Here is a 57,671-nt window from a genome sequence, read left to right as displayed (position 1 = left end):
TTTGTTTGCCCCGTCACTTACAGCATTATCTGGTAAGACCACCTGGAACAGAATGAACCACATTGTATGTGACTGTACGATCGAATACGAAAACGGTGCAACTGTGAAGACATCGTTTATTACCAGCTTCGAACCGGAAACGGTAGCAGAGACATCGCCGGAGCTGACAAAGCTGGTGAATGATACAACGAAAAAGCTGAGGCAGGAAAAGGCACGGAAATTGTCAAAGTATGATTATCCGGATCATATCGTTACCGCTTCCATGATGCAGAAAATGGCACGTTACGGTGTACATTTCCGGGTAAGGCGTGAAGAATGCCAGCTTGTGCGAAGCCTGGACGCCCAGAGAGCCATGAAAAAAGAGATTTACGGGGCAGGGCTTCTGCTGTCAGACCAGGCGGCAGCCAGGAAGCAGAATGCAGAAAAGCAGGCAGCAGAAAATGCCAGAAAGCAGGCAGAGGATGCTATCTGTTATGAACTTTCAGAGCGTGAGAGGGAACTGGTGGAAGCATTAAATAAATCAATATTAGATTAAGAAAGCGAGGATAAGAACATGAAATTTTCGAAAGCATTTGAGTTGATGAAACATGGAGAAAAAGTGAAACTTCCATCCTGGGGCGGTTACTGGTACTGGGATGGTAGCAGAAAAACAATCATCATACATACAAAAGATGGCATTGAGATGGATATCAGAAAAACAGCGAGAGTTGAATATACGCTTAGTAATATTGTTTCAGAAGAATGGATTATTGCAGATGAAACAAATTGCCCTGAACTTGGCGGCAAAGCAACGTTTTCTTTTGGCGAAGCCATTAAATATCTGAAAAGAGGTAAGAAAGTAAAGCGTGAAGGATGGAATGGTAAGAATCAGTATATTCAGCTTGCAACAGGTATTTCTTACAAAACACAAAACGGAGAAATTGTGAACTGCGAGCATGATGCAATTGGCAACATGGCGGTGGCGTTCGTTGGGACTTCCGGTGTACAGATGGGCTGGCTCGCTTCTCAGGCTGATATGCTGGCAGATGACTGGATGTTTGTGGAATGATAGAACACTACACAGTCACAAAAGACGCAGACAGGCTTGCACCGAACTGGCTGGCGAGCCGGATCAATTACAAGACAATCAAATTATTATACCGGGACAAAGACGGACACGCAGAACTGAAAGGGGTGAAGATTGGCGATGAAGTGGCACAGATTGGCGACACGGTACAGTTCAACGGCAGACGGTTATCCGTAGAAAGGCGGTGATCCAGATATCTCCCTTTGAGGCACAGGGCTATGTGTCTTATTTTTATGCCCGAAGGCAGAAAACTACACGGAGACACCGGGTTATCAACTGTTTTGTGAGACACACGTAAAACTGTCAGATTTGTGCAGACAGCATAGTAAAAAAACTGTAAAGGAGCGAAGAAAGATGAGCAAAAAAATTTCTATGAAACTTCAAATTTTTGCCGAGCCGCCACAGCCGCCGGAACAGAACCCTGCAAATCCACCACAGGCACCAGAAGGGCAGTCAGTCCCGGCTTTTGATTATGACAAACTGGCGAATCTGATCGCCGGAAAACAGAGTGTGACGGAGGAATCCGTCCTGAAAGGGTATTTCAAACAGCAGGGACTGTCAAAAGAGCAGATGGAACAGGCAATTACAGCATTTAAACAGCAACAGGCGGACAAACAGCCAGATGTAGCAGGCATGCAGAATCAGATCACTGAGACGCAGAAGCAGCTTACCCAGGCACAGGCGGCAGTGCAGAAAGCACAGATTGAGAGTGCAGCCACCATGACGGCAGTATCGCTTGGCATCCAGGCAAAGACGATCCCGTATGTTTTGAAAATGGCAGATTTCAGCCAGGTGATCGGGCAGGATGGGAAAGTCAGTGAAGAAGCACTGACTGCAGCAATCAATAAGGTGCTGGAGGATATTCCGGCATTAAAACCGCAGGCAGATGCAAAGTCCGGTTTCATGCAGATCGGTACCGGCGGCAATCCTCAGCAGCAACCACAGCAGACAACAGCAAACCAGGCAGCAGTTCCAACAAAACGCTGGAACCGATTCAACTAAAAGAAAGAAGGTATAGATTATGGCATTAAATTACGCACAGCAGTGGAGCCCGGAGCTTCTGGAGATCCTGATCCAGGGGACGATCACATCACCATTTATCACAAGCAACGTGAAATGGGTGGGGGCAAGAACATTTCACTTTACACAGACATCTACATCCGGTTTTAAGAACCACAACCGCAACGGAGGCTGGAACAAAGGATCTTTTGCACAGAAAGATGTTCCTTACACGGTAGAACATGACAGAGATATTTCATTCCTGGTTGACAAGGCCGATGTAGACGAAACAAATGCAACGGCATCTATCCAGAACATTTCCCGTGTGTTTGAGCAGACACAGGTTGCACCGGAGACAGATGCACTGTTCTTTTCCAAGGTTGCACAGGCGGCAAAGAAAACGGAAGGATACCATTCGGAAACTGCAGCATCCGCATACACGAAGGCGAAAGTGTTCGGAATGTTGAAAGATATCCTGGCAAAAGGAAAACTCAGACGATACAAAGCCAATGGAACGCTGGTGATGTATGTCACTTCTGCAATCATGGATGCCCTGGAGCAGTCTACGGAATTCACCCGTAAGATCGAGATCACCCAGATTGCAGAGGGTGGTATCGGTATTGAAACCAGAGTAACAGACATCGATGGTGTGCCTGTGATGGAAGTCATCGATGATGAACGATTCTATGATTCCTTTAACTGGGAACCGGAAAACGGCGGATTCGAACCGGTCAAAAAAGCCTCTGGAACAACAGGGTCGAAAAAGATCAATGTCCTGGTTGCATGCGGTCAGACCTGTAAAACGGTGCCGAAGATCGCAAGTATCTATTACTTTGATCCGGGAGCACATACCGAAGGCGATGGCTACCTGTACCAGAACCGTTCCCTGTCAGATGTTTTTGTATTTCCGAACGGAAAAGACGGCAATATCGACAGCGTGTATGTAGATACTGACACCACCGAATACACAGGAGCGTAATATGGCTGCTTATGTGACAGAGAGCTACTATATCAACACTTATGGCGGCAGGACCGTACCGGAAGAAAATCTGAAATCTGCCCTGCATCAGGCATCCAGACACATTGATTCCCTGACCTACAATCGGATTGTAGGCAGGGGATTTGACAATTTAACAGATTTCCAGAAAGAGGTCATTCGGGAAGTCATATGTTTGCAGGCAGATTTTGAATGTGAAAATGCAGATGAGATCAATACAGTTTTATCCAGTTACAGTATCAATGGTGTATCAGCTTCGTTTGGCAGCAGTTGGAATGTGTTCATGGATAAAGGAGTTGCCATGAAGCGTGATATATATGCTCTGCTTTGCCAGACGGGGCTGTGTTGCCAGTTAGCGAGGTGAGGTATGAAATATCCATGTTTGATACCAAAACGGCTCTGTCGGACAGATATCGTCTGCAAGTTCGATCAGGAAGGGTTGAACAAATATGGAGAGCCATTAGAGACAATAACGTATTACGGTAAATGTAATTATCAGGATAAAGCCAAAACAGTGCTGACAGCAGAGAAGAAGATGGTACAGATTACCGGGACAGCATTGTTTCCGGGCGATATCTGTCCGGGACTAGCGGTTATCTCCGGCGGATCAGTGGAACTGTTTGGAGTGAAGCGGAGAATCGAACAGGGGACAAAAGCCAGAAATCCGGACGGAAGCGTAAATTATACGGAGGTGTTACTGGTATGATCAATGTAAATTCGATTATTAACCTGAACTTTCCAAGGATAAAGCAGCTCACACAGGCACAGTCTCAGGCACTGGAACAGACTGCAGAAGCATTGCACACAGAAGTCGTGCAGGCACAGGTGTTTCCGTTTGATACCGGAAATTTACAGAATGAGAGCACTTTCGTGGATTGTTCAGAAAGCAGCCGCGGACAGGTTACGCTTGCTTCTACAGCACCGTATGCACGAAGGGTTTACTTTCATCCTGAATATCATTTTCAGACCAAGGAAAACCCAAACGCAAGAGGATTATGGTACGAGGACTGGCTGCCGGGCGGGAGCAAAGACCAGTTCTGTCAGAAAGCGTACAAAGAGATCTACAGGAGGATTGTGGGATTATGATGCTGTCAGATGTGCGAGATTATGTAGAATCCCTCGGTATTTCTGAGAACGTGTATATGGGTAAACTTCCGGATAAACCGGAAAAATCCATTGGTGTGTACAACAGCAAGCACCAGAGAGCATACCACACGGCTATCGGTGGTCCACATCTGGAAGGGTACGGTGAAAAACCGGTAACGATCCTGGTCCACTGGAACCGTTCACCACGAGACACCGAAAAAGCTGCTACAGAGTTGTTTGAGAAGCTGAGGGCGGCGAGAAATACAGAAATAAACAATGAAACAATAAAATTTATACAGCCACTTTATGAGATTCAGGACGTTGGCACAGACGATGCCGGCATCTATGAAATGGTCATAGAAGTGGCTGTTATTTTTGAAAAAAAGGAGTGACGAAGATGAAAACAGGAGTATATCCATGTTACGAAAACCAGTTTCGTATCAACAAAGGAGTAACGGAAAAAGAGGACATGAAAGAGATCAAAGACTGTGTATCTTTCTCCGTATCATTCGACAATGGCGTGGAAGAATGGACTCCATTTGATACAGAAGGCTGGGTAAGACGACTGCTGACAGCTAAGAGTGTTAAGATCACGGTATCTGCGAAGCGAAACGTAGGAGATCCGGGAAACGACCTGGTCGCGTCTCTGGCATGGGTAAATGGACGTGACGCAGAAAAAGACATTGCCTGGACATTTCCGGATGGCACAGAGGTTAATTTCCTTGGTGCAGTCATCAATGTGACAAATGTTGGTGCTGGTGATTCAACGGCAGTGGCACCGCTGGAATTCGAGATCCAGAGCAATGGAAAACCGGAAGTTATCCCGGCATCGGAATAGGGGGTATAAGAACATGGCAAAAACAGTAGACATTACAGAAAAACTGAACATGGATGGAAATCCGGTGATTGTGATCAAGAACAAAAAACTGGAAGTCAATGCAGATGCGGCAACCGTGCTGAAACTTATGGATGTCATTGGGGATGGTGCAGGAACACCAAAACAGGTGTCAAATATGTACAATCTGCTGTTCAGTGAGAAAGCACGCAAAACAATCGAAGAATTGAAACTTTCATTTGATGATCTGAAAATCGTGGTCCAGACTGCAATCACACTGATTACCGGAAAGGAAGAAGAAGCGGGGGAATCCCAGATCCCGGCTACGACCTGATCGAAGATTATGATCTGATTGTAGCGTCCTTCCAGTCGGAATACGGGATCCGGCTTTCAAGGGAAGTCAATACAATGCCCTGGGAGGAATTCAGACAGATGCTTGCGGGACTTGGACCGAACACGGTCCTTGCCCGTATGGTATCGATACGGACAGAAGAAGACGAAGAGATGCTGAAACATTTCACACCGGAGCAGAGAAGAATCCGGTGTGAATGGCGGAACAGAACAGCCGCAAAAGTAAGCATAAAAGACAGGGATGTATTCCTGGAGCAGATGAAGCAGGCATTTATTACAATGGCAGGAGGTAGATCAAAATTGAAAAAAGAAAAATAAAGTGTCCATTTTGCGGACATGGACAAAAAGTTCAGTATGTTCAGGATGCTTCTTGCTGTGGCATTTTCATTAAATGCCAGGCACGGCACTGTAGAAAAGAATTTGAAATTAAAATAAATCAGGACAAGTAGTGCCATTGTGCCGATGTTCTCCTAAAAATGGAGGTGGCACAAATGGCAGACAGAGACAGTATAGGCGAGATCGGTCTTGATCTGGTCGTAAACCAGAATCAGTTTAAACGTCAGATGAACAGCATGATGGGCTTGGCGAAAAAGGCAGGTGCGGCATTGGCATCTGCCTTTGCTGTCGGAAAACTGGTTGAGTTTGGAAAGAAATGCCTGGAATTAGGTTCGGACCTTGCAGAGGTTCAGAACGTTGTTGATGTTACATTCCCAACATTATCCGCACAGGTAGACCAGTTTGCAAAGAGTGCAGCGGCAAGCTTCGGACTGTCAGAAACCATGGCAAAACAGTACACCGGTACATTTGGTGCCATGGCGAAAGCGTTTGGATTTACGGAGAAACAGGCTCTTGATATGGGGACAACCCTGACCGGATTGGCCGGTGATTTGGCATCTTTTTACAATCTGAGCCAGGACGAAGCATACGCAAAGCTGAAATCGGTATTTACCGGTGAAACGGAATCACTGAAAGACCTTGGTGTTGTTATGTCGCAGACATCACTGGATGCGTACGCACTGGCGAATGGATTTGGAAAGACAACCGACAAAATGTCGGAAGCTGAAAAGGTAGCATTGCGTTATTCATTCGTACAGGATCAGCTGTCAGCGGCACAGGGCGATTTCGCACGAACGTCCGACTCCTGGGCAAACCAGTGCAAAGTGTTATCTTTGCAGATGCAGTCTCTTATGGCAACGGTTGGACAAGGTCTAATCAATCTGTTTACACCGGTTCTGAGAGTGATCAATGCAGTAGTAGGTCGCCTGAGCGTGCTGGCAAGTGCGTTTAAGTCGTTAACAGAGCTAATCACCGGGCAGAAGTCGTCCGGCACAACAGATAATATGCAGCAGACAGCAGCAGGAATGGATGATGCAGCAGAATCGGCAGAGAATCTGAAAGACAATACAACGGCAGCGGGAAATGCGGCCGAAAAAGCATCCAAAAAGCTGAAAAGCCTTATGGGTTTTGATAAGATCAATCGCCTGGACAAGAAAGACGACAGTAGTAGTACTACAGGAAGTGCCGTACCGGATGTGGCTGGTAGTGTTGATTTTGGCAAGCTTGCCGAAGGAGATACTGTTGTAGATGGCTTGAATCGTAAGATGCAGGATTTACTGGAAAGAGGTAAAGAACTTGCAGGCCTATTTAAGAAAGGATTCTTGATAGGATTCGGAGACAGTGGGAAAAGAATTGATGGAATCCGTAAGAAATGCGAAAGTATTGGTGAAACATTAAAAAGCATATTTACAGATCCGCAAATACAGACATCCGCTTCGGGATTGTTTGATGCGATTGCTTTAAACGCCGGGAAAATTGCAGGATCTTTTGTAAGCATCGGAACAACGATTGCCTCCAATCTGGTAGGTGCAATAGATCGATATTTACAGGGCAGTGAAGGTTATATACATGACAGATTAGTCAGTATGCTGGATACTTCAACAGATGCGGTAAATCTGGTCGGAGATTTTTTTACATCTTTTGCAGACGTATTTTCGGTGTTTGCAGATGAAAATGGCGAAGTATGTTCGGCAGAACTGCTTGGCATGATTTCTGATGCATTTCTGGGTTCTAAAGATCTTGCATTGAAACTGACAAATGACATACTTTCATGTATTCTTCAACCTTTTATAGATAATAAAGATAAAATAAAAGATGCTATTGATAATACATTAGAACCAATAAGTACGGTTCTCGAAACACTGCATACATCGGTAAAAGAGACCTTTGAAAAAATCTTAGCTGTGTATGATAAGCATATCAGTCCGATGTTCGATGGATTTAAAGAAGGGTTCAGTGAAATATTATCTACCCTGCTGGATGGATATAATAAATATTTTGCACCGGTATTGTCAAAGTTATCAACCTTGTTTCAGAGTGTATGGACGAGCAGCATACAGCCAACCATCAACAATATTATTGGACTGGTGGGGGATGTTGCTGATCTTATAAATGTTCTGTGGCGTAATGTGTTCAAGCCTTTTATTAATTGGATAGCATCTGCAATTTTCCCGGTGATATCGCCAATTATCGAAGCAATCGGTACGATATTTTTGAATTTTGTCGGGGATGTTTCAAAAAATATCAACAATGTCATACGTATTTTAAGAGGAATCATTCAATTTGTAACAGGTGCATTTTCTGGTGATTGGGAAAAAGCATGGAAAGGTGTTCTGGAAATATGGAATGGAATGACAGATCTGTTTAAGTCACCAATCAATATTGTGATAGGTTTTGCTAATGGACTGATAGCAGGTATTGAAAGTGCGGTTAATTCAGTTGCCAATATGTTCAATAATTTGCAGATCGATGTGCCTGACTGGGTGCCTGGAATTGGTGGACATACGCTTGGATTTGATCTGCCTATCTGGGATGCACCAAGAATACCGCTGCTTGCACAAGGCGGATTTGTAAGAGCCAATACACCAAGGTTAGCAGTAATTGGTGATAACCGGCACGAAGGCGAGATTGTGGCACCAGAAAGCAAATTACAGGCAATGGTAAACGCAGCGGTATCGGCAGCAGGCGGGAGAGGTGTGACGAAAGAAGAGATGGAATCCATTGCCAATAATGCAACTATGCGTATTGTAGCGGCACTTGCAAATGTAAGTTTTAATTTAGATGGCGTAGACATTGCACGAGCGTCAACAAGAGCACAGATCGGAATTAATAAACGTTTTAACACGGTAGATGTTAGATAGGAGCAACTGATGTTTGTATTGAAATGTGGAAACGTAGAACTGCCTGCACCAGTTTCGATGAGTGTGGCAGATGAAATCATATGGAGCAGTGACACGGGACGTACTCTTACAGGTACTATGGTCGGTGATGTTGTAGCAGAAAAGAAAAATCTGTCTATCAAATGGAATTGGCTTACAGAACAGCAGGCAGCTCTTATCAAAAAGAATTTAGCAACAGGATTTTTCCCTATTACGTTCCGTGATTACGGAACAAATGTAACAATCGAGTCATACAGAGGGACAATAGCAAAAGAAGTTGGCGGTGATATCGGTGGTATTTTTTACTACAAAGAAGTTTCTGTGGATATTATACAGAGGTGATTATTGATGATAAGCACGAGCAATGCATATAAGGAAGCAATCAAGAAAAATCGAGAATTTTCAATACATGATGCTTACACATTGAGCAAAAGTTCTGTCAAGATTGAAATGGAAACGGGAGATTTTTTGGCGTATAGCATTGATGATCTTGTGACAGATGATAGTAATAATATTGCCATTGGAACTGCTGCTGCCAAGGAGTACAAAGCGACTCTGGATAATTCAGATGGTAAATTTGATGATGTGGATTTCAGGGAAGCAAAAATTAAAGCAGGGGTAGGGCTTAAATTACCAGATGGCACAGTGGAAATCATAACGAAAGGCACTTATACGATTGACACAGCGTATTTTACGGAGTTGACAGTTGAAATTACAGCTTACGATGACATGATAAAATTTGACAAAAGTTATTCCGAAAGCACGTTGGAGTTTCCAGCATATTGTACTGATATTGTCAAAGAGGCGTGTAAAATTTGCGGTGTTCCAGTAGAAACAGTCCAAGAATCAGTTTACTAGGACATACTGGATAGCGTAAGAATCAAAGAAAAGCCGGAAGATGTTAATTTGACTTTTCGAGATATGCTGAGATATTGTGCCAAAATAGCTTTTTCTTATTGGAGAATTTCAGAAGATGGAACGTTAAAATTACAATCCATTATAAATAGTTTTGAAAGTTTACCGTATGAAAATAACATTATTAACGGTGGAAAATTCAGGAATAGTCCATATGCGTATCGAGTGGAAGATGATAAAGATGGAGGAGATTTTAAAGATTATTCATCTGGTACTTCTCTAAACGGTGCCCAACATCCTGGAGTAAGAGATGCTCATATATACAATGTTTTGAGTAAAAAAATAAGTACTGACATTATATGGATTACAGGATTTCAAATAGAGTATGCTTCAAATAACAAAAAGCAGATTAGAAATTTATGGTTTGATCGTAATACCGTATTCGAAAATAGTAGTGTTATAAGAGTTGTTATTGATTGTAGCGTAGATGCAACATATGCAAATAAGATAAAGGATCTTGCTGAACTTTGTGGTATATATCATTCAACAGGGTATTTTGCAAGGGAGTTATCAATTTCATGTTCAAGCGATCCAAGTATTGTTGCAGGAGATTGTATAACTGTTACAGATGGAAGACAAAATTCGTTTTACTTTTTTGTTACACATGCGAATTTCTCTTTTGGAAAAGCACAACTTTTGGAAAGCTCTTGTAATGGCAATATCAAAAGTGTAAGAACAATCATAGAAAGTCAGGGGTGAGATAATGGCTATACAGATGCGTAGAGGTGAGTATGGGAAATTTGATCCGGAAAAATTACTTCCAGCAGAGTGGGCAGTGGTTCTTTCAGGTGATCCAAATACACAGGATGGAAGAGCGGCTTATTTATGTTTTGATGCTGGAAACGTGAAACGCATGGTGACGCAGGAGGATTTGCAAAAAGATATCGAGATGGCGGTAGGAGATATTAAAGATACAGTTGTTAAAGAATCAATTGAAAAAGTAAAAGAGGATGCATTAGATTCAAAAGTAGATAAAGTAACAGGTAAGGGTTTATCTACGAATGACTATACTACGGAAGAGAAAAATAAACTGGCTGATATCAAGGACTTCACCGGGGCAAATTCTATGAACAACGGCAGTGCGGGATTGGTTCCAGCACCGGATAAAAGTATGTGGAGAAATTTCCTGTGTGCTGATGGAACATGGGAAGAGCTGACCCTTAGCTATGATGAAAAAAATCAACTCTTAGATCTGAATGTTGGAGATGGATATAGTCGTGTGTCTATCCCTACAGTTACTGCAACTACACCGGGTCTAATGACACCAGCTATGTTCAACAAGTTTGATAATCTGATTGAAAACGGTCAGACAGACATATCTGGAAACGCCGGAACAGCAACGAAATTAAAAACGGCAGTGACTGTTGACGGTATGAATTTTGATGGATCATCAAGTATATCCCACTATGCAGTGTGCTATACATCGGGAGCGACCGCAGAAAAAACAGTGAGTCTGTCAAATTTCAAACTGGCAGTAGGATCTCGGATCACAGTCCGTTTCAATTATGCAAACACAGTTGCAAATCCAACACTGAATGTCAATGCCACCGGAGCGAATCCGATCTACTACAAAAACAGCAACATCCCGGCAGAACTGATCGAGCAGTACACAGTCCTGGAACTGGTCTACAGCGGATCATACTGGTATGTGGTCGGAAACATGAATATCCTGACCAAGGGTGACAGCATAAGCGTTGAATGTTTCACAGCAGGCTATGTGACATCCATGGGACAGGAGGTGCAGTTCTGTATCCCGGTATCGACACCGATTGTCGGATGCAGTTCTGTTACGATAGAATCAGCAACTGGACTGCAGATCAGGCAGAACGGAAATTATGTCTATGGCGGGAATGCATCCACACTGGTAGCGGCATCGTCCTACCGTGGCGTTATTAACCGAAACATGGTTTCTGTTGCAGCCACTATGCCGAACACAACTAACGCAATCAATAATGCACCGTGTGGTGTGCGTGCGGCGTTGAAACTGACATTTTCGTAACAATCAATTACAGAAAGCAGGTGAGAAATACATGATAACAGCAGTCATAGATGCAGGGCAGCATTACTGCCAGGCAGTCAGTGACCTGTGGCAGTGGGATTATGGACAGACACTGCGGATCCAGGGCGTGAAGCTCCCGGCGGCGGTCGAGGTTCAGTTTTCGACAACAGAGCGGATCGGCGAAACAGTCACCAGGATTGGTGTGACGAAAGAGGGGGTTACTGAGGTACCTATCCCAGATACACTGCTGGATGGCGGCGGAACAACGCAGGATTATACAATCTATGCGTTCGTGTACATCGAAAACGGCGATTCTGGAAAGACGGAGTATCGTGTCAGCATGAAAGTCCGGGCAAGGCCGAAACCGGAAGCCCATGCCACACCGGAAGAGGGGGAACTGTTCCGGCAGGCAATTGTGGCAGTTGCTGAATCCGCTGATCGAGCAGAGAGTGCTAGGAAATCAGCAGAGACAGAAGCAAAGAAAGCCCAGACAGCCACGGAAACAGCCAAGAGGGAAACAGAAACCGCAAAGAACGATGCAGTACAGGCAAAAGAAGCCGCTGAGAAAGCAAAGAGCGGAACGGCAGCAGATAGGGAAGTTACAGAAGCGGCATCAAAAGCGGCACAGGTGAGTGCAGTTTCAGCGGAAAAGTCGGCAGAAAGAGCCGAGACAGCGAAAGAAGAAATCCAGGAATCAGCGGATCAGATCCAGAAGAATGCAACAGAAATTGATTTGTTAAAGGAAGATAAAATTACCAAACCAGCCGAAGCCCCAACTATCGGCAAAATTATTCGGGTAAAATCAGTCAACGAAGACGGCACATTCGTCTGCGAATGGGCTGACAGTGCAAGTGACCTGGATGTGCAAATTGACGGTAAAAGCATTGTACAGAATGGGGTTGCTGAGATACCTTTATGTACAAAAACAAAAGGAGCAGGATTAATTTCTATAGATGCGTATCCTAATAACGGCGGGCTGTATAGAGCAAATAATGCAACCGGATTAATTAGGATTGTTTCTGCTACAAATAATCAAATCGATGAGAGAAGAAACCAATTTTGCCCAATAGTCCCTGAAACCATTGACTATGCCGTCAAAGCTGCCATGTGCGATGGAAAAGGTGTAGCATGGACAGCAGATGAACAGACGGCTGCTAGAGAGCGGATGGGGGCTTGGACGGGAGACTGGCAAATAATCATGGATGAGACTTTAGCAGAACTAACACAAGAAGTATCGTTTGAAGTCCCAGATGATACAAAAGAAATGATTTGCTATTTTAAAAGCGGAGCAGCACCTAAGGCTGATCAGGTATATTTACGTACAAGCAACAACGGCAGCAGTACCGCTGAAAGTTTCGCTTCATTTGGCGGATCATTATCTAATAATACGATTTCTATCGGTTGCCAAAAGATACAGTTCCTTAATTCACAATACGGCTTAATCGAATATAGCTATTTGTCGCATTCAACCCCATCGTCAGCAGATTATGTTCAACGAGCGGGAAAACCATCCTTATTAAGGATTGACAGCAAGCGTTTTGCCTTTCATTCGGTCAATATAAATGGTGGATATCCAGTAGAAACTCGATTGTTAGTGCTTGTTAGGAGGTAACGATGAAAGTAGCAGAATACAAACAAACAGGAACACGAACAGAAGAATACACAGTAACCGTTCCACCAGAATACGATGAAAAGGGTAACATTATATCTGAGGAACATGAAGAAACCCGTACCCGTGAGGTACCAGTGATGGGAATGGTATACAGAGATATGACAGCAGAAGAGATTGCTGAAATGGAGAAGATACAAACAGAAATGCCTGAGCCACAACCGACCGCAGAGGAACGACTGGATAAAGTAGAACAGCGTACTGATACACTTGAAAGTGCAACAGATGACCTTGTTTTAACGATGGCTGATTTGATTGGAGGAGAAGCATAATGAAAACATTAAGCACATTGAAATTAAAAATCATGGTAAGAGCATTCCGCATCAGAATTAAGAACGGAGAAGTATTCGAGGACATTGCAGCGGATTATCCAGCATTGACAACAGATGATCTGGAAGCGATTCGAGAAGCACTGAATATGAATTAATTAACTAAAGAGGGCTACGGTAAACTACCATGCCACTCGTAACGCAGATTGCAGCTGATTGCAAATGGAGATGACTGCACATATGAATATTAATCGAGGAAGTATCATCAGAGCAGGACCGTAGAGGTCCATTTTTATTGTAATTTTTGCAACCGTAAACGAAAAAGAAGCCTTGTGTTGAGCGATACCAATGCCCACAAGACTTCTTAGATTGTTTCTTGGTTAGATACATATTAACACATCTGACCAAGAAAGGAAAGACTAACGAGGATGAAAAAAGAAATGTTATGTACAGGTATTGGAGCAGTCGGTGGGGCGATTGCTTCTTTTTTTGGCGGCTGGGATCAGGCATTGATGACGCTGATCATTTTTATGGCGATCGATTACATATCCGGTCTGATCGTTGCCGGGGTATTCCACAACAGTAAGAAAACGTCAACAGGGACATTGGAAAGCCGGGCAGGCTGGAAAGGTCTGTGCAGGAAATGTATGACGCTGCTGTTTGTTCTGGTGGCGTACCGGCTGGATCTGGCAATCGGTGTGGATTACATCCGTGATGCGGTGATCATCGGGTTTATTGCCAACGAACTGATCAGCATCGTAGAGAATGCCGGACTGATGGGCATACCGCTGCCGGCAGTGATCGCCAATGCAATCGACATACTGACACAGAAAGCAGAGAAAAAAGGGGACGCATGAGCGTCCTCTGAGAAAGGCGGTAGAGACTATGAACAAGATTAACCGAATGATTTCAAATTACAATTATAATCCCGGCAATATTTCCAGGATCAAATATATTGTGATCCATTATGTCGGAGCATTGGGCAGAGCACAGGAAAATTGTGCATACTATGGTGGTGGTAACCGCGGGGCATCTGCACACTATTTTGTCGGTTTCGCCGGCGAAATCTGGCAGTGTGTGGAAGATCAGAATATTGCCTGGCATTGTGGGGCGAGCAGCTATAAGCATCCAGAATGCAGAAATGCCAACAGTATCGGAATCGAGATGTGCGTGCGAAAGAAGAACGCGGCGAGTCTTGGGGCAACAGATAAGGACTGGTATTTTGAAGGAGCAACAGTACAGTCTGCTATTGGGCTGACCAGATACCTGATGAAGAAATACAACATCCCTGCAGATCATGTCATTCGCCACTATGATGTAACCGGAAAAATTTGCCCGAATCCGTATGTATACAATACAGGTACGTATACATGGGATGCCTTCAAACAAGCCATTTCTGGGCAGAGTGGCGATATTCTTCCAGCAACCGACAAACCATGGTACCGTGTCCGCAAGACCTGGAAGAACGCCAGCAGCCAGATCGGAGCGTTTCAGACGATCAAGAAAGCCAAGCGGTGTGCAGATCAGCATGCCGGTTATCATGTCTACAACGATGCCGGAAAAAAGGTCTACACATCCTCCAAGTTGCCATATAAGGTACAGCCGAAAACTGCGAATGTTCCGATCAGAACGGGACCGGCTAAAACTTACAGTGCTGCCAGAACGTTTTTGAAGCCAGGTAAGTACGTGATCACAGAGGAAAAGAACGGATTCGGCAGACTGAAAAACGGCTCAGGATGGGTGTACTTGAAGAAAGTGGAGAGGGTATAAAGAGTCAGAAAAGGCTTGACAATACAAGAAAAAATATATAGAATAGTAGCAGATTAAAAAGTAGTCAAAAAAGTAGTCAGAAGCAATAAAAATAAAAGAAAACGTGATAAAATCAAGTTGTAACGATGAGTGTCATTCTCACTCGTAATGAAGGGGTCGAGGGTTCAAGTCCCTTTTCCAGCTTGACAGAAAAAGCCCGAAAATACGGCAAAAACAAAAGAAAGAGCATCCTGTAAAAGGGTGCTCTTTCTTATAATTGACTAAGATTTGACTAACATTTTTTTATACATGTATATAAGAATCGAAACGATTAAACTGGCTGTTGTCAGAATATAGAAAGCGAGCGATAACATGAAAATATTAATCACAGGTGCTCATGGTTTTGTGGGCAATCGTCTGATGCAGGATCTGGATGATACGGTTGCGGCACCGTCCATGCGAGGTATGAGCGAAGAACAGATCCGAAACATGATTGAGAAAAGCAGAGCAGACGTTATCATCCACACAGCAGCAATCTCAGATGTCGGGACGTGTGAAAAAGATCCGGGGGCATCTTATGAAGCAAATGTGCGTCTGCCGTTGTTTCTTGCAAAAGCAGCGAAAGAACAAAAATTGATCTGTTTCAGTTCGGATCAGGTATACCGCGGATGTGCAGGTGAAGGTCCATATAAGGAGGAAGATGCCAGTCCCTGTAATGTTTACGGCAGGCATAAGCTGGAGATGGAACAGAGGGTTCTGGATGTAAAGCCGGATGCAGTGATGCTGCGGGCAGAGTGGATGTATGATTATCCGACAAAGCGGTCGAACTATCTTCGTATGCTGTTAAACGAAAAGCAGGTTCTGACGTTTGGAAAACAGTACCGGGGGATCACCTATCTTCGTGAAGTTGCGGAAAATATGCCGAAGATTTTTATGCTTCCGGGAGGTGTTTACAATTTTGGAAGTGAAACGAAGCAGACGATGTATGATATCACCTGTGAAATGCTGCACTTCCTGAAAAGTGACAGGAAACCGGAAGAAGTGCCGCCGGCACATAATCTGTGGATGGACTGTACAAAAGCAAAGGAGAGAGGAATCCTTTTCAGTGATGCGAAGGAAGGGCTGAAACGATGCCTGAAAGATTATCATTTAGCAAAAGACAGGGAATAATAGAACCGGGGATTTCTCATTGTGTGAGAAATCCCCGGTCTTTTATACAGAATCAATCAGAAATAAGCATACTTCCTGAGATGACCTGCAGATAGTTCATGTTTTGTGCAAATCTTTTACAATGCGATGGAATGTCCGCTTTCATAAACCTGCCCATCGACAGAAAGGTAAATATCCCAGGTCTTGCCTTCCAGACCAACCGGGGAAACCCATCCGGAAACGGTAACTTTTGTTGCATCGTCACCGGCAGTGCCATACTGGGTCAGTGCGTAAGCTTTTGTCTCATCTCCGCTTACTAAGATCACGTAAGCATCTTCCAGTGCATCGGAAGCTTTGTCTGTAGTGTACGCACCTTTCAAAGAGAATTTCGCATCATCCAGGGTAAATTCCCAGCCATCCGGAAGTGCTGCAGCATCATCAAGCGGTGCAGTGTAATCTGCGGTGGCAGTTTCGCCAAGTGTTCCAAGCAGCTCGCCTTTTGCATTTACATCAAGTGTGGCTCCTTCGGTATAGAGCGGCAGGCGGAGAGAACGGTAAGTCAGGGACGCATAAGTATCGCCGGAGATCAGAATCTCGTAAGCAAGTGTGCCGTTTGATACCTGGTCGATATGGGTGCGTTTGATCAGTCCCTGCTTCATCATGTCGGTCGGATAGTGATCATAGCGGTTGTTTTCTTCATCATAGAGGTTGGCACCGGCTGTGATCCAGAGCTGGTCTTTTGTGCCATCCAGGGAAATTACACCGGAGATCCAGTCAGAATACCACTCTGGTCCGCGTTCTTTTCCATACTCAAAGACCTGTTCGATTGTCATATCATCGGTGTTGATATGGTAAACGACAGCTCTGGAGTAGATATCATCGCCGGAAACACGGTTGTCATTATCGCTTAATTTTACTTTTGCAGTATCATTGTCAAACATCATAATATCACCGTTATCAAGCATAGTGATCTGATGCTGTGCATACTGCCATTCAAAATCATCACCGGTCGGGGTGAAGAAATATTTTTTATCTACGCCATTCCAGTTGGCAGGATCACCGAGGATCCAGGCAAGGGATTTGTCCGATTTGTGGATGGCGATGATCGCATCTTTATGGCGTGCAGAAAGCAGAACCAGATCATTTTTCTCATCGTACCACAGAGAATTATTATGGAACCAGTCGATTTCATCGGAACCGTCGGTTGCGATCGAAGCGGACTGTCCGTCTTCTTTGCCAATCAAATCAGCTGCGTTTAATTCCCAGACAACCTCGCCGCTTTCACGGTCGATCTCCACAACATAATCTTCTACGGTGGAAAGATCCGGACTGTCTCCGGCAACCAGCAGATTGCCGTCCGGCAGTTCCTGGAAATCGTGGTGCATACCGCCCGGGATCATGTACTGGTGATAAATCTTGCCGCTCAGATCGATTTCCTGAAGACCTGCTTTGTAGTACATACTCTTCAGAAGAAAAGAAGTCGGCATCATCAGATGACCATTCTTCAGCTGATGAACGCCAAGTACTCCGCCATCTGTGAAGTACCAGCGGATGTCACCGGCACTGTCCAGTGCGTAGAGCATACCGGCAGAAGAGCAGACAAAGGTCAGATTGGAATAATCATAGGCAGAATCATCACTCATGGTTGTCTCGATCGTGCCGACGTTGATATCAGTTTTTTCGGTGGTAACTTCTACGGTTGTGGAAGTGCCATCCTCCAGTGTCAGGACTACTTCTGTTGTAGCGCCATTATACAGCCCGTAGATCGGGACAAGATGATCCGTCGCAGCTTCGAAAGTTCCGGTAATGTCATTTTTTTCATCTTTTCCTTTGACGGTGACCGTGCCGCCAAGCTCTTTATCTGTGTGGAAGGCAGCGACAGCAGTCAGCGGAGAATTGCCGTAAGGATTGACGATCACATTTGGTTCTTCAAAAGAATATCCGGCGGATGCCTCCTGCTGCAGGGCTTCATCAATGCTGTTCTGCTGCTCAAACAGATCCGTTTTTTCAAGAGAAGCAAAGGAAGCGGAAGCAGTCGTTGCAGATTCACTTTCAGAAGATGTTTCGGAAGCTGTTTCCGAAGAAATGCTTTCTGTTTCACTGTTGTTTGCTGTTTCGGAAGTCGAACCGGCGGAAGAACAGCCGGCAAGCAGAGAAACAGTCAGAGTACAGATGCAAAGACGGGATAAAAGCACTTTGTTTTTCATAAAAACACTCCTTGTATCGTGATATTTGCGGCAAAAATGCCATAGAGATCATAGTTTCAGGTTCTTGTTTGAACTTCCGAAAAACAGTTACTGAAGATCCGGTAATTCACAGGAATAAGTTTCGGATTCAAACGGGTAAGATAAGGTAAGACCAGAAGCATCTTCCTTGATCTCGAAAGCGATCCAGCCTTCGTTGGAACCAAAGTTCAGCTTGGTACCTGCCATACGTGTCATGCCGAGGTTGGTCAGAAATTCATCGTCGATACGGGTGTATTCATTTCCATCGCTGTCGGTCAGTTTCAGGGAAGCCCAGTCGATAGCTTCCGTGCTGCCATCTTTGTTGATCTGCATTTTGATCAGATAATAAACGTTTCCGTCAGAAGCTTCCTTCACATAATCATTTGTCTCAACGCCGGTGTATCCAAGGTCAACGCTGACGTTTTCCAGAGATTTGTTCTTTTCCAGTTTTTCGACAACGAACTGCCATCCGGCAACCGTGGTATCGGAGATATCAGCGGCAGCTTCGGTTGCTGTCACATTTTCAGAAGATGCCTCGGTATCAGCAGCCTCAGATTCAGCAGCTGTCTCGGAATGGTCAGCAGTATCCGCAGCAGTTTCAGATTCTGCGGCACTTTCAGTTGCAACGACTGAATCGGCAGCAGAACGGGAAGAAGCGGTTGTACCGGCGTTGTCAAGATTTGAGCATCCGGTCAGTGCAGACGCACAGAACAGTGTGGCACACAGTAGCATAGCAATTTTTTTCTTCATAATAAAAGACCTCATTTCTTATTAATTAATAAATTTCGGAAACTATTTACAGGGCATCTGTTGCCCCCGACATCATGGAAAATCTGCTCATGATGCTGCGGGCAGAAGATGCCGTAAAGGATTAGGAATCCGCAGATATTTTAACACAAAGCATAAGAAAATACCACGTTATCATAAGATAAAAAAGTGAGAAAAAAATGGAGAAATCTCAGTTGTTTACCAGTAAAGAGTGACAAACACAGCAAAAAGCGACAAACAAAAGATAAAGAAAATGAAAAAAATATAAAGTCGTTGACAGATACCGGGCATGGTGCTATATTCTCGTTGAACAAATGTTGAACGAAAAGTTACAGGAGGTGTGAAAATGAGCAGTCAGGGGACAAAAAATCAGAGACAGGAGCAGGCGGCGGCAACCAGACAGAAACTGCTCACATCGGCACAACATCTGTTTGCACAAAATGGTTATAAAGGAACGACGGTCCGTATGATCAACCGCAGTGTGGATCTGGCGGACGGACTTCTGTATCATTATTTTCCAGGTGGGAAAAAAGAAATTTTCAAAGAAGTCATCACCGGCAATATGCAGGAAATGTTTCAGGAGCTTCAGGAGCCGGAAAAGCAGGATGTATACGAAAAACTGCCGCTGGATGCGGCATTGGATGCAGCCTATATCAATTTTATGACGGTGATCGATGAGCATCTAGAATTTATCCGCATGATGGTGCGTGAGAACGGTGTCAGGGAATTTCTGTCAGAAGAAGAGGTCAGAAGCATCTGGAAGAACCGGATTCCGTGGCTGCCGACACTTCTGAAAAGAAAGATGGAAGCCGGGGAAGTCAAAGAGATGGATTTTGAGATGGCAGCCCTTTCCGTAAATTCTATTCTGATGCATTATGTGATGAAACGCGTTACCGATACCGGACACAGTACACTGGATGACAAGGCCTGGAGAAAGCGGCTGGTCGATTATCAGGTAAGTGTCTGGTCTGTGGAAAAACAGCCGGAAAATGAAAAAGAGCAAGAATAAAAAAATACCGGAAAAAATCTGGAAGATAAAGAAGAAAGAAAGGTGAATCATATGTGGCATTTGTTGAAAGATATGCGAAAGAAGGACAAAGGACTTGCGTTTCTTGCCGTTCTTCTGATCGCAGGTCAGGTGTTTCTGGATCTGAAACTGCCGGACTATACAAAAGAAATCACCGTTCTGATCAGTTCTGAGAGCAATACGATCTCAGATTATCTGTTATCAGGCGGGAAGATGCTGGCATGTGCACTCGGAAGTGCCCTGCTGGCGGTAATTGTCGGTTATCTGGCTGCAAAGATTGCAGCAGATTTCAGTCACAATGTCAGAGGAAAAGTATTCCATAAGGTATTTGATTTTGGGGCGGGCGAGATCAGCAAATTTTCTACCTCAAGTCTGATCACACGTACGACAAACGATATCACGCAGATTCAGATGCTCGTAGCCATGGGACTGCAGGTGATGATCAAAGCACCGATCATGGCAGCCTGGGCGATCGTGAAGATTGTCGGCAAGAGCTGGCAGTTATCCGTTCTGACGGCATCAGCAGTCGTGCTGATCATGGTCGTGATCGGAACCCTGATGGCAGTGTTGCTTCCGAAATTCAAGACTGTACAGAAACAGGTCGATGACGTCAACCGTGTGACCCGCGAGAATCTGACCGGACTGAAAGTGGTCCGTGCATTCAATGCCGAAAAATATCAGGAAGACAAATTCGAAAACGTCAACGAAAATCTGATGAAAACGCAGATGTTCACCATGCGTGGCATGGCATTTCTGTTCCCGGTGATGATTTTTGTACAGAGTGCATTATCTCTTGGTATTTACTGGCTGGGAGCAAAACTGGTTGATGACATTTCAATTCCGTTAAACGGAACAATGACGGAAATATTCACGGCCATCGGTTCAAGGGCGGATATGCTTGGTGATGTAGTGGCATTTAATTCCTATGCCCTGTATGTAGTTATGGCATTTGTGCTGCTGCTTATGATTTTTGTCATGCTTCCAAGAGCACAGGTATCTGCAGGCCGTATTAATGAAGTGCTGAACTCCGATATCGCAGTCAGAGAAGGAAAAGATGACGGCAGACAGACGGAAGAAAAAGGCAGCATCACATTCAACGATGTGTCCTTCCGCTATCCGGGAGCCGCAGAAAACTGTCTGGAACACATCAGTTTCCAGGTAAACCAGGGCGAGACACTTGCCATCATCGGAGCGACCGGTTCCGGAAAATCAACGCTTGCAGGTCTGGCATCAAGACTTTACGATGCCAGCGAGGGCGAAGTGCTGATTGATGGCAAAAATGTAAAAGATTACAGTTTCCGCGGACTGTATGACAAGATGGGATATGTTACACAGAAAGCAGTCCTGTTCTCCGATACGATCGAAGGAAACGTTGCGTTTGGTGAGGCGGCACAAGCGATCACCGAAGAGGATGTAAAGAAAGCCATCGATATCTCGCAGGCACAGGAATTTATTGATAAAATGGAAGAAGGTCTTTACAGCCATATCGCACAGAGCGGCGGCAATGTTTCCGGAGGTCAGAAACAGCGACTTTCGATCGCCCGTGCAATCGCCAGAAATCCGGAAATCCTGATTTTTGATGATTCGTTTTCAGCCCTGGATTATAAAACAGATAAAGAACTGCGAAGAAGACTTTCCACCGACCTGAAAGGTACCACCTGCGTGATCGTGGCACAGCGTATCGGAACGATCCGCCACGCCGACAAGATCATCGTACTCGATGACGGAAAGATGGCAGGTATCGGAACCCATGAAGAACTGATGAAAAACTGTGAAGTTTATCAGGAAATTGCTTTATCTCAGCTTTCAAAAGCGGAACTTGCGTAAAGGAGATGCGGAATCATGCATAAAAAAAGACAAAAACCAAAGAATCTGAAAGCCGCATTGAGCAATCTGTTCTCTTACTGCAAAAAAGAAGCAGGTATCATTTTATTTGCACTGATCATGGCGGCATTAGGTGCAGTTCTGACGATCGCAGGACCGAATCAGATCAGTAAGATCACAGATTATATATATAACGGACTGACCGGCGGGATTTCCACCGAAGCAGTCCAGGAAGATATCCAGAAACAGATCCAGTCAGGACAGATCAATATCATGGACTATCTGCCGGAGGGAACCGATCCGTCAAGTATTGATTTTCAGAATCTCGACCTGACGGACAAAAACTCCGAGCTTGCACAGAACATCGTGAACAACATCCGTTTAAGCGATGAGTTCCGGGCAGCCCATCAGGATGACGGCATCGATATGAACGGCATTTTCAAAGTGGCAGTTTTTCTTCTCGGACTGTATCTGATCAGTGCCCTGTGCAGTTTCTCACAGCACTTTATCATGGCAACGGTGACACAGAAACTTTCCAAGCGTATGCGAAAAGATATTGACGGAAAGATCAACCGCCTGCCACTGAAGTATTTCTCAGAACATTCATATGGGGATGTGCTCTCACGTGTGACGAACGATGTGGACACGATCGGTCAGGCATTTTCTAACAGCCTTGCAGCGATCGTATCAGCAGTGGCACAGTTTATCGGCTGTCTGATCATGATGTACTACACCAACTGGATTCTCGGAACGACCACTGTTGTGACCACACTGCTCGGTCTGGTGCTGATGGTGCTAATCATGAAACACTCCCAGCGCTACTTCACCGACCGACAGAGAAGCCTGGGTGAGCTGAACGGCTACATCGAAGAAATGTATGCCGGTCATGATGTGATCCGTATTTCCGGAGCAGAGGGACAAGTCAGAGAACGTTTCGAAAAATTAAACGGAGATGTCAGAACGGCAAACTACAAATCACAGTTCTTATCCGGACTGATGCAGCCGCTGATGACGTTTATCGGAAACTTCGGCTATGTGGCAGTCTGCATCATCGGTGCCCTGCTCGTTATGAAAGGTCAGATCACCTTTGGCGTGATCACGGCATTTCTGATCTATGTGCGTCTGTTTGAACAGCCGCTGCGTCAGATCTCCCAGGGTATGACAAACATCCAGTCCGCGGCAGCCGCTTCCGAGCGAGTTTTTGAGTTCCTTTCCGAGGAAGAGCTGGAAGATGAATCCGCAAAGATGGCAAATGTAGAAGAAGTAGAGGGCGATGTGGTATTCTCCCATGTGAAATTTTCCTACCCGAGCGTGCCGGACAAAGAGATCATCCACGATTTCTCCGTTCACGTAAAACCGGGACAGAAAGCAGCCATCGTCGGTCCGACCGGTGCCGGAAAAACGACACTTGTCAACCTGCTGATGCGATTCTTTGAGCCAACCGGCGGTACCATTACGATTGACGGTGTGGACACAAAAGATATGACAAGAGAAAATGTCCACAGAAAATTCGGCATGGTGCTCCAGGACACCTGGCTGTTCGAGGGCAGTGTGCGTGAGAATCTTCTATATAATAATGAAAATGTATCCGAAGAAACGATGATAAATGCCTGCAAGGCGTGTGGCATCCACAGCTTCATCAAAGCACTGCCGCAGGGCTATGATACCATTCTGACAGACAATACTTCGATTTCAGCCGGACAGAAACAGCTGCTCACGATCGCAAGGGCAATGATCCAGAACAGCCCGATGCTGATCCTTGATGAGGCAACCTCAAGCGTCGATACGAGAACGGAGCTTCTGACCCAGAGGGCGATGGATCAGCTGACTCAGAAACGAACCAGTTTTGTGATCGCACACCGCCTGTCCACGATCAAGAATGCGGATATCATCCTGGTCATGCGTGACGGTGACATTGTAGAGCAGGGAAATCATGAAGAACTTCTGGCAAAAGGCGGATTCTATGCAGATCTGTATACCAGCCAGTTTGAACAAAGTGAGGTACAGGCATAATGAGAGGAAAAACGATCGTAATTGACAGAGAATACGGAAGCGGCGGCCGGGAGGTCGCAAAGCTTCTCTCAGAGAAACTTGGAATCCCGTTTTATGACGGTGAACTGCTGGTACTTGCCAGCGAAAAATACGGCATTGACCTTGGCATGATGAAAGATTACGACGAGAAACGTATGGGAAGCATCCTGTACAGTATTGCCATGGCGACCAGCTATGCCAGCGATTTTGACAAGATCACAAAACCATATGAGATCTACGAGGCTCAGGCAAAAGTCATGCGTCAGCTGGTGTCCGAAGGACCGTGCATTTTTCTTGGAAGATGTGCGGCTGAAATTTTGAAAGACAAAACAGAACTTTTAAATGTCTTTATCTACAGTAGCGACCAGCATGCAAAAACAGAACGCATCATAAGAGTGGATGGTGTTGCACAGAGCAATGCGGTCACGGAATTACATAAAAGAGATGTTCAGCGGGGCAATTATTATCATTATTTTTCAAAAAAAACCTGGGGTGACCGTAATCATTATGACCTTTGCCTGAATACCGCAGAATTAGGTTATGAGAAAGCGGCAGAGATCCTGGCAGCTGCCGCAAAATAAGACCTCATTTATCAGTGACGGGATATGGTCTTGCATCTGATATGGCTTTCAACGGATGAAAGAGGTTCCAGATGAGAAATTGTTTCCTTTACATTACTCTGCTTTTTGTATATAATATGTCTGTAAGTTCATACTAACAAGAAAAGAAAAGGAGGCAATAAAATTATGAAAATTTTGTTTTTTGGTGCGAAAAGTTATGACATAAAATCTTTTGATGCGTATCTGGACAAAGAAGAATACAAAGATCTGGATGTTGTATACATTGAGCCGAATCTTACTCCTCAGACAGCAATGCTGGCTGCCGGTTATGAAGCCGTGTGTGCATTCGTAAATATGGACTTGAGTGCGGAGACAATCGATATTTTAAATACATGCAAGGTAAAACTGATCCTGATGCGTTGTGCAGGCTTCAACAACGTAGATCTCGAGAGAGCAAAAGGCTACGGCATGACCGTAACACGCGTACCGAGCTACTCACCGGAAGCCGTTGCAGAGCATGCGATGGCACTGGCTCTGACGGCAAACCGCCACACGCACAAAGCGTACATCAAAGTACGTGAGAACAACTACAGTCTGAACGGACTGATGGGTGTCAACCTCTACAAAAAGACAGCAGGTATCGTCGGAACCGGAAAAATCGGTGCTGCGATGGCACGTATCTGCCACGGATTTGGTATGAAAGTGATCGGCTACGATATGTACCCGAACAAAGATCTGGATTTCGTAGAATATGTTGATCTGGATACGTTGCTTTCACAGTCTGACCTGATCTCCCTTCACTGCCCGTTGATGGAAGAGACACATCACATGATCAATATCGACACGATCCAGAAAATGAAAGACGGTGTGATCCTGGTCAACACCTCAAGAGGCGGACTGATCAAGACAGATGACCTGATCCAGGGAATCCGCGAGAACAAATTCTTTGCCGTTGGTCTGGATGTGTACGAAGAAGAGAACGGTTCCGTTTACGAAGACATGTCCGAGACGATCCTGGAGCACTCGACCGTTGCAAGACTGTTATCCTTCCCGAATGTTATGGTGACATCTCATCAGGCATTCTTTACCGAAGAAGCACTGGCGGCGATCAGTGAAGTGACACTGGATAATGCCATGAGTTATCTGAAAGGCACACCGAACGGAAACGAACTGTAAGGTGCGTTTGCTGAAAGCGGATGACAGAAACAATATGAAATAGAATGATATAAAATAAGAAGAAAGAGGAATTTTTGAAGAAGAGTTCCACTTTCTTCTTATTTTTGTTCAGGCAGAATACACGTGAAAGCCAGTATTTTGTATACAGAGTACGGAATCCGGTAAAAAGAGATGTGATCCGAAAAATCTGATGAAAAAGGGAGCATCTGGAAAAATATTTCACTGGATTATAGCAGGAAAGCATGATATACTTACAGACAGTGCAGTTATTTCGCACAGTGAAAAGCAGTATCTGTGAAAGGCTGCAGCATAAAATCAAAAACAAGGAGGATCCAAATGGGAGATTTTAAAGAATGGTTATCGGATAACCTGCGTTATTTCCTGGTCGGTGTTGTCGTGATACTGATCATCGGCGGTTCAATCCTGGGACTGAAGATTTATTCTTCAAAGGTCAATGGAAACAGTGATCCGGCTGTGATCCGTAAAAATACAGAGGCACAGACAGAGACCGGAAAAGAAACTGAGACAAAGAAACAGACTGAAAAAGAAACGAAAAAGCAGACAGAGAAAGAAACCAAAAAACAGACCGAAAAAGAAACCAAAAAACAGACGGAAAAAGCGACAGAAAAGCAGACCGAAAGTTCAACATCTTCCAATGCAGGTACAGACAGTAAAGGAAGTACAGCAGATAACAGCCAAAATGGCAGCAATTCCGCAAACAATGCTTCACAGAACAGTGGCGGCACATACAGTAATGGCTCACAGAGCAGCGACGGTACATATGATAATGCAGGCAATGATGCAACGACCGATGGCAGTGACTACAGCAATAACACGCAGGATGTGACAACGCCGCAGACGGATGCTGCCCAGCCGATTTACATGACGATCAATTCCGCATGCTACATGCGTTCTTACCCGGACTACGGTGACAACATCATCGGTCAGTTTGAGGCAGGTACGACCGTAGAGTTCTTAGGAGATGAGGGCGGATGGTACAAGGTTTCCGTAAATGGCCAGGTGGGCTATATGGGAGCCAGATTTTTTAACTGACAGACGTTGACAAAGCAGCATGGCTGAGGTATGATAACAAGAAGACAGAGAGGTCGGATTCTGGACTTCTCTGTCCTTTTTTATCAAATTTAAAATTTAAAATGTAAAGGAAAACTGTCACGGCAGGTTTCCTGGATTGAAAGGGAGAGCGGAACAATGAAGAAAAAAGCATTAGCAGCAGTACTTGTAGCAGCAGTAACGATGTCTATGGCAGGATGCGGAAGCAAGCAGGCAGCATCCACAGATGGCGGAAGCAAAACAGAAAGTGAAGCAGGAAGCGATGCGGCAGCAGCGGATTCCGGGGAAAAGAAAACCCTGCGTGTCGGCATGGAATGTGCCTATGCACCGTACAACTGGACACAGAGCGATGATTCCAACGGAGCCGTTCCGATTTCAGGTTCTTCTGATTATGCATACGGCTATGACGTTATGATGGCAAAACACATCTGTGAAGAGCTTGGCTGGGATCTGGAGATCGTAAAGATGGACTGGGACAGCCTTCCGACATCGGTAAGTTCCGGAGCCATTGACTGTGCGATCGCAGGACAGTCTATTACCGCAAAACGTCTGGAATCCGTAGATTTCACAGACCCGTATTATTATGCATCCATCGTGACATTGGTAAAAAAGGACGGACCGTATAAAGATGCAAAAGGTCTGGCAGACTTAAAGGGTGCAACGGCTACTTCTCAGATCAACACCGTATGGTATGATACCTGCCTTGATCAGATCGAAGATGTAAACAAACTGCCGGCTTATGAAACCACAGGAACGATGCTGGTATCTCTGGAATCCGGAGCATGTGACCTGATCTGTACCGACCAGCCGACTGCAATGGCAGCCTGTGTGGCTTATCCGGATATGGAAATGCTGGATTTCTCCTCTTCGGATGACAATTATCAGGTATCTGACGAAGAGATCAACATCGGTATCTCTGTAAAGAAAGGCAATCAGGAACTGGTGGATGAGATCAACAGCGTTCTGGAGAAAATGACAAAAGAAGACTATGAGCAGATGATGAACGAAGCGATCTCCGTACAGCCATTGTCTGAATAAACACGTTTGGGAGGAAATGTATTATGAGCAGTACTTTGCCAACAGACTATTGGGCCAGAGTCGTTTATCTGGTCACACACTACAGTGCATCCTTCCTTCGCGGGGCAGGAAGCACCCTGCTGATCGCCCTGGTGGGTACCTTTGTCGGATGTCTGATCGGTTTTGCGGTCGGCATCGTGCAGACCATTCCGGTGTCCAAACAGGATTCCATCATCAAAAGAGCCCTGTTGTTTATCGTAAAACTGATCCTGAACATCTACGTGGAAGTATTCCGCGGAACACCTATGATCGTTCAGGCGATGTTTATCTATTTTGGTGCCATGCAGTATCTCGGCATCACTATGGGAATGTGGTTCGCTGCATTCTTTATCGTGTCGATCAACACCGGAGCCTACATGGCAGAGACCGTGCGAGGCGGTATCTTATCGATCGATCCGGGACAGACCGAAGGTGCAAAAGCAATCGGTATGACGCACTTTCAGACGATGCTGTACGTCATTTTCCCGCAGACGCTGCGAAACATCATTCCGCAGATCGGCAACAACCTGATCATCAACATCAAAGACTCCTCGGTACTGTCCGTAATCGGTGTTATCGAGCTGTATTATGCGGCAAAACAGACAGCCGGAGCTTATTACTGGTGGTTTGAGGCAATGACTGTAGCGATGGTCCTCTATCTGATCATGACCTTTGTCTTTTCAAGACTTCTGCGCTTCTGGGAGTCCAAACTGGATGGACCGGCAAGTTTTGATCTGGCAACGACCGATCAGCTGGCACATACGAGCGGAAATTACAGTTATCCGGGAGAAGGAAGCTTTGACAAAGAGAGAAATATCGAAACTGATGTGAACGGAGGAAGAGACAAATGAATAGAGATGCGATTCTGGAAGTAAAACACCTGTCCAAATCTTTTGGTGCCAACGCCGTTCTCAAAGACATTGATTTTGTTGTACATCCGGGCGATGTGACATCGATCATCGGTTCTTCCGGTTCCGGCAAATCCACACTGCTTCGCTGCATCAACCTTCTGGAGACACCGACCTCCGGGGATGTGGTATTTCATGGAGACAGCGTGGTGGATAAAAAGGTCAATGCGGCAGCATACCGTGCAAAAGTAGGCATGGTATTTCAGTCTTTTAATCTGTTCAACAATATGTCGGTTCTTGAGAACTGCATCATCGGACAGACAAAAGTTCTGAAAAGAAACAAAGAAGAAGCAAAAGAAAAGGCCATGCAGTATCTGACAAAAGTCGGCATGAACCCGTACATCAATGCGAAGCCGCGTCAGCTTTCCGGCGGACAGAAACAGCGTGTGGCGATCGCCCGTGCTCTGGCGATGGAGCCGGAGATCCTGCTCTTTGACGAGCCGACATCCGCACTGGACCCGGAAATGGTAGGTGAAGTACTGGAAGTTATGCGTGGACTGGCAAACGAAGGCATGACCATGCTGGTCGTTACACACGAGATGGCATTCGCAAGAGACGTTTCCAACCATGTCGTTTACATGGCGGACGGTGTCATCTGCGAAGAAGGCAGTCCTTCGGATATTTTTGAAAATCCGCAGAATGCAAGGACAAAAGATTTCCTGGCCAGATTCCGTGCAAAATAAAAACAGAGACAAAAAAAAGAAATATAAAAAGAAAAACCAGAAAAAGCTCTCAGGCAATGTCATAGGGACAAAGCCGGGGAGCTTTTTGCGTGTGTGCAGGCGGCAAAGAGATCAGAACATGAGCCGGATCAGCATTTTTCGTAGGCAAGACGCGGATCACCGTTTGCAAGATGGATGATGCCGCATTTGCGGAATCCGTTTTTTTCAAGCACATGCTGCATGATCTTGTTGTCGTGGTGTGTGTCGATGCGAAGATGGGAAGTCTGCGGCTCGCAGAAATCCAGCACGTTTCGCAGAAATCCGTGCACCTGCCCGTCACTTGCGACCATGTGGATCACGCCGTAAGGGGCATCGGATAACCAGCTGCCTTCTGAGATCTGTGCATAAGTCGGATCGTTTTCGATGGCAAAATAAAAACAGCCGCGGATCTGCGAAAAATCATCGGGATCCGTGAAGACAAACAGCTTCTGTGCGAGGATACATTCCCGGAGCAGATCAGCGGAAGGATGTCCGTCTGCCCACTGGGTCGGGTTCCCGGTTTTTGCCATAAAAGCCCGGGCAGTTGCATAAATATTCAGGATGACAGGAAAGTCATCCATAACAGCTTTTCGTACCATAAAAAACCTCCAAAGTATAAAAAATCCACAAAAAAAATTGCAGACGGATGCATTCGATTTTGTAAACATTCAAAATCCGCATCTTTCCTGCGGAAATAATTATAAATGATAGCATGGAAACAGAAGAATGTAAAGAGAGCACAGGCACTCTGCTGCCGATTTTGAGAAATATGCAACAAGCCTTGTATCGCAGGAAAAAATAAAGTATAATGCTTAGATGCGGAAAATGACGCACCACGGATACCGGTGGAAGTCTCTCCGACTAAAATGATAAAAAGGATGATAACATGGACAGCAGAGAGTATCTGAACTATGTTTTAGATAAATTGCAGGAGCGTATCCGCAAACTGGATGATGCGATCCTGCACGGACAGAAAGAAATCGAAAATATGCATGAGTACTACTGGGAAAACTACACGGAGATGGACCAGTATGGCTACGAAGATTTTGATAATCAGCAGGCACTGCTTGGTCAGGTTAATGCCAACAAGGAGAAGCTGGATCTTCGCCGGAGATTCAAAAAGATGCTGGATTCCCCGTTTTTCGGGCGGGTGGATTTCATCTACGACGGCGAAGAAGAGGCAGAAACGTTTTATATCGGCATCGGCAATTTTTCAAAAGAATCTGGAAGACTCCCGCTGGTCTATGACTGGCGTGCCCCGGTTTCCAGCCTGTTTTATGACTACGACAAAGGAGAAGCTTACTATGATGCCCCGGCAGGACGCATGGAGGGCGAAGTACTTTCCAAATGGCAGTACAAGATCCGTGGCGGGAAGATGATTTATGCATTTGAGAGTGATGTCAAGATCGATGATGAGGTTTTAAAGCAGGAGCTTGGCAGCCACGGGGATGTCAAACTGAAAAACATCATCAAGACGATCCAGAAAGAGCAGAATGCGATCATCCGCAACACACAGGACCGGATTCTGGCGATTCAGGGCGTGGCCGGAAGCGGCAAAACTTCTGTGGCACTGCACCGCATTGCTTATCTGCTCTATCACGACCGGGAAAATCTCAAGTCCTCGAATGTACTGGTACTTTCGCCAAACGGCGTATTTTCAGACTATATTTCCCACATTCTGCCGGAGCTTGGCGAGGAGAATATCCGGGAGATGAGTTTTGATATGTTTGCCTACAGGGAGCTCCGGGATACGGTCAGCGACTGCGAAGACCGCTGTGACCAGATCGAAAAAGAGCTTCTCGATGAAAAGCATGCAGAAAGCTGCCGCAAAAAACAGTCGATCGATTTTGTATTGCAGCTCAATGAGTTTGTTCTGGGACTGGAAGACCGCCTGATGCGCTTTTCAGACCTGAAATACAAGGGCATGACAAAGAGCGAACGTCAGCTGACGGAGATGTTTTATTACCGTTTCCCGGATATTCCGCTGCTGGAGCGTATGCAGGCTGTCATGGATTACGTGGTTGATGAGTACGAAACGCTGATCGGCAGAGATCTTTGCGATGACGAGATCGAGATCGTACGCGGCAAATTCATGAAAATGTACCGCAGTACGGATCTGTACGTGTTGTATAACTGGTTCCTGAAAGAATACGGCTATGAGACACTGCCGCAGGTTTCTTATGAGAAACGCTTTCTGAAATATGAAGATGTTTATCCGATGTTGTATCTGAAATATCTTCTGAAAAGTCGCAGGATGGACCGAAACATCCGTCATCTGGTGATCGATGAGATGCAGGATTATTCCTACATGCAGTATCTGATCCTGGATAAGATGTTCTCCTGCAAGATGACGATCCTCGGAGATAAAGCCCAGACCATGGAGGAGGAAACGAGGGATGTTTTAAGTTTCCTGCCGCGTGTTTTTGGTCGTGGCATTCGAAAGATCAATATGAACAAGAGTTACCGCAACACCATGGAGATCGCATCTTATGCCAATTCCATTTCAGATGTATCCGATATGGAGCTGTTTGAGCGTCATGGAAAACCAGTGGAAGAGCAGACATTTTCAGACAGAAAGGCGGCACTGGAAGCCGTTCTTGAGAAAATGCGTCTGGAAGAGTTTGAGACGGCCGCTGTGATCGAGATGACACAGGAGCGTGCAAAGAAAAGTGCCGCTTATCTGAAAGAGCGGATGGAAGAGCTTGGCATGGATACAGAGAATCGTTTTTCTGTGGTAGACCGTGACAGCACCCACTTCAAAAAGGGACTGACCGTCACGACCTTCTATCTTGCAAAAGGTCTGGAATTTGACCAGGTATTTGCACTTTATACGACGCAGGACAATACGCCGCTGCACCGGCAGGCCAGATACATCTGTGCGACAAGGGCACTGCATGAATTGTATATGTATGAAGTAAAAGCAAGTCAGGATTAAAGAAAGGCAAAATCAAATAAGTTCAGATGCAATCTGGCGTTCTCGTTCTTTTTTTGAGAACACGCAGCCGCAGTAGTCCTGCCGGTACAGACCATAAAGAGCTGAAAGCTCGACGGAACGTTTATAACCATTTTTCTTTTTGAAATCGGAAGGAAGCCATGGGATACCGTAAGTATCTGCAAGTTCCTCTCCGATTTCATTTAATTTCTGGGCGTTTTTTAAAGGACTGATCGAGAGTGTCGTGCAGAAATAGTCAAATCCATGTTCCTTTGCAAGCTGTGCCGTTTTTTCCAGACGGAGCCGATAGCACTGAAAACAACGTTCGCCGCCTTCAGGGATCTTTTCCAGTCCCTTTGCCATATCATAGAATCGTTCCTTGTCAAAGTCTCCCTCGAGAAACGAGACCGGATACTTCTGCGGAATCTGGCAGATCAGATGCTGCTGTTCTTTTACACGGTGCAGATACTCTTCGTCCGGGTAAATATTCGGATTGTAATAAAAAACCGTGATCTGAAAATAATCCGATAAATATTCGATCACGTAACTGCTGCACGGGGCACAGCAGCTGTGCAGAAAAAGAGAAGGGACGCGTGCCTCACGCTGATTCTGTTCCAGAAGTTTATCCAGTTCTTTTTGGAAATTTATCTTATTAGCCATAAAAGCCATCCTTTCTGTAATACTTATAATAAAAAATAATATTGTCATTAAAGAATACCATACGAATGGTTCCGTACTTCGTACTCGTAGTTGCAGACTTTTGTCCCTGCTATTCTTAGTTTATCACAATCCCGGAAAGCAGACAATTCATAATCAAAACTTCCCCATGCATCATAAAATAAATTAGAAAAAAAGAGAAGGAGACCGTGATGTCAGAGCTTTTGGAAGTGAATCATGTCAGCTATGCCTATCACAGCATAGATGGCGAGACGGAAACATTGGCGGATATTTCTTTTCATATAAAAGAAGGGGAATTTGCAGCAATTGTGGGTCCGAGCGGCTGTGGAAAATCCACGCTGCTTTCACTGATCTGCGGACTTTTAAAGCCGGAAAAAGGCGAGATCCTGCTCGATGGCAAAAGCATCGCAGGCGAAAAAGAGCGGATCGGCTATATGCTGCAGAAAGATTATCTGTTTGAGTGGAGGAGCATTTACAGCAATGTGATGCTGGGGCTGGAGATCCAGAAGAAAAAGAGTGAAAAATATACGAAACGCGTGGATCAGATGTTAAAAGACTATGGATTGTGGGACTTCCGGGATGTAAGGCCGTCGCAGCTCTCCGGCGGGATGCGGCAGAGGGCGGCACTGATCCGCACACTGGCACTTCAGCCGGAATTGTTGCTTCTGGATGAGCCATTTTCGGCACTTGATTATCAGACCAGACTTTCGGTCTGTGAAGATATTTACCGGATCATCAAAAAAGAACAGAAGACGGCGGTGCTGGTGACGCATGATCTGTCTGAGGCGATCAGCATGGCAGACCGGATTTTTGTGCTGAGCAAACGCCCGGCAGAGATCAAAAAAGAAATCAAACTTGATTTTAATATGAAAGAACGCACGCCGATGCAGGTTCGAAATGCACCGCAGTTTCGGGATTATTTCAATCTTATCTGGAAGGAGCTGAATGAACATGACTAAGCCTTCCGAATCGCAGAAAAACTATATCCGGACGGTAAGAAGGAGAAGACGCACCGTGCAGTTCATGCGTCTTTTTCTTTTCCTGTTTTTTGTGGTTTTATGGGAAGTGGCCGCAGAATTTTCGTGGATCGACAGCTTTATTTTCAGCAGTCCGCTGCGGATCGCAAAAACCGCCTGGCAGATGCTTCAGGATGGAAGCCTGACTATGCACATCGGTGTGACGCTCTCTGAGACATTGATCAGCTTTGCCCTGGTGGTTATCAGCGGAATCCTGCTTGCCATTCTGCTGTGGATGCTGCCGATGGTATCGGAGATCCTGGAGCCGGCACTTGTGGTACTGAACAGCCTGCCGAAATCTGCACTGGCTCCGCTTCTGATCGTGTGGCTCGGTGCCAACATCAAAACGATCATTCTGGCGGGCATGTCGGTGGCTGTTTTCGGGACGATTTTAAATCTTTATACCTGCTTTTCGCAGAGTTCACCGGAGAAAGAGAAACTAATCTATACGCTTGGAGGAACAAAAAAAGATACGCTTCTGAAAGTCGTGCTGCCTGGAACGGTGCCGAACATCTTAAGCATTATGAAAGTCAACATCGGACTGTGTCTGGTCGGTGTCGTGATCGGGGAATTTATCGGGGCGAGAAGAGGACTTGGCTATTTAATCATCTACGGCTCCCAGGTGTTTAAACTGGACTGGGTGCTGATGTCGATCGTGATCCTCTGCGTGATCGCCATGCTTTTATATGCACTGCTTGGCAGGCTGGAAGCAGCCTGCCTGAAAAGATTATAAAAGGTATGATATACAGAAAAATCAGAGTGCTTTGCGATGCTTTTTGCGGTACTCCGCCGGAGAAAGCCCGGTTTCACTTTTGAACATCCGGGAAAATCCGGAAAAATTGGAGTACGAAAGCGAGGAGGCAATGTCGCTGATGCTTCTTGTAGTGTCGGTCAGAAGACATTTTGCCTCCTGTAGTCGCACTTCCGATAAATAATCACTGATTCGCTTGCCGGTCTCTTTTTTGAAAACCTTTGCCATGTAATCCGGGCTTAAAAATACCTGGCTGGCAAGCTCTTCACGCGTGATCGCCTTGTTTTCTTTCACCAGTTCAAAAATCTTTTTGACGATCATGGCAGATTTTTCCGTATCATCGCCATCACTAAGGCTTTCTGTGGCAGAAGAGGCCTGCACAAGAAGCAGATCCGCCTGCTTTTGCAGCGTCAGGTAATCGCCCTCCTCACCGGTCAGGATCTGCAGGGATGCACCGAATTTCTGACGGAAAAACTGGATCAGATCACTGCAGTGTTTGTCAAAGGCTTCCCGGTCAAGAAAGAGATCCGGAGATACAAAAGACAGGAAAAAGCAAGGCTTTGGCTCGATTGCCGGAGGCCAGCCCGGATCTTCGGCAAAAAATTCGTTCAGGGCATTTTTCACACAGTAAGAGAGCACGCCAAGATCCGTATTTTCAAACGGAAGCGAGCTGATGTAAAACAGACAGGGAACATAGTGGGCATCCTTATCAAAAAAGACGCTGTTTCTGGAGGCATCCAAGAGAATATAGTCGGCATCGCTGTTCTGATAGGAACCGCTGACCAGCTGCAGCCAGAAGTGCTCCGAAGCGAGCAGACGTTCCGGTGGCTGGGAGGCAAAGAGCGAGCGGTTCAGTTTCTGACGGTTTCTGGACTGCTGGACGGCTTCTTCTACTGCCTGGCTAATCTCTTCGATATCAAACGGTTTTAAGAGATAGGCAAACGCATGGTAGGAGATGGCCTCTTTTGCAAAAGAAAAGTCAGAATGACAGGTCAGGAACAGGATCAGAAGGTCAGGATAGTTCTCTGACAGCCATTTTGCGAGGTCAAGCCCGGTTCCGTTTGGCATCTCAATATCACAGATCATGATCTGGATATCCGATTCCTGACAGATTTGTCTGGCAGCTTTGATATTACCACAGGTAAAGACCTGATCAATTCCAAGAGATTTCCAGTTGATTGCATGTTCCAGTGCCTCAAGGGCAAAGGCTTCATCGTCTACAAGAAGTAAATTCATAAGATTACACTCCAATCTGATTTCTCATAGTTGGAGAAGACTCCAACTTTTATAAATGGTGAGTAACAAATATTTCCGTTTGCCTTTTGGTTTCAGGCTGAACCTACATGAAATTTGCTATTCTGCGGCAAAAGCAGGTTGATCTTTGCTCCGCCCTGTGAGCGGTTTTCAAAACGTAAAACATAATTGCTTCCATAGATATAGGAAAGTCTCTGTCTTACATTGCGGATGCCGATGTGCTTTTCACCGGTCTTCTGAGAAGGAACTTCCGGTCTGGAGAGAGTTTCCAGAGCTTCTTTAGAGAATCCGGTTCCATTGTCTTCAATGGCAAGAGAAAGATAAGTCGTTCCATCTTTTATGAGAGGGGCGGCACTGATCACAATCTGCATCTTTGCAGAGTCGGAACAGCCGTGCTTAAAAATGTTTTCTACAAAAGTGTGCAGAGTTAGCACAGGGATATGCATTTTTTCAGCCTGTGGATCAATATTAAACGCTGCATCCAGGTCATTCTGGAAGCGGATCTGCTGGATGTGCAGATAATTCTGCACATGTTTCAGCTCTTCAGAGAGGACGACCATGCTGTCGGAACTTTTGAAAAGGTAGCGGAAATACTTCATCAAGGTAGAGGAAAAATCCACGACCAGCTCAGAGCGGCCACTCAGCCCAAGACTGTAGATCAGGTTCAGGCAGTTCAAAAAGAAATGCGGCTTGATCTGTAAGGTCAGGTACTGAAGTTCGGCGTAAGCCTGGTTCAGCTTCTCTTCGTAGATCTGCAGTTTCAGATCATGAATCTGCCCGATCATATAGTTAAAGGTTTCCGTCAGCTCTGCAAATTCATCATGAGTATCCGGGATCGGCAGATGGCAGTTGAAATCTCCCTGGTCGACAGCCTCCATTGCTTCGATGATTCGAAGCACCGGAGAAACCATCTGTCGCCAGGTGATGATCAGCATTGACGTAACAAACGAAAAACTGACAAGTGCGATGATCAGGATCGCATACTGGAACCAGGAGAAAGCTCCCAGTACATAAGCAGTCGGGATATAGAGGATGATCCGGTAATGGTTTCTGGCAGAATCAACCGGGATCTTCACGCAGCGGCTGCGGTCCAGCTCCTTTGCACCGTAAAGGAAATCTTCCCCGGCATCCTGGTTAGAGAGAATCAGGGCACCATGCGTGCTGGCAGTCAGATCCCTGAAATCTTCAAACACGTATTCGCTGGATGCAAAAGCACCGACGTAGACATTTTTGTATTCCATCAGATCTATAAGATAACTTTTCTGCGTCATACGCAGGAAGGTCCAGCCGCTGATCTGCGGTTTTGTGACCGGAAACGTACGAGAAAGACAGGCCTGGCGGATGTATTGCCGCATCTCCATGCGTTCCGGATAAGAATCATAGTTTGCACTCTGAAAGATCAGGATATCCTGATCCGGAATATAGAAAAACAGGCTGGCAGTGCTGGTGTACGTGTCCAGGTAATCCGTAAAATCGGCAAGGATCGCACGCTGCTCATCCGGAGCATCCTCCCCGCTTTGCAGTCCGTGGTAGTTGTTCTCATCCAGAAGAAACGAAGCCAGATAGTTCGAAATATGGTCAAGCGAAGTATCCACAGTTGCCAGCTGCAGAGAAAGCGTGTTATGATTGTACTGTATACTTTGCTGCCGCAGAAGACGTTTGCCGTACTCGCTTCCGAGCAGAATACAGACAAGCAGAGGGATGCTGGTGACCAGATAAACCCAGAGCAGCCGTTTCTTTGTGGCAGATTTGAAAAATAAGCTTTTATGTTTTTTCATAAAGACCTCCAATGGTCTTATTTTACCGTATTTACCCTTAGAAAGGAAGAAAAAATTATGAAAATTCACGAAAGAATGTCCGAAAAAAGATGTTTTTATATGATAGTGTTTCTTGCTGTAATACTTTTTGTGCTGTCCGGATGTGAAAAACAGCAGCCGGAAAGCGAAAGTGCAGATTCCATCCCGACCATCAACATCGGTATTTCGGCGAGAACCGGACTGAGCAAAAACCTTTCGGAAGTCAATCAGACGCTTGGAGATCTGACGGAAGAAAAGATCGGCGTGCGTGCCCGGCTTGTCTGGACCGGACTGAACAGCAGCCAGGGAAACAGTTATTATAAAAACAGGCAGCTCGGTGTGGATATCCTCAACATTTATTTCAATCAGTTTGAGAACTACCGTCAGAAAAACCTGCTGCTGGATATGGAGCCGTATATGGCAGAGGCACTCGCCCTGCAGGAAGTGCTGGATGAGAAAACAGATCTGCCGGAGGATGAAAGAGAAGGCGTTTATGGGATCCCAAAGCCGTTAAGTGATATCCATACGAACGGCGTGATCCTGAACCGCACCTATGTGGAGAAGTATCATATGGACATTTCCAATATCCATAAACCGGAAGATCTGGAGCCGCTGCTTGACATCATAAAGAAAGAACGCCCGGATGTTGTGCCGTGGGCATTGGAAAAAAGGGGAAATGCCGTGGTCGAGCGTTCCCCGATCGCCGATACACTGGACGGGTGTCTGGCAGGTATATTATATGAAGGAACGGATGATACCGTCTGCAATATTTACGAGAGCGATGCCTACACAAAACGGGTGGAGTTGGCAAAACGCTGGCAGGAGAAGGGCTATCTGGCAGAAGATGTGATCACAAACATTGAATCAGGACAGTCACAGGTGATCGCCGGGGATGCATTTGCCGCAGAATTTGTCATCAAACCGGATGAGATGCAGTACGAAGAGAGCCTCTACGGAGACAAAGTCATTATTATCCCATTTGACAATCGGCCGGTTCTGGATACCGAGGATGACTGGGTGACTGTCTGGAGCATTTTTTCGGAGACAAAGTATCCGGAAGAGGCCGTCAAAGTGCTAGGTCTTCTGTATTCGGATGAAGATGTGCTGAACACGATCCTGTACGGTGTGGAGGGGATGCACTACGAAGTGCAGGAAGATGGAAGTTTTGCATTCCCGTCCGGCATCAACAGTAGCAACGTCGGATATTTCTGTTCCACGAAATGGCAGTTCAATACGCCAAAAGCCGGTATCTGGAGCGGCATGTCCGATGATCTGGAGGGAGATTTTAAAACCTTTATCGCTTCCGCAAATATTTCACCGGCGTATGGATTCTGGCTGGATGAGAGCAAGATCACGGTGGATATCCAGAAACTGAAAGAGATCGTATCTCGTTACAAAAAGAACCTGAATATCGGGCTAGGAGACGACGGCAAAGATGTCGATACTTACCTGGAAGAATTTCGAAAAGAGCTCCGGGAAGCCGGAAGTGAAGAGCTGGTAAAAGAAGTGCGGGATCAGTATCAGGCATGGAAGACGAAAAAAGAGTATGATGTGGGTGTCAAAAGTCCCCAACTATGATGCCTACGGATTGTTCCGTGCGTTGCACTCCCACAATCCTCCCAAGTATTCGCATATCGTGGGATTATCATCCCACTTTTATGCTCATATCGGGGCGGGTCCCAAGGTCTTTCATCCACCTATGAGCAAGCTCATGTGGATTTAGACCTTTTGACCCTGGCATCATAGTATATAAATGAATGAAAGATGAACATTTTATGCCTGAAAATGAACAAATAGGACGGAAAATGAACAATTTATGACGGAAAATGAGTGGTTTGGGAAAGAAAAAAGCGATATCATATAGGCACATTGAAACAGAGTTCTGGAACGTGAAAATCCCTGAGCCTGTTTGAACGAATTATATGGTATATGTTAAGGAGGTAACTTATGAATCACTCAAAAAAATGGTCAAAGAAAGCGATTTCCATGGCATTGGTAGCAGCTATGGTCGGAACGAGCGTAATGCCGACATTTGCAGCTTCTACCGATCCAAATGCAAGTGCAAAGCGTGAAGCAACAAACGCAGCAATATCCCAGAAGGCAGCTACACAGGGTATGGTTCTTCTGGAGAACAACAATAACTCCCTGCCGATCGCTCAGACAAAAGGAACGAAAGTAGCACTGTTTGGTGTAGGTTCCTATAAGACGATCAAAGGCGGTACCGGATCTGGTGATGTTTATCTGAAAGACGGTGCAAACATTACGGTAGAACAGGGCTTTGAAGATGCCGGATACGATGTGGTAAACCAGGATTTCCTGACAGCTCAGAACACAGCATATGAAAAAGCAGAATCAGAAGCAGGAAGTGGCGGTATGTTCAGCAGTTTCGTATATAAAGAAGAAGCTTATGCAGAAGCAGATGTAACTGCTGCAGCCGGAAAAACAGACACCGCAATCTATGTGCTGGCACGTAACTCAGGCGAAGGTGCTGATCGTAAAGCAGAAAAAGGCGATTATTATCTGACAGACAACGAAGCAGCCAACCTGAAATTACTGGGTCAGAAATTTAAAAATGTAGTTGTTGTCCTCAATACAGGCGGTATTGTTGATACCAACTTCTTCAACGGCAAAGGCGGATACGCAGCAAATGATTCCCTGAACCGCAGCAAGATCGAAGGACTGGATTCTCTGGTACTGATGTCACAGGCAGGTATGAACGGAGGACGTGCCCTGGTTCAGATCCTGAACGGTGAAGTAAATCCATCCGGTAAACTGACCGATACCTGGGCAGTTGATTATAATGATTATCCATCATCTGCAACATTCTCCTGGAATGACGCCGTACATAAAGACGGAGAAACAAAAGAAGAAAGCAATGCAGCAAATACTGCAGCAACCGCAGAAGAAGTTTACAACGATGATATTTATGTAGGCTATCGTTTCTTCGATACCTTTGGAAAGAAAGTAGCTTATGAATTTGGTTACGGCGAATCCTATACGGATTTTGATATTAAAGTAAAAACAGTAAAAGCAGATGCAGAAAATGTCAGCGTAGTAGCAGAAGTTAAAAATACAGGAAAAGTTACCGGTAAAGAAGTTGTAGAAGTTTATTTCTCCGCACCGGAAGGAAATCTGGACAAGCCGTATCAGGAACTGGCAGCATACCAGAAAGTCGAAGTAAAAGCAGGCGAAACCAAAGAAGTAACGCTTTCCTTTGATACCGATGAGATGGCAAGCTACGATGAAAACAATGAACAGTATGTACTGGAAGACGGAACCTACAAGATCCGTGTGGGCAACAGCTCCAGAAATACCGTAGAGGCAGCTGATATCAAACTGGACAAAGATGTTGTTACCGAAAAAGCAGAAAATGCTCTGGGAATGACAAAAGATAAAATGCAGACAGGTACTTACACCGCTGATCATGTGGTAGCAGAAGGCGGAGCTTACAAGATGAATATCCTGGATGAGAAATCCACAGGATACGGCACAGGCATTACACCAACCGCAGAAGGTTTGAGTGCAGCAAAAGCATCCTTGAGTCTTGCGGCTTCCAGCTTTGGAAAAACAGAAACGCATGCGTACACAGACGGAAAAGTAACTTCCTACATAAGTGAGGATAAAGATTCTGATTCTAATGTATACAGCAAGAATGCAGATTTGGACAAAGAGACAAAGAAAACCGTAAAAGCAGCAAAAGATGCAACTCTGGTAGATGTTGTGAACGGCAAACTTACCATGGAAGAACTGGTAGCAAACATGAGTAGCACAGAGTTGGCTGACCTGGTAGAAGGCGGTACTTATGACGGACTGTCAGCAGGATCTTCAAGCTCAGCAGTCATCGGTTCTCAGGCAGATTCCGTATATGGAGCAGCCGGTGAGACAACAAGCAATCTGTACAACTCCAGATACATCCCGAACATCGTACTTTCCGATGGACCTGCAGGTATCCGTATCACAAAAGAGTACATCCAGTACGAACTGGTCGGTGCAGATGCGACATTTGATGCAAACCAGACTTACTATACAGGAACATACAGCTGGAGCGGCATGAATTATACAGAAAAAGCAATTGCAAATGAGACAGAGTTCAAAAAACTTCTTGCAGATGGCGAAAAACTGTATACAACCGATAACACCAAATACTATCAGTACTGTACAGCAATGCCGATCGGTACTCTGCTTGCACAGGCATGGGATCCGGCTGTCATTGAAGAAGTAGGCCGTGCAGTCGGTACAGAAATGCTGGAATATGGCGTTACATCCTGGCTTGCACCGGGCATGAACATCCACAGAAACCCGCTTTGCGGACGTAACTTTGAGTACTACTCAGAAGATCCGCTGATCTCCGGTGAAGCAGCTGCCTCTGAGACAAAAGGTGTTCAGACAAAAGCAGACGGAACATACTCCGGAATCGGTGTTACTCTGAAACATTTCGCATTCAACAATCAGGAACAGCAGCGTATGGGAAGCAACTCTGTTGTATCTGAAAGAGCAGCAAGAGAGATTTACCTGAAAGGCTTTGAAATCGGTGTAGAAGAAGCTCAGCCGGATTACATCATGAGCTCCTACAACATGGTAAATGGTTATCCGACCTTTGAAAACTATGGTCTGCTGACAACGATGTTAAGAGATGAATGGGGATTTGAAGGATTTGTAATGACAGACTGGTATTCCATAAGCCGTGTCAATGGTGCAAACAAAGGCAAAAACGTACAGGGACTGCTGATGTGGGCAGGAAATGACTGTGAGATGCCTGGCGGAAACGTAAAGAATATGCTGACAGCACTGAATACAGACAAGACATTAAGACTTGGTGACCTGCAGAAATCCGCAGTTAATATGCTGAATGTTATCGCAAAGAGTGCAGTATTTGAAAACATGCTGGACAAACTGGCAACAAGTGATGATGCAGTGACAGCAGCAGAAGCAAAACAGGCAAAAGCAATCCTGACAAAGAACAAAGCACAGAAAGTTCTGGATGACTTAGGCTATGAATCAAAAGAAGATGCAGCTGTAAAAGCACAGATCGCAGCAGCAGAAAAAGCAAAAGCAGAAGCAGAAGCCGCAGCAAAAGCAGCAAAAGCAGAGGCAGATGCAGCAAAAGCAGAAGCAGCATCCGCAAATGCAAAACTTGAAAAGAATGCATTTAAAGCGAAAAAAGCAGCCGTTAAGAAAGTAACCGGAAAGAGAAAAGCTGCAGTTGTCAAAGTGAAAAAAGTAAAAGGTGCAGACGGCTATCAGGTACAGTACTCCAAGAAAGCAAACTTCAAGAGTGCTAAGAAAGCAAATACAAAGAAACTGAATGTTACTCTGAAGAGACTGAGCAAAGGCAGCAAATACTATGTACGTGTAAGAGCTTATAAGACCATCAACGGTCAGAAAGTTTACACCAAGTACTCTGCAAAGAAAACGGTAAAAGTAAAATAAAATTATCCCAAACCTTGAAACACACTCGGGAGGATGCCGGAAGGCGTCCTCCCACTTTTTTATCTCAGTCGGAGATTGTCCTCCCACTGAGAAAGACTTGTTATTACTCACCACTTGCAGAAGTGGGAGTCTTCTCGACTGAGATAAACGCTCCGCGAGGATGTGCAGTGATTCTGAGAAGAATATGTCAGCTTTCGCTGACCAGAATCACGCACCAAGTCTCACGTGCGTTCGACTTGAACGTGTTCGAGATCACAAAACATAAACAGTAGCAGCTATTGAAGCAGATGAATGGCTGAAAAAGATGAACATAATATGAACACACAGGACGGAAAATGAACAATTTATGTCGGAAAATGAGTGGTTTCGTGAACGGTAATTAGATATAATAGCATCACAATCAATCAAAGAAGGCAGTAAAGATTAAAAAGTAAGTAAGAAACCTCTTACTATATAGCAACAGGGAAAGACGGCGGAGTTTGAGTGATCCGCCGTTTTTTCTTGCCAGGAAAAGTCGCCTGTGATACACTGAACTACAGGATTCGGCATAAAATCAGGAATTTTGCCGGAAATAATCTGGGGCAGATGGGTTCTACCCTTTCTATCCACTATATTTTATAAGAAATGAGGAATTACTATGGCACAGTTATGGGGTGGACGTTTCACCAAAGAGACCGATCAGCTGGTTTATAATTTTAATGCATCCATATCGTTTGATCAGAAATTTTACAAACAGGATATCACAGGAAGCAAGGCACATGTGAAAATGCTGGCAGCACAGGGCATTCTGACTGAGGCAGAGCGTGATCAGATCCTGGAAGGCCTGGATGGCATTCTGCGTGATGTTGAGAACGGAACACTTAAGATCACAGACAAATACGAAGATATCCACAGCTTTGTGGAGGCAAATCTGATCGACCGCATCGGCGATGCCGGCAAAAAGCTGCACACCGGACGCAGCCGCAATGACCAGGTTGCACTGGATATGAAGCTTTATACAAGAGATGAGATCGGGGAGATCGACAAACTGCTGAAAAAACTTCTTGAGACACTGCTTGGCATTATGGAAGAAAATATTGAGACTTATATGCCGGGATTTACCCACCTGCAGAAAGCACAGCCGATCACGCTTGCACATCATTTCGGGGCTTATTTTGAAATGTTCAAACGTGACAGACAGAGACTGGCTGATATTTATAAGAGAATGAATCTCTGCCCGCTTGGAAGCGGTGCACTGGCAGGCACAACGTATCCTCTGGATCGTGAGATGACGGCACAGCTGCTTGGATTTGACGGACCAACCTTAAACAGCATGGATTCCGTATCCGACCGTGACTACCTGATCGAGCTGCTCTCTGCCATGTCAACGATTATGATGCATCTGAGCCGTTTCTGCGAGGAGATCATCCTCTGGAATTCCAATGAATACCGCTTTGTGGAGATCGATGACGCTTACAGCACCGGCAGCAGCATCATGCCGCAGAAGAAAAACCCGGATATCGCAGAGCTGGTAAGAGGAAAGACCGGCCGTGTTTACGGAGCACTGACCTCCATGCTGACCACGATGAAAGGCATCCCGCTGGCATACAACAAAGACATGCAGGAAGACAAAGAGCTGACCTTTGATGCGATCGACACCGTAAAAGGCTGTATTGCCCTGTTTACCGGCATGGTTTCTACGATGAGCTTCCGCAAAGATGTCATGGAAAAGAGTGCAAAAAACGGTTTCACCAATGCGACCGATGCCGCAGATTATCTGGTAAACCATGGCGTACCGTTCCGTGACGCACACGGTATTGTAGGCCGTCTGGTACTTCTGTGCATTGACAGAGGCATTGCCCTGGATGACCTGACACTGGAAGAGTACAAAGAGATCAGCCCGGTCTTTGAAGAAGATATTTACGAGGCAATCTCCCTGAAAACCTGCGTGGAAAAACGTCTGACGATCGGTGCTCCTGGGGCAGAAGCCATGAAAAAAGTCATCATGCTCGAAAAAAAATACCTGGAAGAAGCAGAAAATTTATAAAAACTGCTTGATTTTTTTTCTGAAATAGGATAGGATAGTTCGAGTAAAGACAAATGTCCGCACACAAAATACACGAACGATAAATTGTCCGTTGTAAATAAATTACGAAATGAGGATTTGAAAAATGGAACAGAAATTAAAAGTCGGTATCCTTGGAGCAACCGGAATGGTAGGTCAGCGTTTTATCTCTCTTCTTGAGAATCATCCATGGTTTGAAGTAACCACACTGGCAGCAAGCCCGAGAAGTGCAGGAAAGACATATGAAGAAGCAGTAGGCGGAAGATGGAAAATGGACACTCCGATGCCGGAAGCTGTAAAGAAGATCGTTGTCATGAATGTAAACGAAGTAGAAAAAGTTGCATCAAACGTAGACTTTGTATTTTCAGCCGTTGATATGTCAAAAGATGAGATCAAAGCGATCGAAGAAGAATATGCAAAGACCGAGACACCGGTTGTTTCCAACAACAGTGCACATCGCTGGACCCCGGATGTACCGATGGTTGTTCCGGAAATCAATCCACAGCATTTCGATGTGATCGAATCTCAGAAAAAACGTCTGGGAACCAAGAAAGGTTTTGTAGCAGTAAAACCGAACTGCTCTATCCAGAGCTATGCACCGGTACTGACTGCATGGAAAGAGTTTGAGCCATACGAAGTCGTAGCTACCACTTACCAGGCAATCTCCGGAGCAGGCAAGACTTTTAAAGACTGGCCTGAGATGGTAGAGAACATCATCCCGTACATCGGTGGCGAAGAAGAAAAGAGCGAGATGGAGCCGCTTCGTCTGTGGGGCGAAGTGAAAGACGGCGTGATCGTTCCGGCACAGAGCCCGGTCATCACCTGCCAGTGCATCCGTGTTCCGGTTCTGAACGGACATACCGCAGCAGTTTTCGTTAAGTTCAAAAAGAAACCGACCAAAGAACAGCTGATCGAAAAACTGGTGAACTTCAAAGGACTTCCTCAGGAACTGGATCTGCCAAGTGCACCGAAGCAGTTCATCCAGTACATGGAAGAAGACAACCGTCCGCAGGTAAAACTGGATGTCAACTACGAAAACGGCATGGGCGTATCGGTTGGCCGTTTAAGAGAAGATAAAGTTTATGACTGGAAATTCGTGGGACTGTCCCATAACACCGTCAGAGGAGCAGCAGGCGGAGCCGTCCTGTGTGCAGAGACCCTGACAGCAAAAGGATATATCACAAAGAAATAAAGAAAAACGGTTTAAAAAACAGGCTCAAAGAGATGTCAGCGAAAAGAAACGCCGGCATCTCTTTTTGCTCTTGCATTTTTGTTTGCCATTTTGTACAATATTCAGGAACGCAGCAAGAATGTCAGAGACATTCTTAATAATAGATATGATGTTGGGGTCCCAAGGTCTTTCATCCACCTATGAGCAAGCTCATGTGGATTTAGACCTTTTGCCCCTGGCATCATAAATATGACATTTCGAATTTTTACAGGTGGGTTTGAGTAAATGATAAGGATAAAAAACGTAACAAAGGATTATGGCAGCAATAAAGGTGTTTTTGATCTTTCTTTTGAAGTACAGGATCAGGAGACGTTTGGACTGCTGGGGATGGAAGGTGCCGGCAAGACGACACTTCTGCAGATTTTGATGGGATTTTCAAACCTTTCCGGGGGACGCTGCACGATCAACGCCAAACATTGTTGGAAACAAAGTACCGGTATTAAGAATTTTACCGGATATCTGCCGCAGAAGATCACACTGCCGGAGTCGATGACCAGTCTTCAGTTTTTTCGCTTTCTGGCAGATTTAAGAAACAGAAAAAGCCTGGAAAAAGCGATCCGCACAGCAGATGCATTTGAGCTGGACACTTCAAAAAAGATCCGTGATCTGAATCAGGAAGAGAAAAAAAAGCTGGCGATCGCCGGTGTATTTCTTCATGATCCGGAGGTGCTTCTGCTCGATGAACCGGAGAGTGATCTTGGCGAAAAGGCAAAAGTGCAGTTCATGAACCTGATCCTGGAAGAAAAAAGCAGGGGAAAGACGATCCTGATCGCTACCGGAAGTTTTGCGACGGCGGAGCGGCTCTGTGACCGCATCGGGATCCTGCGGCGTGGCATGCTGGTCAACCTGGATGATGTTTCCGTGATCCGTGAGGCCTCCAGAAAGGTATTCTGCATCGGATTTCGAAGTGAGCTGGAAGCAGTCCGTTTTGTCAGAGAGTCAGGATTTGATGTTTTAAATAAAAATGCGACTCAGCTTACCGTCTCGGTTTCCGGAGAACTGCAGAATTTTATCAAAGTGCTGTCAGGGTATAAAGTGCTGACCATGGAGAGCATTCCGCAGACGTTGGAAGAGACCTTTACCTATCTGTATGGAGGTGACCTGAGTGATTAATATTCCAATACTGAAGAAAAATTTCAGAGAACATATCTGGTTGTGGGGCATCGTCACCGCTGTACTGGTACTTTATCTGTTTCTGCTGTTGGGGACATACGCACCAGATGGAAAAGCCGGTGTGATCCTTTTATTTTCCGGGCTGCCGTCCGCAGTTCAGACAGCACTTGGGGCAGGCAATTACGGACTGTCTTTAAGTGGCATTTTGGGAGGCTATTTCTGGGAGAATATCTTTACACTGGTACCATTTGTAGTCAGTATCCCGGTGGCGGCATCTTTCGTTGCAGGCAAACTGGAAAGCGGTGCTTTTGCCTGGATTCTGTCGGCACCTGTGGAGCGTGAAAAGCTTTTATTTACTCAGATTTATTCTTTTACATTTGCCCTGTTTGCATTGTTTTTTGTAAATTGTCTGGTCGGAATAGTGTGCGGCCTGGCCTTTTGCGGATCGTATTTTGTGATTTCCGAGTTCTTACTGATGTGCCTTGGCGGATTCTGTCTGCATTTCTGCCTTGGAGGCCTGCTGTTTGTGATATCTGCAATGTGTGATGAGAAAGCACTGGCAGTGATGATCACGACAGGGATCGTACTGTTATTTTATATTCTGAAAATGCTCGCTTCGCTTGGGGGGATTTTCGGATATCTGAAATATGTGACGATCTTCTCCATGTATCTGGCGGACGATGTGATCGACGGGGGCATGTTTTTTATATGGAAATATCCGGTACTGATCTTGGCGGGCGTCCTGCTTTACTGGCTTTCCATGCGAATATTTGAGAAGCGGGATCTGCCGCTTTAAAAGAGGAGTAAATAATTGAAAAAATTATACATAGCAGAAAAACCGAGTGTTGCACAGGAATTTGCGAAAGCGTTGAAGATCCGGGCGGCAAGGAAAGATGGCTATCTGGAGGGGGAAGAGGCCGTTGTGACCTGGTGTGTCGGACATCTGGTGACGATGAGCTACCCGGAAATTTACGATGCTTCTTATAAAAAATGGAGCCTTGCGACGCTTCCGTTTCTGCCGGAGAACTTTCTTTACGAAGTGATCCCGGCGACGAAAAAGCAGTTCAAAGTGGTCAGCACTCTTTTAAATCGAAAAGATATTGATGTGATCTATGTCTGTACCGACTCCGGACGGGAAGGAGAATATATTTACCGCCTGGTGGAGCAGGAAGCACATGTTCAGGGCAAGAAAAGGCTGCGTGTGTGGATCGATTCTCAGACAGAAGAAGAAATCCTACACGGGATTGCGACAGCAAAAGATCTTTCCGCATACGATAATCTTGCAAGTGCCGCTTATCTGCGTGCAAAAGAGGATTATCTGATGGGCATCAATTTTTCCAGACTTTTAAGTCTGAAATACGGGCAGTCCATTTCAAGCTGCATGGGAACAAGATACACGGTGATATCAGTCGGACGTGTGATGACCTGTGTGCTTGGCATGATCGTCAGAAGGGAACGTGAAATCCGTCAGTTTGTGAAAATGCCGTTCTACCGTGTACTGTCTTCCATGGTATGCGGTGAAAGCACGATCGAAGGCGAGTTCCGTGCCGTCAAAGGTTCCGCGTATTTCCAGTCTCCGAAGCTCTACAAAGAGAATGGATTTTCGCATAAAGAAGATGCAAAAGAGCTGATAGAGAAGCTGAGCGATCCCAAACCGGTGCAGGCTGTGATCGAAAAGCTGGAACGCAAAAAAGAAAACAAAAATCCGCCGCTGCTTTATAACCTGGCGGAACTTCAGAATGACTGCTCGAAGCGTTACAAAATCAGCCCGGACGAGACCTTAAAGATTGTCCAGGAACTCTACGAGAAAAAGCTGGTCACTTATCCGAGAACGGACGCCCGAGTGCTGTCAACGGCAGTAGCAAAAGAGATCCACAAAAATATCCGCGGACTTTCCGGGTTTGCAAACGTGCAGTCTTATGCGGCGGAAGTTTTAGAAAGCACGGCCTGGAAAAAGATCGCATCGACACGTTACGTCAATGACAAACAGATCACCGACCATTATGCGATTATCCCGACCGGGCAGGGACTTTCGGCACTGCGGAGCGTAAGTGCCCTTTCGGTAAAGGTTTATGAGCTGATTGTAAGAAGGTTCCTCAGTATTTTTTATCCGCCGGCCATTTACCAGAAAACGACACTGGTTTCAAAAGTACAGCAGGAGTCCTTTTTCTCAAGTTTCCGTCTGCTTCTGTCCGAAGGATACCTTAAAGTGGCAGGCATGCCGGAAGAAAATAAGAAAAAAGACGATACAGAAGATGTGAAATGTGACGAAAATCTGCTTCAGGCACTACAGAAATGCAAAAAAGGTGATATACTTCCGGTGAAGGGCTTTTCCATCAAAGAAGGCGAAACTTCACCGCCGAAACGCTATACATCCGGTTCGATGATTCTGGCAATGGAGAATGCCGGTCAGCTGATCGAGGATGAAGAACTGCGTGCCCAGATCAAAGGAAGCGGCATCGGAACGAGTGCAACCAGGGCAGAGATTCTGAAGAAGCTTCAGGCAAACAAATACATTGCCCTGAATAAAAAAACGCAGGTTCTGACACCGACACATCTGGGGGAGATGATCTTTGATGTGGTGAACAATTCAATCCGTTCGCTGTTAAACCCGGAGCTTACGGCAAGCTGGGAAAAAGGGCTCACCTATGTGGCGGAGGGTACGATCACTTCCGGAGAATATATGGAAAAGTTAGAGGGCTTTATAAAAAGAAGAACCGATGCCGTACTTGGCAGCAATAGTTCCTATGCTTTGCGGAAACTGTTTGACGAATCGGCAGTTTTCTATAAAAAACAGCAAAAGCCGCAGAGGCGACTAACAGGAGGTAAGAAAGATGGAAACATGTAAAATCAAAAATCTCTATAATCTCGAGGAAACGATTGCAAAAGATCTGTTTGAAGGAGCCGTTTATCCGTGGGAAGTGCTTCCGAAGATCAGCGATTTTATCAAAAAACTGGGAGCGACCTTAAGCGAAGAAGAATACGAAAAACGCGGGGAAGACATCTGGATCGCAAAATCCGCAACCGTAGCACCGACCGCTTACATTCACGGACCGGCAATCATCGGAAAAGAAGCAGAAGTACGCCACTGTGCATTCATCCGCGGCAATGCGATCGTAGGTGAAGGAGCCGTTGTCGGCAACTCCACCGAGCTGAAAAATGTGCTCCTGTTCAACAAAGTACAGGTTCCGCATTACAATTACGTCGGTGATTCCATTCTTGGATACAAGGCACATATGGGAGCCGGTTCGATCACATCAAATGTCAAATCCGATAAAAAACTGGTAGTGGTAAAAGATGACAAAGGCAATCGCATCGAGACCGGACTGAAAAAATTCGGTGCCATGATCGGCGATAACGTAGAGGTAGGATGCGGCTCCATCTTAAATCCGGGAACCGTAGTCGGACCGGACAGCAATATCTATCCGCTTTCCTCTGTGCGTGAAGTGATTCCGGCACACAGCATCTACAAAAAACGCGGCGAAGTCGCAGAAAAAGTTGCTGACTGAGAAGGAGTCTGTTCCAGAAAGTCCCCAACTATGATGCCTACGGATTGTTCCGTGCGTTGCATTCCCACAATCCTTTCTACGCTCCGCTTCGATCGGAGCAAAACGAACATCAGAAAAGAGAAAACAGAACGAGAAATAAATTGACAATAAGTAAAGAGTAAACTATAATAAAGGAAGGATAATTTTGTCCTTCCTTTTGACATTTCATTTCACTCAGAGAAGAATGACATCAGATGTGAGGTGAATTCCGACTCTGGCATTCTTGAATTCGATAAACAGCAGGCAGCACTTCTGCTGCAAATTTCCAAACATGGACACGCTTTTAGGTTGACTTTTTTAAAAATATATATTAATATGGGGAGAGAACGAACATAAGTTCGCAAGCAAGCCCTTTTGCGTATTGCAAAGGTGCACAGAAGAAATGAGAAAACCATTGGCATTACAGAAACCAGGTATCAGATTGGTATAATCTGTATCGAAAGTATACGCTTGTGGTCAGTACAGTTGAGTATTTTCAAGTCGAACACATGTGAGACTTGGCAGGCGATTCGGGTCCGTTTTGCAGATATTTACCTGATACGGGAAGACAAGTGGAACAATATAGAGCAAATAGAAGATTAAGGAGGATATTAAAATGGGACAGGATGATAAGATCAAGGCACTGGAAGCGGCTATTACAAAAATTGAGAAAGATTTTGGAAAAGGTGCCATTATGAAACTGGGTGATTCTGGAAACCATATGAACGTGGAGACCGTTCCGACCGGCTCTCTGAGCCTGGATGTGGCACTGGGACTTGGCGGTGTTCCAAAAGGAAGGATCGTGGAGATCTACGGACCGGAGTCCAGTGGTAAGACGACCGTAGCACTGCATATGGTAGCAGAAGTCCAGAAACGCGGCGGTATCGCAGGATTTATCGATGCAGAGCATGCACTGGACCCGGTCTATGCAAAGAATATCGGCGTAGACATTGATAATCTTTACATTTCACAGCCGGATAACGGTGAGCAGGGACTGGAGATCGCAGAGACCATGGTGCGTTCCGGAGCAGTGGACATTATCATCGTGGACTCTGTGGCAGCACTGGTGCCAAAAACAGAGATCGAGGGCGATATGGGAGATTCTCACGTAGGTCTGCATGCAAGACTGATGTCTCAGGCACTTCGTAAACTGACCGGTATCATCGGCAAATCCAGCTGTACCGTGATCTTTATCAACCAGCTGCGTGAAAAAGTCGGTGTCATGTTCGGCAATCCGGAGGTTACAACCGGTGGCCGTGCACTGAAGTTTTACTCTTCCATCCGTATGGATGTACGCCGTATCGAGACACTCAAACAGGGCGGCGAGATCGTCGGCAACCGTGTGCGTGTCAAGATCGTCAAGAACAAGATCGCACCGCCATTTAAAGAGGCAGAGTTTGATATCATGTTCGGTCAGGGCATCTCAAGAGAAGGTGACATCCTTGATCTGGCAGTGAAAAATGAGATTGTAAACAAGAGCGGGGCATGGTTTGCCTATAACGGCATCAAGATCGGACAGGGCCGTGAGAATGCCAAGATTTACCTGAAGAACAATCCGGAGACGATGGCAGAGATCGAAAAACTGGTGCGTGAAAAGTATGGATTTGACGGTGCGGCAGCCGCAGATGATGAAAAAGAAGACAAAAAAGCAACAAAGAGCAGTACTGCGAAAAAGGATGCCGTAAAAGAAGAAACTCCGGCAGCAGATCCGGACGGCAGCGGGGATGAAGCATGATCGTCACTGCATTAGAGCCGGTCGGCAAAACGAGAGTGCAGGTCTTTTTAGACGGAGAAAAAGCTTTTGTCCTGTACCGGAATGAGGCTTACCGGATGGGGATCCGTGAAGGGGAATCCCTTTCAGAGCAGGCATATGCAGAGATCATGCAGGAGATCCTGCCCAAACGGGCCAGGCTGCGTTGCATGAATATCTTAAAAAGTGCAGATAAGACCGAATGGCAGCTGAGAGCAAAGCTCCGTCAGGGAGGATACCCGAAAGAGATCGAAGATATCGCTATCGAGTATGTGCGAAGCTTCCACTATATCGATGATGTACGTTATGCCGGATACTATATCGAGAGCCGCAGCCAGACAAAGAGCAAACGCCAGATCGTGCAGGACTTAAAAGCAAAAGGCGTTTCTTCAGAAGATATTGAAGCGGCATACGAACAGGCAGAAGGAAACAGCGAAGAAGAAACGATCCTCGCACTTGCGAAAAAGAAACGCATGAACCTGGAGAATCCAACAGCGGAAGAACAGCAGAAATACTATGTGTTCTTTATGAGAAAAGGATTTTCCTATGCTGCGGTACACAAGGTTCTGCGGGGGCTCGAATAATTAGGAGAATATTTTTGGCAACAATCAAAGAAATAGCAGAAAAGGCAGGTGTCAGTACCACAACCGTTTCCAACGTCATTCACGGGAAAACAAAAAAAGTATCACCTGCAACGATCCAGAAGATCGAAGCACTGATCAAAGAAGTTGGTTACGTGCAGAAAAGAGGACTGCGAATGCTGAATAACGAGAAGTCTCAGCTGATCGCAGTTGTCATCAACTATCATAAAGAATTCAAAGATTCCATTCTCGGAGATCCATTTTACGGGAAGATCATCGGATTTATCGAAGAATATGTGCAGAAACAGGGCTATTACCTGATGCTGTATTCCACAAAAGACATCGAAGAGATTTTTCAGATGGTGGCAGGCTGGGATGTGGACGGCGTGATCGCCATCTCCTTCAGCCGACACAACTGTGAAAAGATTTATCAGCTGATCAAAAAACCGATCGTGTCGATCGATTCCTACGGAAACGCAGCCAAAGACAGCCATCTGGTCAATATCGGTCTGGATGACGAAAGTGGCGGCTATCAGATGGTGAAATATCTGCTGGAATGCGGATATGAGCACATCAAAGTCTGTGCCGGAAGAGACAACGGTGTCGATCATCTGCGTTATGTCGGTGCACAGAGAGCCATGCAGGAGTGTGCGGCAGAAGGTCAGAAACTGCAGTTTGTGGCACTTGGCATGAACTATGAAAAACGAAAAGCAAGTTATGACTGGCTGGTACAGAGAAGATTGCCGGGAACGGCACTGTTCTTCCTCTCAGATATGTATGCACTGGAAGCGATCCGCTTCTGCACCGACAAAAAAGTAGGCGTGCCGCAGCAGATCGGCGTGGCAGGCTATGACGATATCAGCTATGCACAGTACTCCACACCGAGACTTACCACCATAAAGCAGGACGTGCAGAAAAAAGCACAGAAAGCAGTGGAGATCCTTCTGAAATGGATCGAAGAAGGCGAAGAATATCCGAAGCGGGAAGTAGAACTGCCCGTGACACTGATGAAAAGGAAGTCGGTGGAGAGAGACTGAAAAGCAAGATTCAGCAATATTGTTTGATTTTGCGTGATCGCAGCCGGTATCGCAGTTGGGCTTGGTATGACCGGAAATATTCTGGCACCGATCGTATTCTTACTGCTGTTTAACATTCCGTCCCTTCTTGTGAAATATTATGGAACCTTTCTGGGATACAAACTGGGTTCCGAATACATCCAGAAAATTTATGCAAGCGATCTGATGAATATTCTTACAAAAGCTGCAAGTACCGTAGGTCTGATCATGGTTGGCGGTATGACAATAAGCATTTCACAACAAAATAGGATGAAGCACTTCACAATTACTTGACAATATGCACAAAGCAATGTAAAATTAATATGTTGTACTTGTACAATGCGAGTAACAAAAAGGCATTTAAAGAAACATTGCAGCTGTGAAGATAAAGCAGTTACAGATGCTTTAAATCCGTCCGTTACTTGAAAATTCTATAAGGAGGTGCTCCTGTGGGCCCAGTAGTAATTGCTATTGCTGTTCTGGTGACTCTCATCATCGCCGTCCCTGTTACAGCTGTCGTAGCGATCTCTTACCGCAAGAAAGTGGTAGAGACAAAGATCGGCAATGCCGACGAGAAGGCAAGACAGATTGTAGATGACGCCTTAAAGGTTGCAGAGACAAAGAAACGGGAAGCACTGCTCGAAGTGAAAGAGGAATCCTTGAAAACCAAGAATGAACTGGAAAGGGAAACAAAGGAACGTAGAGCAGAGCTGCAGCGTTACGAAAAACGTGTACTGTCCAAAGAAGAAGCAGTGGACAAAAAAGCGGACGCAATCGAAAGAAGAGAGACAGGCTTAGCGGCAAAGGAAGAGGAAATCAAAAAGAGAAGCAATGAAGTGGAAAAGCTGACAGAACAGAGAGTACAGGAACTTGAAAGAATTTCAGGATTGACCTCCGAGCAGGCGAAAGAATATCTTTTAAAAACGGTTGAAGATGAAGTAAAACATGACACTGCCAAGCTTTATAAAGAGCTTGAGAGCAGAGCAAAAGAGGAAGCCGGCAAGAAAGCCAAAGAATATGTGGTCAATGCCATTCAGAAATGTGCGGCAGATCATGTTGCAGAGACTACGATCTCTGTAGTACAGCTTCCGAATGACGAAATGAAAGGAAGGATCATCGGACGAGAAGGCAGAAACATCCGTACACTGGAAACCATGACGGGTGTGGATCTGATCATCGATGATACTCCGGAAGCAGTGATCTTATCCGGCTTTGATCCGATCCGCCGTGAGGTGGCTCGTATCGCCCTCGAAAAACTGATCGTAGATGGCAGGATTCATCCGGCAAGGATCGAGGAGATGGTTGAGAAAGCACAGAAAGAAGTAGAGAACATGATCCGTGAGGAAGGTGAAGCAGCAACACTTGAAGTTGGTGTGCACGGCATCCATCCGGAGCTGGTGCGTCTCCTTGGACGTATGAAGTTCCGTACCAGTTATGGACAGAATGCACTGAAACATTCCATCGAGGTGGCACAGCTTTCCGGACTTCTGGCAGGTGAGATCGGTGTGGATGTCCGCATGGCAAAACGTGCCGGACTTCTGCATGATATCGGAAAATCCATCGACCATGAGGTTGAAGGTTCCCATATCCAGATTGGTGCAGATCTTTGTAAGAAATACAAAGAATCTCCGCTTGTCATCAATGCGGTGGAAGCACATCACGGAGATGTAGAACCTGAGAGTCTGATCGCATGCATCGTTCAGGCAGCTGATACGATTTCAGCAGCAAGACCGGGTGCGAGAAGAGAGACACTTGAGACTTACACAAATCGTTTGAAACAGTTAGAAGATATTACCAACTCCTTCAAGGGAGTAGACAAATCGTTTGCTATCCAGGCAGGACGAGAGATTCGTATCATGGTAGTTCCGGAACAGGTCAGCGATGCTGATATGGTTCTTCTGGCAAGAGATGTTGCAAAACAGATCGAGGCAGAGCTGGAATATCCTGGACAGATTAAAGTCAGCGTGATCCGTGAAAGCCGAGCGGTTGATTACGCAAAATAGCATTTAAACATACCCCGCATACCATAGCGATATGGTTTGCGGGATTTTTTTGTGCTGATTGCATCAGATTCTGCATGTGTTTGACTTGAAATAAGGCTACCGCAATCCCACTGGCTTTAGACGGTGGGTTAAGGTAGCCAAAAATCAGAAATTATAGTATACTCATGGCATGGGAACCTGGAAATCTAAAAACAGACACAAATACCTATTACAATATCACATTATTTTTGTCTGTAAATATAGGAAGAAATTACTGGTTTCGAGGCAGATATCAGATGATATAAAACAGTTTTCGTATGAGATATGTCAGAGACACAGTGTGATAATAAGATATATGAAAACAGATAAAGGCCACATTCACTATATGATAGAGACAGAACCAACAATGTCTATTAGTAAGATTGTAAACCTGATGAAGAGCTATACAATATACCATATATGAAAAAGTTATCCCCAATATTTACGAAAACAATTTTGGAAAGAACATACCTTTTGGACAGATGGATATTTTGCCTGTAGTGTAGGAAATGTATCGGAAGAAATGCTGAAGAGATATATAGAAAATCAAGGTTGAGAAAGAGGGTGACAGTGGATGTTAAAGGCATATAAATACAGAATATATCCTAATAATGAGCAGAAAATACAGATCGCAAAAACATTTGGCTGTTGCCGTTTTGTATATAATCAGACACTGGCATACCGGAAAGAAGTATATGAGAAAGAGAAAAAATCAGTCAGTAAAACCGACTGTAACAATTACTGCAACAGACAATTAAAGAAAGAATATGAATGGCTGAAAGAAGTGGATAAATTTGCTCTGACAAATGCGATTTACAACATGGATGCTGCATACCAGAAGTTTTT

55 protein-coding genes and 1 pseudogene (1 of these 56 running past the window's edge) are annotated in these 57,671 nt (G+C 45.4%); 50 read left to right on the top strand and 6 right to left on the bottom strand.

The window, feature by feature from the left end; translation table 11 throughout:
- The 23 genes from GPK60_RS09205 to GPK60_RS09095 form a co-directional block, all read left to right on the top strand.
- Window positions 1–535, top strand: the 3' portion of a protein-coding gene (locus tag GPK60_RS09205) for a hypothetical protein (protein ID WP_215659499.1). 284 nt of this gene lie to the left of the window's left edge; the window shows 535 of its 819 coding nt (coding positions 285–819); the start codon falls outside the window, past its left edge; the stop codon is at window positions 533–535.
- Window positions 536–553: 18 nt separating this feature from the next.
- The gene (locus GPK60_RS09200; protein WP_215659496.1) at window positions 554–1,048 is read left to right on the top strand and encodes a DUF2829 domain-containing protein; all 495 of its coding nucleotides are present in this window, start codon (window positions 554–556) and stop codon (window positions 1,046–1,048) included.
- A complete protein-coding gene (locus tag GPK60_RS09195; protein ID WP_215659494.1) occupies window positions 1,045–1,254 on the top strand; it encodes a hypothetical protein in 210 nt (69 codons plus the stop codon). The genes GPK60_RS09200 and GPK60_RS09195 overlap by 4 nt, the downstream gene beginning before the upstream one ends.
- Window positions 1,255–1,420: 166 nt before the next feature.
- Window positions 1,421–2,068, top strand: a complete 648-nt coding sequence (locus tag GPK60_RS09190) for a hypothetical protein (RefSeq protein ID WP_215659492.1) — start codon at window positions 1,421–1,423, stop codon at window positions 2,066–2,068.
- Between the two features lie 19 nt (window positions 2,069–2,087).
- Window positions 2,088–3,044 (top strand): phage capsid protein, encoded by a 957-nt coding sequence (locus tag GPK60_RS09185; RefSeq protein ID WP_215659490.1) that lies wholly within the window; start codon window positions 2,088–2,090, stop codon window positions 3,042–3,044.
- Window position 3,045: 1 nt separating this feature from the next.
- Window positions 3,046–3,426 (top strand): hypothetical protein, encoded by a 381-nt coding sequence (locus GPK60_RS09180; RefSeq protein ID WP_215659488.1) that lies wholly within the window; start codon window positions 3,046–3,048, stop codon window positions 3,424–3,426.
- A 3-nt stretch (window positions 3,427–3,429) separates the two neighbouring features.
- On the top strand, window positions 3,430–3,768 hold the full coding sequence (locus GPK60_RS09175) for a hypothetical protein (protein WP_215659485.1): 339 nt from the start codon (window positions 3,430–3,432) through the stop codon (window positions 3,766–3,768).
- A complete protein-coding gene (locus tag GPK60_RS09170) occupies window positions 3,765–4,148 on the top strand; it encodes a hypothetical protein (protein WP_252191344.1) in 384 nt (127 codons plus the stop codon). Before GPK60_RS09175 ends, GPK60_RS09170 begins: the two co-directional genes overlap by 4 nt.
- Window positions 4,145–4,540, top strand: a complete 396-nt coding sequence (locus GPK60_RS09165; protein ID WP_215659483.1) for a minor capsid protein — start codon at window positions 4,145–4,147, stop codon at window positions 4,538–4,540. Before GPK60_RS09170 ends, GPK60_RS09165 begins: the two co-directional genes overlap by 4 nt.
- A gap of 5 nt (window positions 4,541–4,545) precedes the next feature.
- Window positions 4,546–4,986 (top strand): hypothetical protein, encoded by a 441-nt coding sequence (locus GPK60_RS09160; RefSeq protein WP_215659481.1) that lies wholly within the window; start codon window positions 4,546–4,548, stop codon window positions 4,984–4,986.
- A 13-nt stretch (window positions 4,987–4,999) separates the two neighbouring features.
- Window positions 5,000–5,317, top strand: a complete 318-nt coding sequence (locus tag GPK60_RS09155) for a hypothetical protein (RefSeq protein WP_215659479.1) — start codon at window positions 5,000–5,002, stop codon at window positions 5,315–5,317.
- Window positions 5,293–5,652: a Gp15 family bacteriophage protein gene (locus GPK60_RS09150; RefSeq protein WP_346727755.1), complete on the top strand. Its 360-nt coding sequence runs from the start codon at window positions 5,293–5,295 to the stop codon at window positions 5,650–5,652. The genes GPK60_RS09155 and GPK60_RS09150 overlap by 25 nt, the downstream gene beginning before the upstream one ends.
- Before the next feature lie 173 nt (window positions 5,653–5,825).
- Entirely contained in the window at window positions 5,826–8,531 is a 2,706-nt protein-coding gene (locus tag GPK60_RS09145; RefSeq protein WP_215659477.1) for a hypothetical protein, read from the top strand.
- 9 nt (window positions 8,532–8,540) lie between these two features.
- Window positions 8,541–8,891, top strand: coding sequence for a hypothetical protein (locus tag GPK60_RS09140; protein WP_252191343.1), 351 nt, complete (start codon window positions 8,541–8,543; stop codon window positions 8,889–8,891).
- 6 nt (window positions 8,892–8,897) lie between these two features.
- Window positions 8,898–9,407 carry a hypothetical protein gene (locus GPK60_RS09135; RefSeq protein WP_215659475.1) on the top strand — a complete coding sequence of 170 codons (510 nt, stop codon included), beginning with the start codon at window positions 8,898–8,900 and terminating at the stop codon, window positions 9,405–9,407.
- A 63-nt stretch (window positions 9,408–9,470) separates the two neighbouring features.
- A complete protein-coding gene (locus GPK60_RS09130; RefSeq protein WP_215659473.1) occupies window positions 9,471–10,163 on the top strand; it encodes a hypothetical protein in 693 nt (230 codons plus the stop codon).
- Between the two features lie 4 nt (window positions 10,164–10,167).
- Entirely contained in the window at window positions 10,168–11,463 is a 1,296-nt protein-coding gene (locus tag GPK60_RS09125) for a hypothetical protein (protein ID WP_215659469.1), read from the top strand.
- Between the two features lie 31 nt (window positions 11,464–11,494).
- Complete coding sequence (locus GPK60_RS09120; protein ID WP_215659467.1) at window positions 11,495–13,075, top strand: hypothetical protein; 1,581 nt, start codon at window positions 11,495–11,497, stop codon at window positions 13,073–13,075.
- 2 nt (window positions 13,076–13,077) lie between these two features.
- Window positions 13,078–13,404, top strand: coding sequence for a hypothetical protein (locus GPK60_RS09115; RefSeq protein WP_215659464.1), 327 nt, complete (start codon window positions 13,078–13,080; stop codon window positions 13,402–13,404).
- On the top strand, window positions 13,404–13,559 hold the full coding sequence (locus GPK60_RS09110) for an antitoxin (protein WP_215659462.1): 156 nt from the start codon (window positions 13,404–13,406) through the stop codon (window positions 13,557–13,559). The genes GPK60_RS09115 and GPK60_RS09110 overlap by 1 nt, the downstream gene beginning before the upstream one ends.
- Window positions 13,560–13,829: 270 nt before the next feature.
- A complete protein-coding gene (locus tag GPK60_RS09105; RefSeq protein ID WP_215659459.1) occupies window positions 13,830–14,258 on the top strand; it encodes a phage holin family protein in 429 nt (142 codons plus the stop codon).
- A 28-nt stretch (window positions 14,259–14,286) separates the two neighbouring features.
- Window positions 14,287–15,171: a peptidoglycan recognition family protein gene (locus tag GPK60_RS09100; RefSeq protein WP_215659456.1), complete on the top strand. Its 885-nt coding sequence runs from the start codon at window positions 14,287–14,289 to the stop codon at window positions 15,169–15,171.
- 351 nt (window positions 15,172–15,522) lie between these two features.
- Entirely contained in the window at window positions 15,523–16,320 is a 798-nt protein-coding gene (locus GPK60_RS09095; protein ID WP_215659453.1) for a sugar nucleotide-binding protein, read from the top strand.
- A 116-nt stretch (window positions 16,321–16,436) separates the two neighbouring features.
- On the opposite strand, the gene GPK60_RS09090 is transcribed toward GPK60_RS09095, so the two are convergent.
- Window positions 16,437–18,506, bottom strand: coding sequence for an aryl-sulfate sulfotransferase (locus GPK60_RS09090; protein WP_215659448.1), 2,070 nt, complete (start codon window positions 18,504–18,506; stop codon window positions 16,437–16,439).
- 87 nt (window positions 18,507–18,593) lie between these two features.
- Window positions 18,594–19,274, bottom strand: coding sequence for a DUF4352 domain-containing protein (locus GPK60_RS09085; RefSeq protein WP_022118781.1), 681 nt, complete (start codon window positions 19,272–19,274; stop codon window positions 18,594–18,596).
- 364 nt (window positions 19,275–19,638) lie between these two features.
- Between GPK60_RS09085 and GPK60_RS09080 the strand changes: the two genes are divergently transcribed.
- The 9 genes from GPK60_RS09080 (at window position 19,639) to GPK60_RS09040 (ending at window position 29,628) form a co-directional block, all read left to right on the top strand.
- Window positions 19,639–20,301, top strand: coding sequence for a TetR/AcrR family transcriptional regulator (locus GPK60_RS09080; RefSeq protein WP_022118780.1), 663 nt, complete (start codon window positions 19,639–19,641; stop codon window positions 20,299–20,301).
- 51 nt (window positions 20,302–20,352) lie between these two features.
- On the top strand, window positions 20,353–22,146 hold the full coding sequence (locus tag GPK60_RS09075; RefSeq protein ID WP_215659445.1) for an ABC transporter ATP-binding protein: 1,794 nt from the start codon (window positions 20,353–20,355) through the stop codon (window positions 22,144–22,146).
- 15 nt (window positions 22,147–22,161) lie between these two features.
- Window positions 22,162–24,156, top strand: coding sequence for an ABC transporter ATP-binding protein (locus GPK60_RS09070; protein WP_173865524.1), 1,995 nt, complete (start codon window positions 22,162–22,164; stop codon window positions 24,154–24,156).
- Window positions 24,156–24,755 carry a cytidylate kinase-like family protein gene (locus GPK60_RS09065; protein WP_022118777.1) on the top strand — a complete coding sequence of 200 codons (600 nt, stop codon included), beginning with the start codon at window positions 24,156–24,158 and terminating at the stop codon, window positions 24,753–24,755. The genes GPK60_RS09070 and GPK60_RS09065 overlap by 1 nt, the downstream gene beginning before the upstream one ends.
- Before the next feature lie 165 nt (window positions 24,756–24,920).
- Entirely contained in the window at window positions 24,921–25,910 is a 990-nt protein-coding gene (locus GPK60_RS09060; protein ID WP_022118776.1) for a 2-hydroxyacid dehydrogenase, read from the top strand.
- A 336-nt stretch (window positions 25,911–26,246) separates the two neighbouring features.
- Window positions 26,247–26,963 carry an SH3 domain-containing protein gene (locus tag GPK60_RS09055; RefSeq protein ID WP_215659441.1) on the top strand — a complete coding sequence of 239 codons (717 nt, stop codon included), beginning with the start codon at window positions 26,247–26,249 and terminating at the stop codon, window positions 26,961–26,963.
- A gap of 156 nt (window positions 26,964–27,119) precedes the next feature.
- The gene (locus GPK60_RS09050; RefSeq protein WP_022118774.1) at window positions 27,120–28,019 is read left to right on the top strand and encodes a transporter substrate-binding domain-containing protein; all 900 of its coding nucleotides are present in this window, start codon (window positions 27,120–27,122) and stop codon (window positions 28,017–28,019) included.
- Between the two features lie 23 nt (window positions 28,020–28,042).
- On the top strand, window positions 28,043–28,888 hold the full coding sequence (locus GPK60_RS09045; RefSeq protein WP_022118773.1) for an amino acid ABC transporter permease: 846 nt from the start codon (window positions 28,043–28,045) through the stop codon (window positions 28,886–28,888).
- The gene (locus tag GPK60_RS09040) at window positions 28,885–29,628 is read left to right on the top strand and encodes an amino acid ABC transporter ATP-binding protein (RefSeq protein WP_022118772.1); all 744 of its coding nucleotides are present in this window, start codon (window positions 28,885–28,887) and stop codon (window positions 29,626–29,628) included. Before GPK60_RS09045 ends, GPK60_RS09040 begins: the two co-directional genes overlap by 4 nt.
- Before the next feature lie 128 nt (window positions 29,629–29,756).
- On the opposite strand, the gene GPK60_RS09035 is transcribed toward GPK60_RS09040, so the two are convergent.
- The gene (locus GPK60_RS09035; protein ID WP_173865526.1) at window positions 29,757–30,245 is read right to left on the bottom strand and encodes a GNAT family protein; all 489 of its coding nucleotides are present in this window, start codon (window positions 30,243–30,245) and stop codon (window positions 29,757–29,759) included.
- Between the two features lie 287 nt (window positions 30,246–30,532).
- Between GPK60_RS09035 and GPK60_RS09030 the strand changes: the two genes are divergently transcribed.
- Window positions 30,533–32,581 (top strand): UvrD-helicase domain-containing protein, encoded by a 2,049-nt coding sequence (locus tag GPK60_RS09030; RefSeq protein WP_215659438.1) that lies wholly within the window; start codon window positions 30,533–30,535, stop codon window positions 32,579–32,581.
- 12 nt (window positions 32,582–32,593) lie between these two features.
- Here GPK60_RS09030 and GPK60_RS09025 read toward each other — a convergent pair whose 3' ends face one another.
- A complete protein-coding gene (locus tag GPK60_RS09025) occupies window positions 32,594–33,238 on the bottom strand; it encodes an epoxyqueuosine reductase QueH (protein ID WP_022118769.1) in 645 nt (214 codons plus the stop codon).
- 209 nt (window positions 33,239–33,447) lie between these two features.
- Between GPK60_RS09025 and GPK60_RS09020 the strand changes: the two genes are divergently transcribed.
- Both GPK60_RS09020 and GPK60_RS09015 read left to right on the top strand, forming a co-directional pair.
- On the top strand, window positions 33,448–34,215 hold the full coding sequence (locus GPK60_RS09020) for an ABC transporter ATP-binding protein (RefSeq protein ID WP_147631089.1): 768 nt from the start codon (window positions 33,448–33,450) through the stop codon (window positions 34,213–34,215).
- Window positions 34,208–35,005 carry an ABC transporter permease gene (locus GPK60_RS09015; protein ID WP_215659435.1) on the top strand — a complete coding sequence of 266 codons (798 nt, stop codon included), beginning with the start codon at window positions 34,208–34,210 and terminating at the stop codon, window positions 35,003–35,005. The genes GPK60_RS09020 and GPK60_RS09015 overlap by 8 nt, the downstream gene beginning before the upstream one ends.
- 21 nt (window positions 35,006–35,026) lie before the next feature.
- Here the strand turns inward: GPK60_RS09015 and GPK60_RS09010 are convergent, their stop codons facing one another.
- Together GPK60_RS09010 and GPK60_RS09005 are read right to left on the bottom strand one after the other, a co-directional pair.
- Window positions 35,027–36,259, bottom strand: a complete 1,233-nt coding sequence (locus GPK60_RS09010; RefSeq protein ID WP_215659432.1) for a response regulator — start codon at window positions 36,257–36,259, stop codon at window positions 35,027–35,029.
- Window positions 36,260–36,351: 92 nt separating this feature from the next.
- A complete protein-coding gene (locus GPK60_RS09005; RefSeq protein WP_215659430.1) occupies window positions 36,352–38,055 on the bottom strand; it encodes a histidine kinase in 1,704 nt (567 codons plus the stop codon).
- Window positions 38,056–38,112: 57 nt separating this feature from the next.
- Between GPK60_RS09005 and GPK60_RS09000 the strand changes: the two genes are divergently transcribed.
- The 15 genes and pseudogenes from GPK60_RS09000 to GPK60_RS08930 form a co-directional block, all read left to right on the top strand.
- Complete coding sequence (locus GPK60_RS09000; protein WP_215659426.1) at window positions 38,113–39,651, top strand: ABC transporter substrate-binding protein; 1,539 nt, start codon at window positions 38,113–38,115, stop codon at window positions 39,649–39,651.
- Window positions 39,652–40,020: 369 nt separating this feature from the next.
- Window positions 40,021–43,503, top strand: a complete 3,483-nt coding sequence (locus GPK60_RS08995) for a glycoside hydrolase family 3 N-terminal domain-containing protein (RefSeq protein WP_215659424.1) — start codon at window positions 40,021–40,023, stop codon at window positions 43,501–43,503.
- 637 nt (window positions 43,504–44,140) lie between these two features.
- Window positions 44,141–45,529 carry an argininosuccinate lyase gene (gene argH, locus GPK60_RS08990; protein ID WP_022118913.1) on the top strand — a complete coding sequence of 463 codons (1,389 nt, stop codon included), beginning with the start codon at window positions 44,141–44,143 and terminating at the stop codon, window positions 45,527–45,529.
- Between the two features lie 124 nt (window positions 45,530–45,653).
- Window positions 45,654–46,739: an aspartate-semialdehyde dehydrogenase gene (gene asd / locus GPK60_RS08985; protein WP_022118912.1), complete on the top strand. Its 1,086-nt coding sequence runs from the start codon at window positions 45,654–45,656 to the stop codon at window positions 46,737–46,739.
- Window positions 46,740–47,003: 264 nt separating this feature from the next.
- The gene (locus GPK60_RS08980) at window positions 47,004–47,891 is read left to right on the top strand and encodes an ABC transporter ATP-binding protein (protein ID WP_215659421.1); all 888 of its coding nucleotides are present in this window, start codon (window positions 47,004–47,006) and stop codon (window positions 47,889–47,891) included.
- Complete coding sequence (locus tag GPK60_RS08975) at window positions 47,884–48,687, top strand: ABC transporter permease subunit (RefSeq protein WP_022118910.1); 804 nt, start codon at window positions 47,884–47,886, stop codon at window positions 48,685–48,687. The genes GPK60_RS08980 and GPK60_RS08975 overlap by 8 nt, the downstream gene beginning before the upstream one ends.
- A 15-nt stretch (window positions 48,688–48,702) precedes the next feature.
- Entirely contained in the window at window positions 48,703–50,739 is a 2,037-nt protein-coding gene (locus tag GPK60_RS08970; protein WP_215659419.1) for a DNA topoisomerase, read from the top strand.
- On the top strand, window positions 50,726–51,400 hold the full coding sequence (locus GPK60_RS08965; protein ID WP_215659415.1) for a UDP-N-acetylglucosamine pyrophosphorylase: 675 nt from the start codon (window positions 50,726–50,728) through the stop codon (window positions 51,398–51,400). Before GPK60_RS08970 ends, GPK60_RS08965 begins: the two co-directional genes overlap by 14 nt.
- Window positions 51,401–52,034: 634 nt before the next feature.
- Window positions 52,035–53,153 carry a recombinase RecA gene (gene recA, locus GPK60_RS08960; RefSeq protein ID WP_147631098.1) on the top strand — a complete coding sequence of 373 codons (1,119 nt, stop codon included), beginning with the start codon at window positions 52,035–52,037 and terminating at the stop codon, window positions 53,151–53,153.
- On the top strand, window positions 53,150–53,752 hold the full coding sequence (locus tag GPK60_RS08955; RefSeq protein ID WP_215659412.1) for a regulatory protein RecX: 603 nt from the start codon (window positions 53,150–53,152) through the stop codon (window positions 53,750–53,752). The genes recA and GPK60_RS08955 overlap by 4 nt, the downstream gene beginning before the upstream one ends.
- Before the next feature lie 14 nt (window positions 53,753–53,766).
- Window positions 53,767–54,786 (top strand): LacI family DNA-binding transcriptional regulator, encoded by a 1,020-nt coding sequence (locus GPK60_RS08950; protein ID WP_252191342.1) that lies wholly within the window; start codon window positions 53,767–53,769, stop codon window positions 54,784–54,786.
- Window positions 54,787–54,819: 33 nt separating this feature from the next.
- Entirely contained in the window at window positions 54,820–55,098 is a 279-nt protein-coding gene (locus tag GPK60_RS08945; RefSeq protein WP_346727751.1) for a PTS system mannose/fructose/sorbose family transporter subunit IID, read from the top strand.
- A 170-nt stretch (window positions 55,099–55,268) separates the two neighbouring features.
- Window positions 55,269–56,807, top strand: coding sequence for a ribonuclease Y (gene rny, locus GPK60_RS08940; RefSeq protein WP_346727754.1), 1,539 nt, complete (start codon window positions 55,269–55,271; stop codon window positions 56,805–56,807).
- Window positions 56,808–56,976: 169 nt separating this feature from the next.
- Window positions 56,977–57,381 (top strand): annotated as a pseudogene (gene tnpA, locus GPK60_RS08935) (IS200/IS605 family transposase).
- Window positions 57,382–57,399: 18 nt separating this feature from the next.
- Window positions 57,400–57,671 (top strand): helix-turn-helix domain-containing protein (locus GPK60_RS08930; RefSeq protein WP_215659409.1); only part of this gene is annotated, 272 nt, incomplete at its 3' end.

The organism is Ruminococcus sp. MCC718 (genome assembly GCF_018783905.1).
Taxonomy (GTDB): domain Bacteria; phylum Bacillota; class Clostridia; order Lachnospirales; family Lachnospiraceae; genus Hominisplanchenecus; species Hominisplanchenecus faecis.
This window is presented reverse-complemented; position numbering and strand designations above follow the sequence as displayed.

Coding starts and splice junctions, on each gene's coding strand:
- GPK60_RS09085 (WP_022118781.1), bottom strand. CDS start 19,274: ATGAAGAAAAAAATTGCTATGCTACTGTGTGCCACACTGTTCTGTGCG.
- GPK60_RS09005 (WP_215659430.1), bottom strand. CDS start 38,055: ATGAAAAAACATAAAAGCTTATTTTTCAAATCTGCCACAAAGAAACGG.
- GPK60_RS09185 (WP_215659490.1), top strand. CDS start 2,088: ATGGCATTAAATTACGCACAGCAGTGGAGCCCGGAGCTTCTGGAGATC.
- GPK60_RS09180 (WP_215659488.1), top strand. CDS start 3,046: ATGGCTGCTTATGTGACAGAGAGCTACTATATCAACACTTATGGCGGC.
- GPK60_RS09155 (WP_215659479.1), top strand. CDS start 5,000: ATGGCAAAAACAGTAGACATTACAGAAAAACTGAACATGGATGGAAAT.
- GPK60_RS09030 (WP_215659438.1), top strand. CDS start 30,533: ATGGACAGCAGAGAGTATCTGAACTATGTTTTAGATAAATTGCAGGAG.
- GPK60_RS09120 (WP_215659467.1), top strand. CDS start 11,495: ATGATAACAGCAGTCATAGATGCAGGGCAGCATTACTGCCAGGCAGTC.
- GPK60_RS09130 (WP_215659473.1), top strand. CDS start 9,471: ATGCTGAGATATTGTGCCAAAATAGCTTTTTCTTATTGGAGAATTTCA.
- GPK60_RS09125 (WP_215659469.1), top strand. CDS start 10,168: ATGGCTATACAGATGCGTAGAGGTGAGTATGGGAAATTTGATCCGGAA.
- GPK60_RS09080 (WP_022118780.1), top strand. CDS start 19,639: ATGAGCAGTCAGGGGACAAAAAATCAGAGACAGGAGCAGGCGGCGGCA.
- GPK60_RS09040 (WP_022118772.1), top strand. CDS start 28,885: ATGAATAGAGATGCGATTCTGGAAGTAAAACACCTGTCCAAATCTTTT.
- argH (WP_022118913.1), top strand. CDS start 44,141: ATGGCACAGTTATGGGGTGGACGTTTCACCAAAGAGACCGATCAGCTG.
- GPK60_RS09140 (WP_252191343.1), top strand. CDS start 8,541: ATGTTTGTATTGAAATGTGGAAACGTAGAACTGCCTGCACCAGTTTCG.
- GPK60_RS09020 (WP_147631089.1), top strand. CDS start 33,448: ATGTCAGAGCTTTTGGAAGTGAATCATGTCAGCTATGCCTATCACAGC.
- GPK60_RS09015 (WP_215659435.1), top strand. CDS start 34,208: ATGACTAAGCCTTCCGAATCGCAGAAAAACTATATCCGGACGGTAAGA.
- GPK60_RS09190 (WP_215659492.1), top strand. CDS start 1,421: ATGAGCAAAAAAATTTCTATGAAACTTCAAATTTTTGCCGAGCCGCCA.
- GPK60_RS09045 (WP_022118773.1), top strand. CDS start 28,043: ATGAGCAGTACTTTGCCAACAGACTATTGGGCCAGAGTCGTTTATCTG.
- asd (WP_022118912.1), top strand. CDS start 45,654: ATGGAACAGAAATTAAAAGTCGGTATCCTTGGAGCAACCGGAATGGTA.
- GPK60_RS09115 (WP_215659464.1), top strand. CDS start 13,078: ATGAAAGTAGCAGAATACAAACAAACAGGAACACGAACAGAAGAATAC.
- GPK60_RS09100 (WP_215659456.1), top strand. CDS start 14,287: ATGAACAAGATTAACCGAATGATTTCAAATTACAATTATAATCCCGGC.
- GPK60_RS09175 (WP_215659485.1), top strand. CDS start 3,430: ATGAAATATCCATGTTTGATACCAAAACGGCTCTGTCGGACAGATATC.
- GPK60_RS09060 (WP_022118776.1), top strand. CDS start 24,921: ATGAAAATTTTGTTTTTTGGTGCGAAAAGTTATGACATAAAATCTTTT.
- GPK60_RS09160 (WP_215659481.1), top strand. CDS start 4,546: ATGAAAACAGGAGTATATCCATGTTACGAAAACCAGTTTCGTATCAAC.
- GPK60_RS09170 (WP_252191344.1), top strand. CDS start 3,765: ATGATCAATGTAAATTCGATTATTAACCTGAACTTTCCAAGGATAAAG.
- GPK60_RS09065 (WP_022118777.1), top strand. CDS start 24,156: ATGAGAGGAAAAACGATCGTAATTGACAGAGAATACGGAAGCGGCGGC.
- GPK60_RS09105 (WP_215659459.1), top strand. CDS start 13,830: ATGAAAAAAGAAATGTTATGTACAGGTATTGGAGCAGTCGGTGGGGCG.
- GPK60_RS09000 (WP_215659426.1), top strand. CDS start 38,113: ATGAAAATTCACGAAAGAATGTCCGAAAAAAGATGTTTTTATATGATA.
- GPK60_RS08980 (WP_215659421.1), top strand. CDS start 47,004: ATGATAAGGATAAAAAACGTAACAAAGGATTATGGCAGCAATAAAGGT.
- GPK60_RS09035 (WP_173865526.1), bottom strand. CDS start 30,245: ATGGTACGAAAAGCTGTTATGGATGACTTTCCTGTCATCCTGAATATT.
- GPK60_RS08995 (WP_215659424.1), top strand. CDS start 40,021: ATGAATCACTCAAAAAAATGGTCAAAGAAAGCGATTTCCATGGCATTG.
- GPK60_RS09200 (WP_215659496.1), top strand. CDS start 554: ATGAAATTTTCGAAAGCATTTGAGTTGATGAAACATGGAGAAAAAGTG.
- GPK60_RS09095 (WP_215659453.1), top strand. CDS start 15,523: ATGAAAATATTAATCACAGGTGCTCATGGTTTTGTGGGCAATCGTCTG.
- GPK60_RS09050 (WP_022118774.1), top strand. CDS start 27,120: ATGAAGAAAAAAGCATTAGCAGCAGTACTTGTAGCAGCAGTAACGATG.
- GPK60_RS09070 (WP_173865524.1), top strand. CDS start 22,162: ATGCATAAAAAAAGACAAAAACCAAAGAATCTGAAAGCCGCATTGAGC.
- recA (WP_147631098.1), top strand. CDS start 52,035: ATGGGACAGGATGATAAGATCAAGGCACTGGAAGCGGCTATTACAAAA.
- GPK60_RS09165 (WP_215659483.1), top strand. CDS start 4,145: ATGATGCTGTCAGATGTGCGAGATTATGTAGAATCCCTCGGTATTTCT.
- GPK60_RS09145 (WP_215659477.1), top strand. CDS start 5,826: ATGGCAGACAGAGACAGTATAGGCGAGATCGGTCTTGATCTGGTCGTA.
- GPK60_RS09055 (WP_215659441.1), top strand. CDS start 26,247: ATGGGAGATTTTAAAGAATGGTTATCGGATAACCTGCGTTATTTCCTG.
- GPK60_RS09075 (WP_215659445.1), top strand. CDS start 20,353: ATGTGGCATTTGTTGAAAGATATGCGAAAGAAGGACAAAGGACTTGCG.
- GPK60_RS09025 (WP_022118769.1), bottom strand. CDS start 33,238: ATGGCTAATAAGATAAATTTCCAAAAAGAACTGGATAAACTTCTGGAA.
- GPK60_RS08955 (WP_215659412.1), top strand. CDS start 53,150: ATGATCGTCACTGCATTAGAGCCGGTCGGCAAAACGAGAGTGCAGGTC.
- GPK60_RS08965 (WP_215659415.1), top strand. CDS start 50,726: ATGGAAACATGTAAAATCAAAAATCTCTATAATCTCGAGGAAACGATT.
- GPK60_RS09010 (WP_215659432.1), bottom strand. CDS start 36,259: ATGAATTTACTTCTTGTAGACGATGAAGCCTTTGCCCTTGAGGCACTG.
- GPK60_RS09195 (WP_215659494.1), top strand. CDS start 1,045: ATGATAGAACACTACACAGTCACAAAAGACGCAGACAGGCTTGCACCG.
- GPK60_RS09110 (WP_215659462.1), top strand. CDS start 13,404: ATGAAAACATTAAGCACATTGAAATTAAAAATCATGGTAAGAGCATTC.
- GPK60_RS09090 (WP_215659448.1), bottom strand. CDS start 18,506: ATGAAAAACAAAGTGCTTTTATCCCGTCTTTGCATCTGTACTCTGACT.
- GPK60_RS09135 (WP_215659475.1), top strand. CDS start 8,898: ATGATAAGCACGAGCAATGCATATAAGGAAGCAATCAAGAAAAATCGA.